This window comes from Pseudomonas sp. yb_2, assembly GCF_043103905.1.
Lineage (GTDB): Bacteria > Pseudomonadota > Gammaproteobacteria > Pseudomonadales > Pseudomonadaceae > Aquipseudomonas > Aquipseudomonas alloputida.
The window spans coordinates 1-55,944 of record NZ_JBICKH010000082.1 but is presented as its reverse complement, the minus strand read 5'-3'; the positions used below and the strand labels follow the sequence as shown (position 1 = coordinate 55,944).

Here is a 55,944-nt window from a genome sequence, read left to right as displayed (position 1 = left end):
GCTTCCTCAAAGGCCAGGGCCAAGGCTGGCTGACCGCCGAGTATGGCATGCTGCCGCGCTCCACCGGCGAACGTAACCAGCGCGAAGCCAGCCGTGGCAAGCAGGGTGGCCGCACCCTGGAAATCCAGCGCCTGATCGGCCGTTCGCTGCGCGCCGCGCTGGACATGAGCAAGCTCGGTGACATCACCCTGTACGTCGATTGCGACGTGATCCAGGCCGATGGCGGTACCCGTACCGCGTCCATCACCGGCGCCATGGTTGCCTTGTGCGACGCTTTGGCAGTGATCAAGAAGCGCGGCGGCCTCAAGGGCGGCAACCCGCTCAAGCACATGATCGCTGCCGTGTCGGTAGGCATGTATCAGGGCGAAGCGGTGCTCGACCTGGACTACCTGGAAGACTCCGCAGCCGAAACCGACCTGAATGTGGTCATGACCAGCGCTGGTGGTTTCATCGAAGTGCAGGGTACTGCCGAAGGCGCACCGTTCCAGCCGGAAGATTTCAACGCCATGCTCGCTTTGGCGCAGAAGGGCATGAACGAGATTTTCGAGCTGCAGCAGGCAGCACTGGCTGACTGAAACCGGCCAAGGAGGTGCGGGGCATGAGCGATTCGAACCTGTCGATCACCCCGCCCAATGCCGAAATCCGGCAATGGGCGATGTTCTGCCACCTCTCCGCGCTGTTGGGCCTGGTAGTGCCGCTTGGGCACCTGCTGGGCCCGCTGGTGCTATGGCACCTCAAGCGCGAGCAAGACCCTTTTATCGACGCCCAGGGCAAAGAGGCGCTGAACTTTCAGATCAGCGTGACCATTGCCGGGTTCATCTGCTTCCTGCTGATGTTCGTGTTTATCGGGCTGGTGCTGTTTGCCATGCTCACGGTGGCAGTGATGATATTGATCATCATCGCGGCGGTGCGGGCGAATGAGGGCAAGCCTTATCGCTACCCGATGATCTGGCGGCCGATCAAATAACCATTGGGGCTGCAACGCAGCCCCAATGGCCTTTTAGATGGTCAGCGTCCAGTCATAGTCGACGATCAGCGGCGCATGCTGGGAGAAGCGTGGCTGACGCGGCAGGCGAGCGTTGCGCACGAAGCGGCGCAGGCCCGGGGTGAGGATCTGGTAGTCGAACCGATACCCCAGGTTGAGCATCTCGGCCTGCTCGTTGTCCGGCCACCAGCTGTACTGGTCGCCTTCACGGCTGACTTCGCGCAAGGCATCGACATACCCCATCTCGCCAGTGATCGCATCCATCCAGGCGCGTTCTGGCGCCAGGAAGCCCGGCGACTGCTGGCTGTCACGCCAATTCTTGATGTCGAGCTTCTGCTGCGCCACGTAGAACGAGCCGCAATAGATGTATTCGCGACGCTTGCGACGCTGCTTGTCCAGGTACTTGGCGAAGTCGTCCATCAACTTGAATTTCTGATTCAAGTCTTCGTCGCCGTTCATGCCCGAAGGCAGCAGCAGGCTGGCAATACTGACTTTGTCGAAATCTGCTTGCAGGTAACGCCCGTAGCGGTCGGCTGTCTCGAAGCCCAGGCCGGTGATGACTGCCTTGGGCTGCATGCGCGAGTAAAGGGCCACACCACCTTGGGCAGGCACCTCCGCGTCGCAGGCATAAAGGAAATAGCCATCGAGCTGGAAAGCTGGGTCGTCGAGTTCAAAGGCCGAGGCGCGGGTATCCTGAAGGCAGATGACGTCGGCATTCTGGGCTTGCAGCCAGCTGAGCAAACCACGCTCGGCCGCAGCCTGAATGCCATTTACGTTCACACTGATGATCCGCATAAATGGCCCCATAAATCTCGTGCGTGTATGATACCCGAGCTCAACCCATTTAGCTAAATCCGTGGTGTCCGGGACTATTCATGCAGCCGTATCAGCGCGACTTTATCCGTTTTGCCATCGATCGCGGGGTACTGCGTTTCGGTGAATTCACCCTGAAATCGGGGCGTACCAGCCCGTATTTCTTCAATGCCGGCTTGTTCAACACCGGCTCCGCACTGGCTGAGCTGGGGCGTTGCTACGCCGCCGCCATCGTCGATAGCAAGATCCCGTTCGATGTGCTGTTCGGCCCGGCCTACAAGGGTATCCCTTTGGCGGCGACTACCGCCGTGGCCCTTGCCGACCAGCATCAGCTGGACGTGCCATGGTGCTTCAACCGCAAGGAAGCCAAGGACCATGGCGAAGGTGGCAGCCTGGTCGGCGCGCCGCTGGCCGGTGACGTGCTGATCATCGACGACGTGATTACTGCCGGTACCGCCATTCGTGAGGTCATGCAGATCATCAACGCCCAGCAGGCCAAGGCCGCTGGTGTACTGATCGCGCTGAACCGTGAAGAGCGCGGCAATGGCGAACTGTCGGCGATCCAGGAAGTGGAACGCGACTTCGGTATCCCGGTGGTCAGCATTGTTTCGCTGACCCAGGTGCTGGAGTTCCTGGCTGACGATCCACAGCTGAAACAGCATCTGCCGGCTGTCGAGGCCTACCGGGCGCAGTACGGGATCTGATCCTGGCCCAGGAATGAAAAAGGCGACCTTCTTCAGAGGGTCGCCTTTTTTTGTGCCGCCTGATCTGGCCCTTTCGCGGGTAAACCCGCTCCTACATGGGGATTTCCTTTGTGGGAGCGGGTTTACCCGCGAAGAGGCCAGTGCAGGCTAACCGATCAATCAGCGCGGCTTGCGATTGGTAATCAGGGTGCCCACGCCGCTGTCGGTGAAGATCTCCAGCAGCACTGCATTCGGCACGCGGCCATCGATGATGTGCGAGCTGTTCACGCCGCCCTGCACCGCATCCAGCGCGCATTTGATCTTCGGCAGCATGCCGCCATAAATGGTGCCGTCAGCGATCAGTTCGTTGACCTGCTCGGTGGTCAGGCCAGTCAGCACCTGACCCTGCTTGTCCATCAGGCCGGCGATGTTGGTCAGCAGCATCAGCTTCTCGGCTTTCAGCGCCTCGGCCACCTTGCCCGCCACCAAGTCGGCGTTGATGTTGTACGACTCACCGTTGGCGCCCACGCCGATCGGCGCGATCACTGGAATGAAATCGCCCTTCACCAGCATGTTCAGCAGGTCGGTGTTCACGCTCACCACTTCGCCCACGTGGCCGATGTCGATGATTTCCGGAGTGGTCATCTCAGGCGTCTGGCGGCTGACAGTCAGCTTGCGGGCGCGAATCAGCTCCGCGTCCTTGCCGGTCAGGCCGATGGCGCTGCCGCCGTGGCGGTTGATCAGGTTGACGATGTCCTTGTTGACCTGGCCGCCCAGCACCATCTCCACAACGTCCATGGTCGCCGAATCGGTGACGCGCATGCCGTCGATGAAGTGGCTTTCGATCGACAGGCGCTTGAGCAGGTCACCGATCTGCGGGCCACCACCGTGGACTACCACCGGGTTGATGCCCACAGCCTTCATCAGCACGATGTCACGGGCGAAGCCCGTCTTGAGCTCCTCGCTCTCCATCGCGTTGCCGCCGTACTTGATCACCAGGGTCTTGCCGACAAAGCGGCGGATGTAAGGCAGTGCTTCGGACAAAACCTCGGCTACATGGGAAGCGGCATCGCGATCGAGGGTCATGCAGGGCTCCTGTAAGGAACAGATAGTCGGTCAGAACGGCAGTTGCAGCTCAGGCTCTACCCGCAGCAACTGGGTGCGGAAAACATCCTTGATACGTTGCAATTCGGCGTCGCTGTCGGCCTCGAAACGCAGCACCAGCACCGGGGTGGTGTTGGAGGCGCGAACCAGGCCCCAGCCGTTGGCGTAGTCGACCCGCACACCGTCGATGGTGGTCAGGTTGGCTTCGCCCCAGTCGGCGTCGCGTTGCAGTGCATCAATGATGCTGAATTTACCCTCGTCGGTCACATCAATATTGATTTCCGGCGTGGAAATATCGTTCGGGAAGGCGGCAAACAGGTTTTCGGCGCTCTGCTCGGTCTTGCTGAGGATCTCCAGCAGGCGCGCGGCGCTATAGATGCCGTCGTCAAAACCGTACCAGCGTTCCTTGATGAAGATGTGACCGCTCATCTCGCCTGCCAGCAGCGAACCGGTCTGCTTCATCTTCTTCTTGATCAGCGAATGGCCGGTTTTCCACATCAAGGCGCGGCCACCGTGCTGTTCGATCAACGGGGTCAGGCGGCGGGTGCATTTGACGTCGAAGATGATCTCGGCGCCCGGGTTGCGCGACAGCACGTCCTGGGCAAACAGCATCAGCAGGCGGTCGGGGTAGACGATGCTGCCGGTGTTGGTCACCACGCCGACGCGGTCGCCGTCACCGTCGAAGGCCAGGCCGATATCGGCACCGGTTTCCTTGACCTTGGCGATCAGGTCCTCGAGGTTTTCCGGCTTGCCCGGGTCTGGGTGGTGGTTGGGGAAGTTGCCGTCGACCTCGCAGAACAGCGGGATCACTTCGCAGCCCAGGGCTTCGATCAGTTGCGGTGCAACCACGCCAGCGGCGCCGTTGCCGCAGTCCACCACCACTTTGAGCTTTTTCGCCAGCTTCACGTCGCCGACGATCTGCTTGAAGTAGCGGTCGAGGATCTCGACCTTTTCCACGCGGCCTTGGGCCAGGGTCAGGTCGTTGGTTTTCAGGCGGGTCAGCAGGGCCTGGATCTGTTCGTTGGCCAGGGTGTCACCGGCGATGACGATCTTGAAACCGTTGTAGTCCGACGGGTTGTGGCTGCCGGTCAGCATCACACCGGACTTGCCGGCCAGCACGTTGGCTGCGTAGTACAGCGCCGGGGTAGGCACCAGGCCGACGTCGCTGACGTTGCAGCCCGCATCGACCAGGCCTTTGATCAGCTGTTCCACCAGCATCGGGCCCGACAGGCGGCCATCGCGCCCTACCGAAACCTGCGGTTCGCCCTGGGCCAGGCTTTGCGCGCCGATGGCGCGGCCGATCCAGTAGGCGGTTTCGGCGTGAAGGGTCTTGCCGACCACGCCGCGGATGTCATATGCGCGGAAAATGCTGTCGGGCAATGCGGCGGGGACCAGGTGGGCCATGTCGTTCATCTCTGGAAGCTCCATTAGTCAAAGGCTTTCTGGGCAGGCGCAAACTGAACGCTTGGACGGTGGTTTCGCCAGAGAGTTCGCCATCCTTGGCCTGAACGGTCATTTGCCGGCTCAATGGCTGCCGGAGTGACCGAAGCCGCCAGCGCCACGCTGGCTTTCGTCGAACGCTTCGACGATTTCGAAGTGAGCCTGCACCACCGGCACCAGCACCAGCTGGGCGATGCGCTCGCCAACCGCGATGGTGAACGGCGTGTTGCCGCGGTTCCAGCACGACACCATCAGCTCGCCCTGGTAGTCCGAATCGATCAGGCCGACCAGGTTGCCCAGCACGATGCCGTGTTTATGGCCCAGGCCCGAGCGCGGCAGGATGACTGCCGCCAGGCCCGGGTCGCCGATGTAGATCGACAGGCCGGTAGGAATCAGAACGGTCTGGCCCGGTTCGAGGATGGTGTCTTGCTTGAGCAGGGCGCGCAGGTCGAGGCCGGCGGAGCCGGGGGTGGCGTATGCGGGTAGCGGAAATTCGCTGCCCAGGCGTGGGTCGAGGATCTTGGCTTGAAGAGCGTGCATGTAACTTATTGAACCTGGTTGAGCCGTTCGGCGATGAAGGCGACCAGTTGCCGGGCGATCTTGCCCTTGCTGGTCTGCGCGAAGAGGGTCTGGTGCTGCTGGCGGTCGATCACGGTCAAGGCGTTTTCTTCGCTGTTGAAGCCGATGCTGGGGTTGGCCACATCATTGGCGACGATCAGGTCGAGGTTCTTGTCCTTGAGCTTGCGCGTGGCGTAATCGAGCAGGTGCTCGGTTTCGGCGGCAAAGCCGACGCTGAACGGGCGGTCGGCGCGGCCAGCAATGGTGGCAAGGATATCGGGATTACGCACCATCTGCAGCAGCATGCCGTCGCCTGTCGTAGGATCTTTCTTCAGTTTTTGTGTGGCAACCACTTCGGGACGGTAGTCCGCAACCGCTGCCGAGGCGATGAACAGGTCGCACGGCATGGCCGCTTCACAGGCCGCGAGCATGTCCCGCGCGCTGACGACGTCGATGCGGCTGACCCGGTCAGGGGTTGGCAAGTGCACAGGGCCGGTGACGAGGGTCACCCGAGCCCCTGCTTCGGCGGCCGCTTCGGCCAGGGCGAAGCCCATCTTGCCGGAGCTATGATTGGTGATGTAGCGCACCGGGTCGATGTTTTCCTGGGTCGGCCCGGCGGTGATCAGCACGTGCTTGCCGGTCAGTGCCTGGCGCTTGAAGCTTTCCGCGGCGCACCAGGCCAGGTCGGTGGCTTCGAGCATGCGCCCCAGGCCGACGTCGCCACAGGCCTGGCTGCCGGATGCCGGGCCGAACACCTGAATGCCACGGCTCTTGAGCAGCTCGAGGTTGGCTTGGGTGGCCGGGTCACGCCACATGGCCTGGTTCATCGCCGGCGCCACGGCGACGGTGGCGTCAGTGGCCAGCACCAGCGTGGTCAGCAGGTCGTCTGCCATGCCCTGGGCCATGCGTGCCATGAGGTCGGCGGTAGCTGGGGCGATCAGCACCAGGTCCGCCCACTTGGCCAGCTCGATATGGCCCATGGCAGCTTCGGCGGCCGGGTCGAGCAGGTCCATGTGTACGGGGTGGCCCGACAGCGCCTGCAGGGTCAGCGGGGTGATGAATTCTGCACCACCCCGGGTCATGACGACGCGCACCTGCGCGCCGTGCTCCAGGAGACGGCGAATCAGCTCGGCGCTTTTGTAGGCGGCAATGCCGCCACCCACGCCGAGAACGATGCGCTTGCGATACAGCCGCTGCATAGGCTTGCCTTTTTCCAGTGAGAGCGGGCGACGACGTTTGAAATGCCTGCGGCGGAACGTCGCATGTACGAGGCGAAATAGATTAACACAGGGCCGAAATGGGCCGCAGCAAAGGCAGGGGTGGAATGAACATCAGGGAGTGGCCGGCGGAAGAACGGCCTAGGGAGAAGTTGTTGCAGCGAGGGGCAGGGAGCCTGACAGATACGGAGCTGCTGGCCGTTTTTCTCGGCTCAGGCGTACGTGGGTGTAATGTCGTGGAGCTTTCGCGAGGCTTGTTGGTGAAGTTCGGCAGCTTGCGCCGGTTGCTGGAGGCCGACCGCGAGGCCTTCGTCGGCGAGCTTGGGTTGGGCCCGGTGAGGTACAGCCAGCTGCAGGCACTGCTTGAGATAGGCCGCAGGCACCTTGCAACGTCGATTGAGCGGGAGTCTGCCATGGACAGCCCGGCAGCGGTGCGACGCTACTTGAAAGCCATGCTCAGGCATGAGGCCAGCGAGGTGTTCGGGTGTCTGTTTCTCGATACCAAGCACCGGCCACTGGCATTCGAGATCCTGTTCAGGGGCACGATAGATCGGGCGAGTGTCTATCCGCGAGAGGTGGTGCGGCGGGCGCTGGTGCACAACGCTGCGGCATTGATCCTGTGCCACAACCATCCTTCAGGGATCAGTGAACCGAGTCAGGACGATGTGCATTTGACGCTGACGTTGAAGCGGGGGTTGGCGTTGATCGACGTGCGGGTGCTGGACCACATCATCATCGGCGACGGGGAGCCGTTGTCGATGGTCGAGCATGGGTGGATTGTGGCGTAGGCAGGTCAATGCGGTCAGGGCTAGCAGGCGCCTGTCTTGAGGTTTGTGGTGCCTGGGAGATCGAGCGCCGCCCGCGCGGCGCATCGCGAGCGAAGCTCGCTCCTACATCTGTTTCGGGCCAGTAACGCCTGCGCCAGCGCGCGCGACCGCCTTGTTTGTCCGGCACGATATCGAGGTGGACACCAAGGCGCCGCGCGTCTCTCTACCAGGAATAACTGGCCCGAAACAGATGTAGGAGCGAGCTTCGCTCGCGATGCGCCGCGCGGGCGGCGCTCGATCTCCCAGGCGCCACAAACCTCAAGGCGGGCACCAGAACTTACTTGGTCACCGTCACCTTGCTGAAATCCAGCCGCCCGAACGGGCTAACCTGGTACCCCTCGACGCCTTGGCGCAGCAAGGTCGCTGCCGTCGGGTGCGCCAGTGGCACCCACAGCGCCTGCTGCTGGATCAGTGTCTGCGCCTGCTGGTACAGCCGGCTGCGTACGCTCTGGTCGTTGGTGGTGCGCCCGGCGCTGATCAGCTGGTCGAGGCGGCTGTCGCAGAAGCGTGCGAAGTTGGTCCCTGACTCGACCGCCGCACAGGAAAACTGCGGGCTGAGGAAGTTGTCCGGGTCGCCGTTGTCGCCCGCCCAGCCCATGAACAGCAAGTCATGCTCGCCGGCCTTGGCGCGGCGGATAAGCTCGCCCCATTCGATCACGCGGATTTCAGCCTTGATACCAATCTTCGCCAGGTCGGCTTGCAGCATCTGCGCGCCAAGGCTGGGGTTGGGGTTGAGCAGGCTACCCGAGGGCCGGGTCCAGATGGTGGTACTGAAGCCTTCGGCCAGGCCGGCCTTGGCCAACAGGGCCTTGGCTTTCTTCAGGTCCAGCGGGTAGCCGGGCAGGTCCTTGGCGTAGCTCCAGGTATTGGGCGGGTAGGGGCCATTGGCAGCCACCGCAGAGTCTTCGAACACGGCCTTGAGGTAGGCTTGCCTGTCGAAGGCCAGGTTGATCGCCTGACGCACTTCCGGCTTGTCCAGCGGCGGGTGCTGGCTGTTGATGGCGACGAAGGCAGTCATGAATGCCGGGGTAGTGGCCACCTTGAGGTTACCGTCCTGGCCCGCTTCGGCAATGTCCAACGGCTTGGGCGACAGGGCAACCTGGCACTCGCCACGCTTGAGCTTCTGCAGGCGCACGTTGGCATCGGTGGTGATGGCGAAGATCAGCGGGTCGACCGCCGGCTTGCCGGCGAAGTAGTCCGGGTTGGCGCGGTAGCGTACCACGGCGTCTTTCTGGAAACGCTGGAACACGAACGGCCCGGTGCCGATCGGTTGGTTGTTGAGCTTTTCCGGTGTGCCGGCCTTGAGCAGCTTGTCAGCGTATTCTGCGGAGTAGATCGAGGCGAAGCCCATGCTCAGGGTGGCCAGGAAGGTGGCGTCCGGGTGGCTGAGGGTGAAGCGCACGGTGTTCGGCGACGGTGCCTCGATCGCCTTGATCAGGCTGCCCAGCTGCAGCGATTGGGCATGCGGGTAGCCGCCCGGCGCAGTCTTGTGCCAGGCATGGGCCGGGTAGAGCATGCGCTGGAAGCTGAACAGCACGTCGTCGGCATTCAGCTTGCGGCTTGGCTTGAAATAGGAGGTGCTGTGAAACTTGACGTCATCGCGCAGGGTGAAGTCATACACCAGGCCGTCGGCCGATACCGTCCAGCTGGTCGCCAGGCTCGGCACCACCTTGCCTTGCGCCGCATCGAACTCCACCAGGCGGTTCATCAGCACGTCGGCGGTGGCGTTGGTGGTGGTGAGCGAGTTGTACTGCACCACGTCGAAACCTTCGGGGCTGGCCTCGCTGCAAACGCTCAGCGGAGCGGCCTGGGCAGCGCCAGCGGCGAACAGGGTGGTGAACAATAAGGAAAGTGCGGCGACACGCATGGTGGCTCCTTGGCTGTCAGTGGCCCATCTGCCAGTGCAGTCTGGAAAAGGCTTACCCTAGTGCGCCCGCCGGCAAATGACCACACCCTTTTTTGCAAATCTTGCGACGAGCGGTCGACGACTGGCGGGGCCTGCCGCTATGCTGGCCCGGCGCGTTCTGGCTAGCGGTAATGTGCATCTACTGTTGTTGCAGCCAAGTCTTTCTGGTATAAAGCAGCGCTCTTTTCTAGGGGCTCGGCCTGTCGCATAAGCGGATCCGGTCGATAAGGCCTCCAGAATCACGGCGCCCAGGCGCCAAAGACTGAGAGATTAAGCGGCCAACCCATGCCGGGTTGGGCATGTGGTTTTAGAGGGCTGAGTCATGTCGAGAGTCTGTCAAGTTACTGGTAAGGGTCCAGTAACCGGGAACAACATTTCCCACGCAAACAACAAAACCCGTCGTCGTTTCCTGCCGAACCTGCAGCACCACCGTTTCTGGGTTGAATCCGAGAAGCGTTTCGTGCGTCTGCGCGTTTCCGCCAAAGGCATGCGTATCATCGACAAGCGCGGCATCGACGCCGTTCTGGTTGACATCCGTAAAGCTGGCGCCAAGGTTTAAGGGAGAGCATCATGCGTGAATTGATCCGTCTGGTTTCGAGTGCCGGTACCGGCCACTTCTACACCACCGACAAGAACAAGCGCACCACCCCGGACAAAATCGAGATCAAGAAATATGATCCGGTTGTTCGCAAGCACGTGGTGTACAAGGAAGCCAAGATCAAGTAATTGATCGGCGACCTGAAAAAAACCCGCATCCGAAAGGAGGCGGGTTTTTTTTTTGGCTGTTGCAGGGTCAGTTGAAGTCGAAGCCCTGGATCAGCAGGTCGGCACCGGCCTTGATCTGGATGCGCTCGACGTCGTACTCGCGGGTGCACATTTCGTTGGGGCCGACCACCCGGGTGCGGCCGGTAAGGGTGCGGATGGTGTCTTTGAGCGCTGGCGCGTAAGGGGTGCCGACCAGGTGGGCGAGGGTTCGCAGCACTTCTTCGTTGGTCATGGTGTTCTTCCTGTTGAAGTTGGATGGCCCGACATGGGCAGGGCCATCCTCACGCATGCCTGCGAATTGCCTGCGCTACATAGATACTGCTGTGGTTACTTCTGCTCGAACATCACATAGATCTTGCGGCAAGGCTCCAGCACCTCCCAAGTGCCTTTGAAGCCGGCGGGGATTACAAAGCGATCGCCGGCACGCAGGGTTTTCGCCCCGCCATCCTCGTCGCGCAGCACCGAAACGCCTTGGACGATCTCGCAGTATTCGTGCTCGGTGTAGTTCACTGTCCACTGGCCCACCTCACCTTCCCATACGCCAGCGGCAAACTGCCCGCACGGGCTGGAATAGTGGTTGTAGACCGCCTGGTCCGGCTCGCCCTTGAGGATTTTCTCTGCAGCCGGGCGGTAGCGTTCGGCCTCGGTGATGACCTGCGCGAAGTCGATGATGCTATCAATACTCATGGTTCGGCTCCTGTTGTTGTTTAATAAAATGAACATCAGTAGGCTTTTGAGCCTCTCGTGTCAAATATATTGATAGTTTACACCGGCTGGTTTAGGGTATCGCTTGCCAGTGTGCGCTTGGCGCCCGGCCAGAATTCTGACAACGCCTGTGAGTCCTCAGTGCGGCGTTGCACCTAAACAAGAGGAGGAGTTTCGTATGACCACCCTGACCCGTGCGGACTGGGAACAACGTGCCCAGCAACTGAAGATCGAAGGCCGTGCCTTCATCAACGGCGAATACACCGATGCCGTATCCGGTGAAACCTTCGAGTGCCTGAGCCCGGTCGACGGACGCTTCCTGGCCAAGGTTGCCAGCTGCGACCTGGCCGATGCCAACCGCGCTGTTGAAAACGCCCGTGCCACCTTCAACTCCGGCGTGTGGTCGCAGCTGGCCCCCGCCAAGCGCAAGGCCAAGCTGATCCGCTTCGCCGACCTGCTGCGCAAGAACGTCGAAGAGCTGGCGCTGTTGGAAACGCTGGACATGGGCAAGCCGATCGGCGACTCCTCCAGCATCGACATCCCAGGTGCGGCCCAAGCCATTCACTGGACTGCCGAAGCCATCGACAAGGTCTACGACGAAGTTGCCCCGACCCCGCATGACCAGCTTGGCCTGGTTACCCGCGAACCCGTGGGTGTGGTTGGTGCCATCGTGCCGTGGAACTTCCCGTTGCTGATGGCCTGCTGGAAACTCGGCCCTGCACTGGCCACCGGTAACTCGGTCGTGCTCAAGCCGTCCGAAAAATCGCCGCTGACCGCCATCCGCATCGCCCAGCTGGCGATCGAGGCCGGTATCCCCGCTGGCGTGCTGAACGTGCTGCCAGGCTATGGCCACACCGTGGGCAAGGCACTGGCCCTGCACATGGACGTGGACACCCTGGTGTTCACCGGTTCGACCAAGATCGCCAAGCAACTGATGGTTTACGCGGGCGAGTCGAACATGAAACGCATCTGGCTGGAAGCCGGTGGCAAGAGCCCGAACATCGTCTTTGCCGACGCCCCGGACCTGCAAGCAGCCGCCGAGGCCGCAGCCAGCGCCATCGCCTTCAACCAGGGCGAAGTGTGCACTGCAGGCTCCCGCCTGCTGGTCGAGCGTTCGATCAAGGACAAGTTCCTGCCGATGGTGGTAGAGGCCCTGAAGGGCTGGAAACCAGGCAACCCGCTGGACCCGCAGACCACTGTCGGTGCCTTGGTCGATACCCAGCAGATGAACACCGTGCTGTCGTACATCGAGGCTGGCCACAAGGACGGCGCCAAGCTGCTGGCCGGCGGCAAACGCACCCTGGAAGAGACCGGCGGCACCTACGTCGAGCCGACCATCTTCGACGGCGTGACTAACGCCATGCGCATTGCCCAGGAAGAAATCTTCGGCCCGGTGCTGTCGGTGATTGCCTTCGACACCGCCGAAGAAGCCGTGGCCATTGCCAACGACACCCCGTATGGCCTGGCCGCTGGTATCTGGACTTCGGACATTTCCAAGGCCCACAAGACCGCCCGTGCCGTGCGTGCAGGCAGCGTCTGGGTCAACCAGTACGATGGTGGCGACATGACCGCGCCGTTCGGTGGCTTCAAACAGTCGGGCAACGGCCGTGACAAGTCGCTGCACGCACTGGAGAAGTACACCGAGCTGAAGGCGACCTGGATCAAGCTGTAACCCGGTAGGTCCTTTTCGCGGGCAAGCCCGCTCCTGCAGGTCTTCGCGACCGTTGCAGGAGCGGGCTTGCCCGCAAATGGGCCCCTGGAAATATTGGCTGGGAGGCTGTAATGCGTTGGGGTACCTACTTCGCCGTACTGGCATCGGTGCTCAGTGTCGGGCTGGCGCTTGGCGTGAGCATGCCGCTGGTGTCCCTGCGCCTGGAGGCCTGGGGCTACGGCAGCTTCGCCATCGGCGTGATGGCGGCAATGCCGGCGTTGGGCGTACTGGCCGGCGCCAGCCTGGCCAGCCGCCTGGCAGGTTGGGTTGGCGTACCGTCGGCGATGCGCCTGTGCCTGTGGGGCGGGGCGCTGTCGATTGGCCTGCTCGCGCTGCTGCCTAGTTACCCGTTATGGCTGCTGCTGCGGCTGATGATCGGCATGTCCCTGACCGTGGTGTTCATCCTTGGCGAAAGCTGGATCAACCAACTGGTGGTCGAACAGTGGCGTGGCCGGTTGGTGGCGCTGTATGGCAGCAGCTACGCCCTGAGCCAGTTGGCCGGGCCGTTGGTGCTGGGTTTCCTCGGCTCTGATGACGACTTCGGCTTCTGGGCGGCGACCGGCCTGCTGCTGGCCGCGCCGCTGGTTCTGCTGGGGCGTGGTGGAGCGCCGAGCACGGAAGCCTGCAGTGTCACCTTTGGCGACCTGTTCGCCTTCTGCCGACGCTTGCCGGTAATTGCCTGGGCCATTGCCCTGTTCGCCTCGTTCGAGGCGATGATCCTCACCTTGCTGCCGGTGTATTGCCTGCAGCAGGGTTTCAGCACCGAAATCGCCTTGTTCATGGTGAGTACCGTGGTGGTGGGTGATGCGGTGCTGCAGTTGCCCATCGGCGCGCTGGCCGACCATATGTCGCGACGTACCCTGTTCACTGGCTGTGCGGTGACCCTGCTGGTGTCCAGTCTGGCGATCCCGCTGCTGTTGCACACCCCGGTTATCTGGCCGTTGTGGGTGTTGTTCGGCGCCAGTGCCGGCGGCTTGTTCACCTTGTCGCTGGTGCTGATCGGTGAGCGCTACCGCGATGATGAGTTGGTACGGGCCAATGCCCACGTAGCCCAACTGTGGGGCATTGGCTGTTTGCTCGGGCCGTTGTTGGCCGGGGCGGGGAGCCAGTGGATCAGCGGGCATGCGTTGCTGTTCCTGATGGCGGCCGGGGCTGCGGGGTTGGTTGTATTGACGCGGCGGCGCGGAGCCTTTGAGCCGGTTTCTGCCTGATGATTTTGGGGGCCGCAAGGCCCCGGAATCGCCGCTATAGCATCTTCTCCAAGCCAACCGCCTTGCTGATCCAGGCATTGAAGCGTCGCCAGATCCCGCCCGGCTCAGACGTCAGCACGTGCCGTTGGCCATTGTCCTCGGTCGCCCACACCAGCTTGTTACCTATCAGTTTCACCTGATAGCTCAGCGCAGGCGCCATACCCTGCTGGGCCAGTTCGCGGGTGTATTCGGCCAGCTCCGGGCTGTCCACCAGTACCCCGACCTCGGTGTTCCACAATACTGAGCGCGGGTCGAAGTTGAACGAGCCGATGAAGGTCTTGCGCCGGTCGAACACGATCGCCTTGGTGTGCAGGCTCGAATCCGAGCTGCCACGGAAACTCAGTCGCCCCGCGCTGGGGTCGCCTGGCTGGCGGCGAAGCTCGTAAAGCTGCACCCCGTGCTCAAGCAAGGCACGACGATAGGGTGCATAGCCTCCATGCACTGCCGGCACGTCGGTGGCTTCCAGCGAGTTGGTCAGCAGCTTCACCGAAACGCCAGCGTCGGCGCGGCCGGTCAGGTACAGCAGCCCCGGTTCGCCCGGTACAAAGTAGGCCGATGCCAGGACCAACTCGCGGTGCACGTTAGCCAGGTCCGGAGCCAGTTGCTGGCTCAGCAGTAATTGCGGGTCCGGTTCGTCTTCGGCCAACACCTTGCTGGGAGCATCCCATAGCGCCTGTGCGTGAGCCCAGATCAGCTCGTTGCGCCACACATCCAGGCGCGGCTGCGACTGATAGGCCATCAAGCGGTCGTACAGGGCCTTGCGCTGGGTCCTGGCTTTGGCCAGCGACACTTCCAGGCGCTGGCGGCTGGCCCGCAGGTCGTTTGCATCCGGGTCATGCCAGAGGAAATCGGTGATCGGCCGGCTGAGGGCGCTGTTCCAGTACTGGTCGAAGCTGTGCCCCAACTGCTCGGCCACCGGGCCCACGCCCAGCAGATCGATGTCGGTGAAGTTGAGGTTGGGCTCGGCATCGAAATACTCGTCGCCCAGGTTGCGACCGCCGACGATGGCCATGCTGTTGTCCACCAGGAACAGCTTGTTGTGCATGCGTCGGTGCTGGCGCGACAAGTTGAACAGCCGGCCCACGGCGCGCGTAACGCCGGTACTGCGCCCCAGATGCAGTGGGTTGAACACGCGAATGTGGATGTTCGGGTGGGCATCGAGGGTGCCCATGACGGTGTCCAGGCCGTCGCTGGTGGTGTCGTCGAGCAGGATGCGCACGCGCACGCCACGGTCGGCGGCGCGCAGCAGTTCATGCACAAGGGCGCGGGTACTGAGGCCGTCGTGGACGATGTAGTACTGCAGGTCGATGCTCGCCTGGGCGTTGCGTATCAGTTCGGCGCGGGCGCGAAATGCCTCGTTGCTGTTGGGCAGCAGGCGAAAGCCCGAGCGGCCGCCATAGGGCGCGGCTTGGCGCAGCACCGAGCGGCCAAAGGCCGATTCGTGGGCAGGCAACGCCTGGCTGGTTTCCCGGGGCGCGCTGATGCTTGTGCAACCGGCAAGGCCGAGCAACAACACCAGCAGCAGAGGCAGGGCTCGCTGGAGTCTCAAGGGTGGACCGTCCTGTGCAGCAAGGGCTTTAGGGGTTTGACCGTGACGGGCGGCGCAAAGTTACGCGTCGGCGCTTTCGTCATCCAGTAGACGAAGGGCGGTTTCACCAACCTTGCGCACGGAGGCTTCGATTTGCGGCGTTGGCCTGGCGGCGAAATTCATGCGCAGGCAGTGGCGAAACTTGCCCGAGGCCGAAAAGATGCTGCCCACGGCAACCTGCACGCCCTGCTCCAGTAAAGCGCGGTTCAGCCGAAGCGTATCGAGATGTTCGGGTAATTCCACCCACAGCATGAAGCCGCCCTGGGGCCGGCTGACCCGGGTGCCCGCCGGGAAGTAGCGGGTCACCCAGTCGCCCATCAGGTCGCGGCCACGCTGGTACTGGCTGCGCATGCGCCGTACATGGGGCTGGTAGTGCCCGGCGGCGATGAAGTCAGCGATGGCCAGCTGAGGCTGGCTGGCGGTGCTGCCGGTGCTGATGTATTTCATGTGCAGCACGCGCTCCAGGTAGCGCCCGGGCGCCACCCAGCCGATCCGCAGGCCGGGCGCGAGGGTTTTGGAGAACGAACTGCAGAGCAGCACGCGGCCATCGTCGTCGAACGACTTCAGGGTGCGTGGGCGTGGGTAGGTATAGGCCAGGTCGCCGTACACATCGTCTTCCAGAATCGCCACGTCATAGCGTTGGGCGAGGCTCAGCAGGGCCTTCTTGCGTGCCTCGGGCATGATGTAGCCCAGCGGGTTGTTGCAGCTGGGGGTGATCTGGATGAGCTTGATCGGCCACTGCTCCAGGGCCAGCTCCAGCGCCTCCAGGCTGATGCCGGTGACCGGGTCGGTGGGGATTTCCAGCGCTTTCATGCCCAAGCCCTTGAGGGTTTGCATGGCGCCGTGGAAGCTGGGCGAGTCGACCGCGACGATGTCGCCTGGCTCGCAGACTGCGCGGATGCTGCATGACAGCGCCTCATGGCAGCCGGTGGTAATCACCAGGTCGGCCGGCCCCAGGCGGCAGCTGGAGTCGAGCATCAGCCGGGCCACCTGTTCGCGCAGGGCCAGGTTACCGTGGATGTTGTCGTAGTACAGGCCAGGCATGTCCTGGCGCCGGCTCAACTGGGCAAGGCTGCGCAGCAGCGGCTTCAGGGTAGGGCTGTCGATGTCGGGCATGCCGCGGCCGAGTTGCACCACATCATGGCGCGGCGTACTGCGCACCAGCTCCAGCACCTGTTCCCACTGCGAGATGTCCACCGGGCGCTGGGCCGGGCGGCTGACTGCGGGCAGTGCCGGCAACTGCCGTTGGTCGCTGACGAAGTAGCCGGACTTGGGCCGCGGCGAGACCATGCCGCTGTCTTCGAGCATGCGATAGGCCTGCTGCACGGTGCTCAGGCTGACCCCGTGCTCCTCACTCAGTGCGCGTACAGACGGCAGGCGCTGGCCAGGGCGATAGAGGCCCTGCTCGATGCGGGCGCCGAGTATTTCGGCGAGATTCAGGTAGAGGGTCAAGGCATACTCCTGCGCTGCATTGGCATAGCGACCGGTACAGTTGGGCTGAAAATACAGCATTCAGTCGGCCAGCGGCCAATTCTGTATGGGAATAATAAGGCTGTATTGGATCTGTATTGTCGAGGGTGCCGACGCGCATGCTTTCTCCACGGTAACAACTGAACGGGAGGATGCGGTGATGGGTGGCATGAGCGATGTGCGCTTGCAACTGTTGGCCAAGGAACTGGAAGCCGGGCAGCAGGCCAAGGTGTTCAACGCGCCAGAGGGTTTGGGGCGTTGGGGGCTGATGCTGCATCGCTGGCATACCCGCAGGGCGTTGCTGCAGCTGACCGATGACGAGTTGCGCGATGTCGGGCTGAGCTGGGAGCAGGCCCGGATCGAAGGGCGGAAACCCTTCTGGAAGGACTGACACGGTGGTCGCTGGAGGGCCTGTTGTGCCCCAGACTTGAAACTTGCCCCGACCCTGTGGGAGCGGGCACGCCCGCTCCCACAGGGGGCGCGTCAGCTTTTAGATTTTAAGCAAGACAGTTGCTGCCACAAGGATGGGGACTTTCAAGTCAGCTCTTTGAGGCGATGCCACAGCATTCCCAGCGCCAGCAGTGGCGAGCGCAGGTGCTTGCCGCCAGGGAAGGTGATGTGCGGCACCTTGTTGAAAAGGTCGAAGCGCCCGCTTTCCTGGCCACTGATGGCTTCACCCAGCAGGCGCGCGGCCAGGTGGGTGGCGTTGAGCCCATGGCCCGAGTAGGCCTGGGCGTAATACACGTTCGGCTGGCTGGCCAGGCGGCCAACCTGCGGCAGGCGATTGGCACCAATGCCGATCATGCCACCCCACTGGTAGTCGATGCGCACGTCGGCAAGCTGCGGGAACACCTTGAGCATCTTCGGCCGCATGTAGGCGGCGATGTCCTTCGGGTCGCGGCCTGAATAGTGGCAGGCACCGCCAAACAGCAGGCGGTGGTCGGCGGACAGGCGGTAGTAGTCCAGCGCCACACGCTGGTCACACACCGCCATATTCTGCGGCAGCAATGTGCGTGCGCGTTCTTCGCCCAGCGGCTCGGTGGCGATGATGTAGCTGCCGGCCGGCAGCACCTTGCCGCCCAGCTCGCGGTTGAGGTCGTTGTGGTAGGCGTTGCAGCACAGTACCAGGGTCTTGGCGCGTACCCGGCCTTGGGCAGTATGCACCTGCACTTCAGTGCCGTAGTCGATGCGGGTGACTTCGGATTGCTCGAACAACTTCACGCCCAGGCGGGCGGCTGCGGCGGCTTCACCCAATGCCAGATTGAGCGGATGCAGATGCCCGGAGCCCATGTCGACCAACCCGCCCACATAGCAGTCGGCACCCACCACGCTGTGGATATCGTCCTTGCCGACCAGCCGCAGCTCATGTGCATAGCCCAGACTGCGCAGGTCCTCGGCGTCTTGGGCAAAGCCCAGCAGCTCGGCGGGTTTGTTGGCCAGGTCGCAGTAGCCCCAGGCCAGGTCGCAGGCGATGGTATGCTTTTCAACCCGCTCGCGCACGATCTGTACGGCCTCCAGGCCCATCAGTTTCATGGTGCGCACGCCTTCTTCGCCGATGACCGGGAGGAACTGCTCCAGACCATGGCCGACCCCTCGGATCAGTTGACCGCCATTGCGCCCACTGGCGCCCCAGCCAAGTTTGCGCGCTTCCAGCAGGATGACCGAGAAACCACGCTCGGCCAGCTCGATGGCGGTGTTCAGGCCGGAGTAGCCGCCGCCGATGATGCACACGTCGGCGTTGTGTTCGCCTTGCAGGTAGGCGTGGTCGGGGTGTGGCGCGCTGCTGGCGGCGTAATAGGAGGCGGCGTGCTGCGCGCTGTGGATCATTGGGGCGGCCCTGAAAAATGGAGGGGGGACGAGGATAAGCTGTGCCATCGCGGCCGGGCAACCAGCGAGGGCTTCATACTCGTTCGCGGGTGAACCCGCGAATAAGCCTATAATCCAATCACTTTGTCAGCTTGTATCCCGTCATGTCCTGCAACCGCCACAAGATCCACTTCCTGCGCGAACTCATCCCCTCTTTCGAGTGCGAGCCCGGCTGCCACGACTGCTGCGGCCCGGTCACTACCTCGGCGGAGGAAATGGCCCGCCTGCCGCGCAAGTCCCAGTCCGAGCAGGACGCTGCTCTGGAGCGTCTGGACTGCGTGCACCTGGGCCCCAACGGCTGCACGGTGTATGAAGAGCGGCCGATGATCTGCCGGTTGTTCGGTACCACCCCGCGCATGGCCTGCCCGCGTGGTCGTGGCCCTGAACCGATGATCGACCCCGCCGCTGAACAGTTGGTCCACCAGTTCATTGCCACCACCCGCCAGGTGCTGGTCTAGCCTCAGTCCGGGATCGGCAGGCAAAGGCTCTCCTTCACCTCTTCCATCACGATGTAGCTCTTCGATTCGCGCACGTGCGGCAGTTTCAGCAGGATGTCGCCGAGCAGCTTGCGGTATGAGGCCATTTCCGAAATACGCGCTTTAACCAGGTAGTCGAAGTCACCCGACACCAGGTGGCATTCCAGCACGTGGGGCAGCTTCAAGACCGCGCGGCGGAACTCCTCGAAGGTATCGCCCGACTTGTAGTCCAGGCTGATTTCCACGAACACCAGCAGGCTGCCCTTGAGGTGCTGCGGGTTCAGGCGGGCGTTGTAGCCCATGATGATGCCCTCGCGCTCAAGGCGGCGAACCCGCTCGGTACAAGGAGTGGTGGACAGCCCAACTTTCTCGCCCAGTTCGGTGAAGGAAATACGCCCGTCATTCTGCAGGATACGCAGGATGTTGCGGTCGATCTTGTCCAGTTCACGCTTGGTCTGGTGCTGGGTTCTCATAGGGGATGCCCCTCCGTGAAAGGCGATTTTGCCGAGAATTCTCGCCAATAATAGGCTTTTATATAGTGAATTGCACTAGTCTCAAATTCCTATACTGCGCCCATTCATGCCATTTCAATAAAAGTGTGCGGCGCGCCGCGTGTGAGGGATAAAACGATGCGAGTTCTGGTACTTGGTAGCGGTGTAATCGGAACCGCCAGTGCCTACTACCTGGCCCGGCAAGGTTTCGAAGTCACGGTGGTCGACCGCCAGCCGGCGGTGGCCATGGAAACCAGCTTTGCCAACGCCGGCCAGATCTCGCCCGGCTATGCCTCGCCCTGGGCTGCGCCTGGCGTACCGCTCAAAGCCATCAAGTGGCTGCTGGAGCGTCACGCCCCCCTGGCCATCAAGCTCACGGGCGATGTCGACCAGTACCTGTGGATGGCACAGATGCTGCGCAACTGCACTGCCAGCCGCTACGCGGTGAACAAGGAGCGCATGGTGCGCCTGTCCGAGTACAGCCGTGACTGCCTCGACGAGCTGCGCGCCGAAACCGGCATCAACTACGAAAACCGCAGCCTGGGCACCACCCAGCTGTTCCGCACCCAGGCCCAGGTCGATGCTGCGGCCAAGGACATTGCCGTACTCGAACAGTCCGGTGTGCCCTACGAGCTGCTCGACCGCGACGGCATTGCCCGCGTCGAACCCGCCCTGGCCGGCGTGAAAGATATCCTGGCCGGCGCCCTGCGCCTGCCGAACGACCAGACTGGCGACTGCCAGCTGTTTACCACCAAGCTTGCCGACATGGCGTTGAAGCTGGGCGTGGAGTTCCGCTTCGGCCAGGACATCCAGCGCCTGGACTTCGCGGGTGACCGCATCAATGGCGTGTGGATCGACGGCAAGCTGGAAACGGCAGACCGCTACGTGCTGGCGCTGGGCAGCTACTCGCCACAGATGCTCAAGCCGCTGGGCATCAAGGCTCCGGTGTATCCGCTGAAAGGCTATTCGCTGACCGTGCCGATCACCAACAGCGACATGGCCCCGACTTCGACCATTCTCGACGAGACCTACAAGGTTGCCATCACCCGTTTCGACAACCGCATCCGCGTTGGGGGCATGGCTGAAATCGCTGGTTTTGACCTGTCGCTGAACCCGCGTCGGCGCGAAACGCTGGAGATGATCGTCAACGACCTTTATCCTCGCGGCGGTGACCTGAGCCAGGCCAGCTTCTGGACCGGCTTGCGCCCGGCGACCCCGGACGGCACACCGATCGTGGGTGCCACGGCGTTCCGCAACCTGTTCCTGAACACCGGTCACGGTACCTTGGGCTGGACCATGGCGTGCGGTTCCGGCCGCCTGCTGGCCGACCTGATTGCGCGCAAGAAGCCGCAGATCAGTGCCGAAGGCCTGGATATCTCCCGTTATGGCAATAGCCGGGAAGTGGCCAAGCACGGGCAAAGCGCGCCGGCTCACCAGCAGTAACAGCCTGTGCCGGCCCATTTGCGGGCTTGCCCGCTCCCACAGGAACACCACCGCTTTTGAAAGCTGTGCACGACCTGTGGGAGCGGGCAAGCCCGCGAATAATCCACCACCGATTTCAACCCGAACCACCATAAGGCAGCCGCTATGCGTCCCGCCCGCGCCCTGATCGACCTCCAGGCCCTGCGCCACAACTACCGTCTGGCCCGTGAACTGACGGGTGTCAAAGCCCTCGCCGTGATCAAGGCCGATGCCTACGGCCACGGCGCCGTGCGCTGCGCCCTGGCCCTCGAGGCCGAAGCCGACGGCTTTGCCGTGGCCTGCATCGAAGAGGCGCTGGAACTGCGCGCCGCCGGTATCAAAGCCCCGGTACTGCTGCTGGAAGGTTTTTTTGAAGCCAGCGAACTGGCGCTGATCGCCGAGCACGACCTGTGGTGCGTGGTGCACTCGCTGTGGCAACTGGAAGCCATCGAGAAAACCCCGCTGCACAAACCGCTCAACGTCTGGCTGAAGCTGGACAGTGGCATGCACCGCGTTGGCCTGCACCCCAAGGACTACCACGATGCCTACCAGCGACTGCTGGCCAGCGGCAAGGTTTCGCGCATCGTGTTGATGACCCACTTCGCTCGCGCCGACGAACTGGACGCTGACGCTACCTCCCAGCAAATCGCCGTGTTCGAAGCTGCCCGACAGGGCCTGGCCGCCGAATGCAGCCTGCGTAACTCGCCCGGCGTGCTGGGCTGGCCGCAAGCGCCCAGCGACTGGGTGCGCCCAGGCCTGATGCTGTACGGCGCCACGCCGTTCGAAGTGGCGCAGGCCGAGGCCGCACGCCTGCAACCGGTGATGACCCTGCAATCGCGGGTGATCAGCGTGCGCGAGCTGCCTGCCGGCGAGCCGGTTGGCTATGGTGCCAAGTTCGTCAGCCCTCGGCCGACCCGCGTGGGTGTGGTCGCCATGGGCTATGCCGATGGCTACCCGCGCCAGGCGCCTAACGGCACCCCGGTGCTGGTCGCTGGCAAGCGCACCCAGCTGATCGGCCGGGTGTCGATGGACATGCTCAGCATCGACCTCACCGACGTACCGCAAGCCACTGTCGGCAGCCCGGTCGAATTCTGGGGCAAGCAGGTGCTGGCCAGTGAAGTGGCCGCGCATGCGGGCACTATTCCCTATCAGATCTTCTGTAACCTGAAGCGGGTACCACGGGACTACATCGGCGAATGAGACGCTGAAGCGGACAGGTTGGGGGCGGTGTGTTGTAAATACTGAACGGCATTGCCATGATATCGTTCACATCCACCCCCCTTTCACCGTTTCAGGAGGCTCCAGCTTTGGACGTCGGCGAACGACTGCAAGCCATCCGCAAGCTCAAGGGCCTGTCGCAGCGCGAACTCGCCAAGCGTGCTGGCGTGACCAACAGCACCATCTCGATGATCGAGAAGAACAGCGTAAGCCCCTCTATCAGCTCGCTGCGCAAAGTGCTTAGCGGCATTCCCATGTCCATGGTCGAATTCTTTTCGGTCGAGCTGGAGCCCCAAAGCCCCACTCAGATCGTCTACAAGGCCCATGAGCTGATCGATATCTCAGACGGTGCTGTGACCATGAAGCTGGTGGGCAAGTCGCACCCCAACCGTGCCATCGCTTTTCTGACCGAGGTGTACCCGCCAGGTGCGGACACCGGTGCCGAGATGCTCACCCACGACGGCGAGGAGACCGGTATCCTGCTTGAAGGCCGCCTGGAGCTGGTGGTCGGCAACGAGATTTTCGTTCTCGAAGAAGGCGACAGCTACTACTTCGAAAGCACCCGCCCGCACCGCTTCCGCAACCCATTCGACCAGCCGGCGCGGCTGATCAGTGCGGCGACGCCTTCAAACTTTTGATCCAGCGCAGTGCATTGATTCGGCAATACCCCTTTCCTGTGTGGGGTCGTTTCACGGCCTCTGGGTTCCCGCTATACTTTTCAACGCTCGCCGATCCGTGGCCGCGAGCGTGATTAGCCACCATGAGGGTGTTCGCGTGAATCAAATCAAGAAGATGCTGGCCGTACCAGCAGCCGTATTCGCCCTCTGGGCAATGAGCGCAACCGCTGCGACCAATGACGACATTGCCAAACGCCTGGAGCCGGTTGGCCAGGTGTGCGTCCAGGGCCAGGAGTGCAAAGGCATGGAAGTGGCCGCTGCAGCGGGTGGCGGGGGAGCCAAGACGCCGGATGAAATCATCGCCAAGCACTGCAATGCCTGCCATGGCAGCGGCTTGCTCGGCGCGCCTAAAATTGGTGACACCGCCGCGTGGAAAGAACGCGCCGACCACCAGGGCGGTCTGGATGGCATCCTGGCCAAGGCCATTACTGGTATCAACGCCATGCCGCCAAAGGGCACCTGTGCAGACTGCTCGGATGAAGACCTGAAAGGGGCGATCAAGAAAATGTCCGGGTTGTGATTTACAGCTGAATTGCATGAGGCCCGCCGTTGATGGCGGGCTTTGTTTTTGTGGTGCCCGAGAAAGGTCCAGCACAGGCAACCAACCCGCTAGAGCCATGTCCATGGATGTCTCCAGAAGCCCCAATCGGGCTGAGCCTGATTCCATGAGAACTAGCATTTTTACCAGTTCTATTTTTCAGGGTTCTGAAGAACACTGACGCTTCTGATTGAAGTGGTGGCTAACAATGGATCTGGGCGATAACTGTCCCGAGCAACATGCAGCCGGTCGAACACAGCCGCAAAAGCTGATCCCCGGCAGCGCCCTTCGGCCTCTGGCCTATTCGCCTTATGGCTATCTCTCGACGTCCCAGAGCATGCTCGGTTTTAATGGTGGCCGACAGGACCCTGCTACCGGCTGTTATCTACTGGGTAACGGTCGTCGAGCATTTAACCCATCATTGATGCGCTTTATTAGCCCGGACAGCATGAGCCCGTTCGCAGCGGGTGGTCTGAACTCTTATGCCTACTGCCTAGGAGACCCGGTTAACCGGGAAGACCCGAGCGGTTATTTCTCTTTCTTCAAATTTGTCTCGCGATTGTTCAGGTATTTTTTTCCAAAGAAAAAGCCTACGACGTATGGTAAGTTGCACCGGGCGATTATTTTTGAAACCGAAGTGATTACCAAGACATACAGTGATATAACTTCCGATACAAAGATCAAGGTGGTCAAATCGCCGAAAAGTGTGCCGGATGGCTATGTATTGAGAATGGTGCATGGTACTCAGAAAGAGCATGTTCAATCACTGTTGAGCGGGCTCGATTCTGGCTATACAAAGGATGGATCTTACGGCGCGCACGTTTATGGAACAACGAATATTTATGGGGCCAGCAACTTCACAGGTCAGGACGGATCTTTAGTAGGGTTTTACGTGCATGAGTCTGAGTCCTGGGTTCGCGGTAAGGACTATTGGTATGTTCATAAAAATGCGATAGCGATCGATAAGAGCGCGTATCACAAGGTTCATGTGAGCGAAGAAGTGGTATTTCCATTTTTAATTAGTAAGACGCTTAAAGTAAGGTGGTGACCAGAGTTTGCCCTAGGCAACCAACCCGCTTGAGCTCATGTCCAACCCCTGAACCCACGGATGTTTCAGGAGGCTCTGATGCACCTCTGCGCCATCGACCAGGCTGTCGAGCAGGTTTTGTCCCGGCTGCCAACCCATATCCACATGGGCCTGCCTTTGGGCCTGGGCAAACCCAACGCCTTCGTCAACGCGCTTTACGCCCGCGTACGCGAGCTGCCCGAACGGCGCCTGACCATCTATACCGCACTTTCCCTCGGCCGCCCGCCACTGGGCGATGGCCTGCAGCGGCGCTTTCTCGAACCCTTCGTCGAGCGTGTCTTTGCTGACTACGAAGAGCTCAGTTACCTCGCAGACCTGCGCAACGACACGTTGCCACCCAATATTCGGGTCGAACAGTTCTTCATGCAGCCCGGCAGCCTGCTGCACAGCGAATCGGCCCAGCAGGACTACGTCAGCAGCAACTACAGCCACGCCGCACGTGATATCAACGCCAAGGGCCTGAACCTGATAGCCCAGTTGGTGGCCGCCACCCCCGAAAAGCCCGTGCACCTGAGCCTGGCCTGCAACCCAGACATCACCCTCGACCTGCTGCCGATGATCGCCAAGCGCCGCGCTGCAGGCGAAACCATCCTCATGCTGGGCCAGGTGCATGCCGAACTGCCCTACATGCCAGGCGATGCCGAGCTGCCCATCGATGCCTTCGACCTGCTGCTCGATGAAGTCGAGCAACGTCGGCTGTTTTCCACACCAAACATGCCGGTTGGCATTCAGGACCACTGCATCGGCCTGCACGCCAGCAGCCTGGTGCGTGACGGCGGCACCCTGCAGATCGGCATTGGTGCCATGGGCGATGCGGTTGCCGCGGCATTGCTGGCACGTCAGGGCGACAACGCCGGTTACCGTGCGGTGCTCAAGGCGCTGGATGTCGGACCGTGGCAGGCGTTGATCGAGCGAGAAGGGGGCCTGGACACCCTTACCCACGGCTTGTACGGCTGCAGCGAGATGTTCGTCAACGGCTTGCTGGTGCTGGCCGAAGCAGGACTGCTACGACGCCCGGCGGACGAGCAAGGCGCAATACTGCATGGCGGCTTTTTCCTCGGCCCGCAAGCGTTCTACCAGCGCTTGCGCGAGATGCCGCTGGAGCAGCGCGCGCAGTTTGTCATGACCCGTATCAGCTTCATCAACGAGCTCTATGGGCAGGAGGCACTCAAGCGCCGACAACGTCGTGATGCGCGCTTCATCAACACCGCGTTTGGCATGACCCTGCTCGGCGCCGGGGTGGCCGACCAGCTGGAAGACGGCCGCGTGCTCAGTGGCGTGGGCGGGCAGTACAACTTCGTTGCCCAGGGCCATGCGCTGGAGGGCGGGCGTTCGATCCTGCTCTTGCGCAGCTGGCGCGAGGCAGGCGGGGAGGTGACCTCGAACCTGTTCTGGACCTATGGCCACTGCACCATTCCCCGGCACCTGCGCGATATCGTGGTGACCGAGTACGGCATTGCGGACTTGCGTGGGCAGACTGACAGCGAAGTGATTGCGCGGTTGTTGGCGGTGAGCGATTCGCGGTTTCAGCCGGGCCTGATCAAGCAGGCCAAAGACGCTGGCAAGCTTGCCGACGACTTTCAGCTGGAGGCGCGCTTTACCGACAATACCCCGCAACGCCTGGAGGCCATCAGGGCACAGCATGCGCGGCTGTTCCCGGAGTATCCGATGGGCACGGACTTTACGGCCGAGGAGCGGGATCTGTTGCGGGCGCTGAACTGGTTGAAGAGCAAGTTCAAGCTGAGCGAGGTGCTGGAGCTGGGCAAGGCAGCGTTGGATGCACCGGGGCCGGAGGGGTATGAAAGCCACCTGGAGCGGATGCAGTTGGGGCAGCCGCAGGGGCTTAAAGAAGAACTTTACCAGCGCTTGTTGTTGGCGGGGCTGGCGGCAACCAGATAAAAGGGTTGCGGCCATTCGCGGGCACGCCCGCTCCCACAGGTACGGCACAGCGTTCGAGACCTGTGCTGCACCTGTGGGAGCGGGCGTGCCCGCGAAGCAGGTGTCGCGTTTATTCGATGAAGCTGACCACACCACCTTCCAGCGACTTCACCCGGGCCAGCGATTCAACGCGGTAACCCTGGCTGTCCAGTTCGGCACGGCCGCCCTGGAACGACTTCTCGATCACGATACCCAGGCCCGCCACGGTGGCACCTGCCTGCTTGATGATCGAGATCAGCGCTTGGGAGGCTTTGCCGTTGGCCAGGAAGTCATCGATCACCAGCACGCGGTCGCTGCTGTTGAGGTGACGCGGCGAAATGGCCACGGTGTTCTCGGTCTGTTTGGTGAAGGAATACACCGAGGCGGTCAGCAGGTTTTCGGTCAGGGTCAGCGACTGGTGCTTGCGAGCGAAGATGACCGGCACACCCAGTTTCAGGCCGGTCATCACCGCTGGGGCAATGCCCGAGGCTTCGATGGTGACGATCTTGGTCACGCCGGCATCGGCGAACAGGCGGGCAAACTCGTCACCGATCAGCTGCATCAGCGCCGGATCGATCTGGTGGTTGAGAAACGCGTCGACTTTGAGAACCTGATCGGAAAGCACGATGCCTTCTTCGCGAATCTTCTGATGCAGTGCTTCCACTGTGATTTCCTCGATGTAACAAAGGTTGCCGCTGGAGGCGGCAAAGTTAAAGAGTAATGGTTGATCAGCGTTTGAGCATTGCCCGGATATCGGCCAGGGCGTTGTTGCCGCGAGCGGCCTTCACCTCGACCGGCGCATCGTCCAGGCCCTCCCAGGCCAGGTCGTCCGGTGGCAGTTCGTCGAGGAACCGGCTGGGCGTGCAGTCGATGATTTCACCGTACTGCTTGCGCTTGGCGGCGAAGGTGAAGGCCAGGGTCTGGCGCGCGCGGGTGATGCCCACGTAGGCCAGGCGGCGTTCCTCTTCGATGGTGTCGGCCTCGATGCTGGAGCGGTGCGGGAGGATTTCCTCTTCCATGCCCATGATGAACACGTAGGGGAATTCCAGGCCCTTGGAGGCATGCAGGGTCATCATCTGCACGCCCTCGGCGTTCTCTTCCTCTTCCTGCTGGCGCTCGAGCATGTCGCGCAGCACCAGCTTGCCGATGGCGTCCTCGATGGTCATGTCACCCTCTTCGTCCTTCTCGAGGGTGTTCTTCAGCGCTTCGACCAGGAACCAGACGTTGCTGATGCGGAACTCGGCAGCTTTGTCGCTGGCGGTCTGCTGGCGGATCCAGTTCTCGTAGTCGATGTCGCGGATCATCTCGTGCAGTGCGGCAATCGGGTCTTCCAGGGCAACCTTGTGGCGCACCCCGTCCAGCCAGTGCTTGAAACGCTGCAAGCGCTCGGTGTAGCGCGCGTCCAGGTGCTCGCCCAGGCCCAGCTCTTCGCTGGCGGCGTACATCGAAATGCCGCGCTCGGTGGCGTAGTTGCCGAGCTTTTCCAGGGTGGTGGAGCCGATCTCGCGGCGCGGCACGTTGATTACCCGCAGGTAGGCGTTGTCATCGTCCGGGTTCACCAGCAGGCGCAGGTAGGCCATCAGGTCCTTGACCTCCTGGCGGCCGAAGAAGCTGTTACCGCCCGACAGGCGATACGGCACCTGGTGGTGCTGCAACTTCAGTTCGATCAGCTTGGCCTGGTAGTTGCCGCGGTAAAGGATGGCAAAGTCGCTGTACGGGCGGTTGGTGCGCAGGTGCAAGGTGAGGATTTCCATGGCCACGCGTTCGGCCTCGGCTTCCTCGTTCTTGCAGCGGATCACGCGGATCTCGTCGCCCACGCCCATTTCGCTCCACAGCTGCTTTTCGAACGCATGCGGATTGTTGGCGATCAACACGTTGGCGCAGCGCAGGATGCGGCTGGTGGAGCGGTAGTTCTGCTCGAGCATGACGATCTTCAGGGAGGGGTAGTCCTCCTTGAGCAGCATCAGGTTCTCAGGGCGTGCGCCGCGCCAGGCGTAGATCGACTGGTCGTCGTCGCCCACCACGGTGAACTGGTTGCGCATGCCGATCAGCATCTTCACCAGCAGGTATTGGCTGGCGTTGGTGTCCTGATATTCGTCTACCAGCAGGTAGCGCACACGGTTTTGCCAGCGTTCCAGCACCTCGGGGTGCTCCTGGAACAGTTTGACTGGCAGCAGGATCAGGTCATCGAAGTCCACTGCGTTGAACGCCTTGAGCGTACGCTGATAGTGGGTGTAGACGATGGCTGCGGTCTGCTCGCGTGGGTTGCGCGCCTTTTCCAGGGCTTCTGGCGGCAGGACCAGGTCGTTCTTCCAGGCACCGATCATGTTCTTGATCTCGTCGATGCCGTCGTCGCCGGAGTATTCCTTCTGCATGATGTCCGACAGCAACGCCTTGATGTCGGACTCGTCGAAGATCGAGAAACCCGGCTTGTAGCCCAGGCGCTCGTGTTCCTTGCGGATGATGTTCAGGCCCAGGTTGTGGAACGTACACACGGTCAGGCCACGGCCTTCCCCCGGGCGCAGCAAGGTGGCGACCCGCTCCTTCATCTCGCGCGCGGCCTTGTTGGTGAAGGTCATCGCCACGATGTACTGGGCGCGGATGCCGCAGTTCTGGATGAGGTGGGCAATCTTGCGCGTGATCACGCTGGTCTTGCCCGAACCTGCACCGGCGAGCACCAAAAGAGGGCCGCCGACATAGTCACGGGCTTCCTGCTGCCGGGGATTGAGTCGGGACATGCTAGAAACCGGGGGTCGCCAGAAAATAGCCGCGCATTCTAACAGGCATGGGGCCGTTGTGGCGCGACCGTCTGACGTCTGAGTCAGACTTTTGTCCATCTAATTATTAGTGTCACTAATGCTAGTAGCTGAAAAAATCATATTTGCCGGTTTGATTCGTTTCGCGCAGGATGCACGACAAAATACGTCGGAATGCTACGATCGAAAAAACATGCATAAAATTGAAAATCATTTTCATTGAATGCAGTAGCATGCCCGCCAGATCTCGTTGCACCGTCAAGCCCTAAGGAGCCCGCTTGTCCACGCCTGTCGAACCTCTGCGTTTGCTGCTGTTGGCCGATGAGCCGGAATGGGCTGCCTCGTTGCACGCGTGCATGCCTGCACTCGGTGGCAGCGCCGTGCTATTGACTGCGCCAAACTGGGAGGCGGTCGACAGCCTGTTCAGCCATGATCGCCAGGCCGTCGTGCTGGCAACACCCGCCTTGCAGCCCGCCCCCGGGCGTTGCGAGCTGCCGACTATTCTGCTGCTTGAACACGAGCCTGAGGCAGCGCCCAGCGCTGTCAGTGACTGGCTGGTGCGCGACCAGCTCAACGCCGATACCCTGCGCCGCTCACTGCGCCATGTGCGAGAGCGAGGGGTGCTGGTCGCCACCTTGCAGCGCCTTGCCGAGCAGGACCCGCTGACCGGCATCGCCAACCGCCAGGGCTTCCAGGCTTTGCTCAATGCACGCCTGGCCGAAAACGAAGGCCGTGGTGTCGCGCTTGGCCACCTGGACCTGGACAACTTCCGCCACGTCAACGACGCCCTGGGCCACCAGAGCGGTGACCGGTTGATCCTGCAGGTGGTGGCACGGCTGAAGCATCAGCTGGAGGCGGGTGACCAGCTGGCACGTCTGGGTAGCGACGAGTTCGCCCTGCTGATCGACACCCGTCGCGATGCCAATCGCGCCGAATGGATTGCCGAGCGCATCGTCGAGGCCTTGGCCGAGCCCTACTGGATCGACGGCGAGAGCCTGCTGCTGGGCTGCAGCCTGGGCCTTGCACATGCTCGCGCGCAGAGCGGCGCCGATCCGTTGATGTGGCACGCGCACATCGCCATGCGTCAGGCCAAGGGCAGCCAGGGCTGCACCTTCCATGTGTTCAACGAACGCATCAACCGCAACGCCCGCAGCCTTGCCGACCTGGAAAGCGAGTTGCGCCGCGCCCTGCGCCGCGACGAACTGGAGCTTCACTATCAGCCCCGCCTGAACCTGGCTGACGGGCGCATTGTTGGCCTGGAGGCGCTGGTGCGCTGGCGCCATGCCGAGCGTGGGCTGCTGCCACCCAGTGAGTTCGTGCCACTGGCCGAGCAGAGCGGCCTGATCGTGCCCTTGGGTTATTGGGTTATTTCCCGTGCCCTGCGCGACATGCAGGCATTGTGCGAGCGTGGCCTGGAACCGCTGCACATGGCGGTCAACCTGAGTTTCCGTCAGTTCCAGGACAGCCAGCTACTGGCCACGTTGAGTCGCCTGATCCTTGAGCACGGTGTGGATGCCCGCTGGCTTGAGTTCGAGCTGACCGAGACAGCGGTGATGCGCCGCAACGAGGTGGTGCGCCAGACCATGGACGCGCTGGGCCGCCTGGGCGTGCGCTTCTCGCTCGATGATTTCGGCACCGGGTTTTCTTCGTTCGTGCACCTCAACAGCCTGCCGATCACCTTGCTCAAGGTGGACCGCAGCTTTGTTGCGGGAATGGAAATGCGCGAAGAGAACCGCAAGCTGGTACACGCCATGATCAACCTGGCGCACAACCTCAACCTCGAGGTGGTGGCCGAGGGTGTGGAGAGTGAAGAGCAGCTGGGGTTGTTGCGCGGGTTTGGCTGCGACCAGGTGCAAGGCTTCCTGGTCAGCAAACCGCTACCGATAGGGGAATTGATGGCGTATTTGCTGCAGGCGCCCGGACGCCAGTTGGAGGCCGTCCTGTAGGAGCGGGTTTACCCGCGAATAGGCCCCCACGTCAGGCCGAAGCCGTCGCCTTCCCGGTAGCCCAAGCCTTCCCCAACAACCGCTTCATCCGCCACTCAAAACCAAAGGTCAGCGCCACCGCCGCACATGCCAGCCCCAGCGCCAGCCCCCACCAGATCCCTACTGCACCACCGCCCAGCGTAAAGGTGAACAGCCAGGCACTCGGCGCCCCCACCAGCCAATAGCACACCAGCCCGATCAGGAAGGTGGTCTTGGCATCTTTCAACCCACGGATCGAGCCCATGGCAATCGTCTGCATGCCGTCGAACAGTTCGAACCACGCCGCCACCATCAACAACTGCACGGCCACCTGGAAGATCGCGGCAAAGGCCGGGTCATTACGGTCGATGAACAGGCCTACCAGTGCTTCGGGCAGCAGCAGGAACAGCGTGGCGAAGGCAAACATGATCATGGCCCCAAACCCGATGCCCACCCGCCCGGCGCTGCGCGCCGCCAGCAGGTTGCCAGCGCCGTAGTACAGGCCGACGCGCATGGTCACCGCATAGGACAAGCCAGTCGGCACCATGAATGCCGTGGACACGATCTGCAGGGCAATCTGGTGCGCCGCCAGTTCGGTGCTGCCCAGCACGCCCATGCACAGCGCGGCGAAGGCGAACAGGCCCACTTCCACCATGTAGGTACCGCCAATCGGCAGGCCCAGCCGCCACAGCTCGCGCAGGGCCGCCAGTGATGGGCGTGACAGGCCCTTGCGCAGCGGGTAGGCGGTATAGGCCGGATGCCAGCGGATATACAACGCCAAGGCAGTGGCCATGCCCATCGACACCACTGCGGTGACCAGACCGATACCCATCAGGCCCAGCTTGGGCAAGCCGAACATGCCTTCGATCAGTGCCACGTTGAACAGGTAGTTGAGCACCGTGCCGAACAAACTGATGACCATCACCGGGGTCGAGCGACCCAGCGCGCTGGTGAAGCCACGCAAGGCCATGAAGGTCAGATAACCGGGCAGGGCCAGTGGCAGCAGGGTGAGAAATTCGGCGGCCGAGGCCACGTTCTCGGGCTTCTGCCCGAAAAGCAGCAGCACAGGTTCAAGATTCCACAACACCAGCGCGGCGAACAGCGCCAAGGCCCAGGCCAGCCACAGGCCGTTCTGCGCCAGTCGGGTGGCGCCTTCGATGTCGTTGGCACCCTTGCGAATGGCCACCAGCGTGCCGACGGCGGCGATCACGCCCAGGCAGAAGATCGATACGAACGAATAGCTGGCTGCCCCCAGGCCACCACCCGCCAAAGCCTGAGGGCTGATGCGGGCCATCATCAGGGTGTCGGTCAGCACCATCAGCATGTGCGCCAACTGCGAGGCAATCAGCGGCCCGGCCAGGCGCAGCAAAGCCTTGAGTTCTGTGGTGGGCGCGACGTGCATGGGGGCAGTCCTTCATTCTGGGGTGATCAACGAAGGGCGATTCTGAGGCTTCGGTCAACTTTGCACAAAAGGATAAAAGCGATAGTTGGCATGAGTTGAACTCATGTATATAGGCTTCTCGGTGATTTGCCTCACACGCCCATATTGCAGGTGCCTCATGCCACGCCAGCTACCACCGCTGTATGCCCTGCGCGCATTCGAAGCTGCCGCGCGGCTAAGCTCCTTCACCCGTGCGGGCGAAGAGCTTTCTATCACCCAAAGCGCCATCAGCCGGCATATCCGTACGCTGGAGGAGCATTTTGCCTGCCGCCTGTTCGTGCGCAGTGGCCGCAGCCTGCAACTTACCGAAGCGGGGCGGGTACTGCTGCCGGGCGTGCGCGAGGGCTTCGCGGCGTTTGAGCGGGCCTGTGAAACCTTGTGTGGTGAAGACGACATACTGCGCATGAAAGCCCCCTCGACCCTGACCATGCGCTGGTTGCTGGCGTGCCTTAGCCGCTTTCGGCATCTGCAGCCGGGCAATGAAGTGCAGCTGACCAGCGCCTGGATGGATGTCGACCATGTGGATTTCAACCAGGAGCCATTCGATTGCGCGGTGTTGCTCAGCGACGGGGTATTCCCGCCGGAGTGGGAGGTGCGCAAGCTGTTCCCTGAGCTACTGATCCCGGTCGGCGCGCCGGACCTGCTCGACGAGGAGCCCTGGGATGTTTGCAGGCTGGCCTCTGTCGAACTGCTGCACCCCACGGTGGACAAGCGTGACTGGCGGGAATGGCTGGAGCGGATGGGGCTTGGCGACCAGGTGTCGCTCAAGGGCGGCCAGGTGTTCGATACCCTGGAGCTGGGCATGATTGCCGCGGCGCGTGGCTACGGGATATCCATGGGCGACCTGCTGATGGTGGCCGAAGATGTGGCGCAGAAGCGCTTGAGCCTGCCATGGCCGACGGCGGTGCCCAGCGGCATGGATTACTACCTGGTGTGGCCGCGCACCCGGCGAGGCGGCGAGCGGTTGCGGCGGTTGAGTGCGTTCCTGGAAGGCGAGGTGGCGGCAATGGATTTGCCGGATGTGGAAATCCTGCCGCGTCTTTGATCACCTGCACCGGCCTCTTCGCGGGCTCGCCCGCTCCCACAGGTCGTATGCCCTGTACCTGTGGGAGCGGGCGAGCCCGCGAAGAGGCCGGTACAGATTTACATCGAACCCAGGTTCAACGCCTGTGCACAGGCCTGCAGCGACCGGCGCTCGCTTTGCGCATACAGCGCCAGCTCATCCTGTACCTGCAACCCCAGCGCCGCTTCGAACGCTTCGCGGTTGGCGTTGCTGCCGTATTCGGCCTGCGCATCGTCGCCCAGGTTGGATTGGAAGATCCCCGCCGCACTCACCGGCAGGAAGTCCTCGTACACCAGCGCCTCGAAGTGCACGTGGCCCGCGTCGATCAAGCCTTGCAGGGTGGTCGGGCGGCCTTCCTGGTCGCGTGCGGCCAGGCCTTTCTCGGTGGCGAAGTAGCGGAAATATGCGAGGCCCTGTTCGCGCATTTGCGCCAGGTCATCCGGGAACTCGGCAAAGTTTGCCTGTAGCAGCGCCATGTAACGCTCGGCATTGGCTTCGGCCGGAGCGCCACCCAGCGCAGCGCGGGTAGCGTCGAGCAACTTGTCGTAAAGCTGGCGACCTTTCGGCGTCAGCGCCGCGCCGCGTTGCTCGATTTCGCCAAAGCGCGCGGTGTGGCTGCCTTCGCGGCCTTGTTGGTCGCGGAAGGCGACCGTTTCCTGCAGGGCCTTGAAGCTGGTCTGGCGCAGCAGGATCGGGTGGCGGCGGGTGGGCGGGCCTTCAACCACGGCCTTCGGCGGGATGCCCTTGGCAGGCATGCCGAGCTGGATTGCATCGATATCCAGGGTACGCGGGGTCAGGTGGTTGATGTGCGGGCCCTTGAAGGCCACCACATCGGCGATCAGGCGGTGTTGGTCGTGCAGCTGCTGGTATTGCTCGGCCGTGACGGTAGCGTCCTGGTGCCAGCGGAAGGTGTGCAGCGCTTCCTGCACGAACGTCTCTGCATCCGCGGCGTCAAGGCCACCCTCGCGCTCACACTGGGCGATCAGTTCGAGGGCGCGGGAGGTGAAGATCTGGCGCTTGGCCAGGATGCTCTGTGCCAGCTCGCGCAACTGCGGGTTGTCGATCAGCTCCAGGCGCAGCAGCGAGGTGAACACACGGAACGGGCTGACATGCAGCGATTGCTCGTGCACCGCGCGAAAGGCAGTGGAATGCACCGGTACGCCAGCGGAGCTGAGGTCATAATAGCCGACCGGTTGCATGCCCATGACGGCGAACAGGCGGGCGATGGTGGCCAGTTCTTCGGCGGTGCCGACGCGGATGGCGCCGTGACGTTCCTGGTCCAGGCGCTCGATTTCGCCGGTCCAGCGCAGGGCCTCTGCCACTTCGGGTTGCTGGGCCATCACCTGCTGGTTGATTTCGCTCACCAGCTCCAGCAGCGTGCCGTACAGCGGCACTTCCTGTTTGTACATGAGCGACATGGCGGCAGAGAACTGCGCGCGGATGCTGTCTGGGCTGACGAAATCGTTGGCGGGCATCGCTAGCTTCCTGGTTGGGTTCGGACGCTTACATGAAAGCTGGGAATGCACTTTGCTCACAAGCGAAAAAAAGTGAGTGTGTCATTCCTTTTTTGATCGACCTCGACGGCCCTTTCCCGGCTAAAGCCGCGCCTACGCGGTCCCCGTAGGAGCGGCTTTAGCCGCGAAGAGGCCGTCAAACCTGCAACTGCTCGCCAATCCATTCCACCAGCGCCCGCACCTTTGGCACCTCTGCCGCATGCTCGGCATACGCCAGGTAATGCGCTCCGGCACTGCGCATTGCATGGTTCCACGGCACCACCAGGCTACCGTCGGCCAGTTCCTTCGCCGCCAGGTAGCGCGGCACCAGCGCTACCCCGCACCCGGCCTGTGCTGCACTCAACGCCATATAGAACGTATCGAAGCGCGGCCCGTGGTAAGCGCTGACGCTCTGCAGGTCCTGCTCCAGGAACCACTCATGCCAGGCCTCCGGGCGCGAGGTGCTTTGCAGCAGCACCAGCTCGGCCAGCTCCTCGGCACCGGCCAGCTTGCGCCCGGCCAGCAGCTCTGGCGCACACACCGGCACCACCTCCTCGCGAAACAACTCCACGCAAGTGGCCCCCGGCCAGGTGCCCTGGCCATAGAAGAACACCACGTCAGCCGAGCCTTGCAGCAGGGCGAACGGCTCCATCTCGTTGCGAATGTCCAGGTGGATATTGCCGTGCCGTTTGCCAAACCCCTTGAGGTGCGGGATCAACCAGCGCACGCCAAAACTCGGTTGAGTGGCTACCTTCAATATCTCGGTCTGCTCGCCGTAGGTGAGCACATAGCGGCTGGACATATCCACCTGGGTCAGGATTTTGTTGACCTCGGCCAGGTACAGGCTGCCGGCCGGGGTCAGCTGCAAGCGCCGGCGGATGCGCAGGAACAGGTGGTGGCGCAGCATGTCTTCCAGCTGCGCCACCTGCTTGCTGACCGCGCTCTGGGTCAGGTGCAGTTCTTCGGCGGCACGGGTAAAACTCAGATGGCGGGCTGCAGCTTCAAAGCACTGCAGGGCGGTCATGGAGGGTACCAGGCGTTTTGACATAGCGGTCTCTGCGGCTCAAATCATTACCTGACGGAATGATATGCGGAATAAAGGTCGTTTGTTGTACCTATGTGATCGGATTAATACTGATCCACATCATTTTTCCACCCCATCACCGATGTAGGAGATGCACAAATGGTTGCTGGATTGCTCGAGCGCCTTGGCGTTGCCGCCGAGGCTTACACCCAGGGCGACTACCCTGTTCACACGCCGATCGACGGCAGCCAGATCGCCTCGGTGAAACTGCTCGGCAAGGCCGAGACCATCGCCCGCATCGATCAGGCCCAGAGCGCCTTCGAAGCCTGGCGCAGTGTGCCGGCTCCGCGCCGTGGCGAACTGGTGCGCCTGTTCGGCGAAGTGCTGCGTGAGCACAAGGCCGACCTCGGCGAGCTGGTCTCGATCGAAGCCGGCAAGATCACCCAGGAAGGCCTGGGTGAAGTGCAGGAAATGATCGACATCTGCGACTTCGCCGTTGGCCTGTCGCGCCAGCTGTACGGCCTGACCATCGCTTCCGAGCGCCCGGGCCACCACATGCGTGAAACCTGGCACCCGCTGGGTGTGGTCGGCGTGATCAGCGCCTTCAACTTCCCGGTTGCCGTGTGGGCCTGGAACACCGCCCTGGCCCTGGTGGCCGGCAACTCGGTGGTATGGAAACCGTCCGAGAAGACTCCGCTGACCGCCCTGGCCTGCCAGGCGCTGTTCGAAAAAGCCCTGAAAGCCTTCGGCGATGCTCCGGCTGGCTTGGCACAACTGGTGATCGGCGGCCGTGAAGCTGGCGAAGCCATGGTCGACGACCCGCGCGTACCGCTGGTCAGCGCCACCGGCAGTACCCGCATGGGTCGCGAAGTCGGCCCACGCGTTGCTGCCCGCTTCGGCCGCAGCATCCTGGAACTGGGCGGCAACAACGCCATGATCCTGGCCCCGAGCGCCGACCTGGACCTGGCCGTGCGCGGCATCCTGTTCTCGGCTGTCGGCACTGCCGGCCAGCGTTGCACCACCCTGCGCCGCCTGATCGTGCACCGTTCGATCAAGGACGAAGTGGTTGCCCGCGTCAAAGCCGCCTACGGCAAAGTGCGCATCGGCGACCCACGTAAAGACAACCTGGTCGGCCCGCTGATCGACAAGCAGTCGTTCGACGCCATGCAGGGCGCACTGGCCAAGGCCCGCGACGAAGGTGGCCAGGTATTCGGTGGCGAGCGTCAGCTGGCCGACCAGTACCCGAACGCCTACTACGTTTCGCCAGCCATTGCTGAAATGCCGGCGCAAAGTGACGTGGTGCGCCACGAAACCTTCGCACCGATCCTGTACGTGCTGGCCTACGACGACTTCGAGGAGGCCCTGCGCCTGAACAACGAAGTGCCACAAGGTCTGTCGTCGTGCATTTTCACCACCGACATCCGTGAAGCCGAGCGCTTCCAGAGCGCCTCGGGCAGCGACTGCGGCATCGCCAACGTCAACATCGGTACCAGCGGCGCCGAGATTGGTGGTGCGTTTGGTGGCGAGAAGGAAACCGGCGGTGGCCGTGAGTCGGGCTCGGATGCCTGGAAAGGCTACATGCGTCGCCAGACCAACACCGTGAACTACTCGCGCGAGCTGCCGCTGGCGCAGGGTATCGTGTTCGACTGATGTATTGATGCTGCATGGCCGGGGGCCTGGCCCCCGGTTCGCGGGTAGACCCGCTCCTACAGGGTTCGTCCAAGCGACACCGACCCCTGTAGGAGCGGGTTTACCCGCGAAAGGGCCGCCCTGCGGCCCCAACAAGAACAAATTGCTGGAGCCGGCCATGTCCGAACTGCGTCAACAATGCTTGTGGGAACACGTCAGCAAACCGACCGTCGCCGCCCAGGCCCTGGCCGGTGAGCACAAGGCCGATGTCTGTGTGATCGGCGGCGGTATTACCGGCCTGTCGGCGGCCATCCACCTGCTCGAACAGGGCAAGTCGGTGATCGTGCTGGAGGCCTGGAAGATCGGCCACGGTGGCTCCGGGCGCAACGTAGGCCTGGTCAACGCCGGCACGTGGATCCGCCCCGACGACGTCGAGGCCACCCTTGGCCAGAAGCAGGGTAGCCGCCTGAACAAGGTGCTTGGCGAAGCCCCGGCTGAAGTGTTCGCCATGATCGAGCGCCTCGGCATCGACTGCCAGGCCCAGCACAAAGGCACGCTGCACATGGCGCACAACGCCACCGGTATCGCCGACCTCGAAGCGCGTCACGAACAATGGCGCCGCCGAGGTGCCGACGTCGAGCTGCTGACCGGTGCCCAGTGCCAGGAATACTGCGGTACCGACAAGATTTCCGCTGCGCTGCTTGATCGCCGTGCTGGCACCATCAACCCCATGGGCTACACCCAGGGCCTGGCGGCTGCTGTAACGCGCCTGGGCGGCAAGATTTTCCAGCAGTCTTCGGTCGAAGGCCTGGAGCGTGAAGGTGATGGCTGGCGAGTGAAGACTGCGCGTGGCGCTGTGCGCGCCGAAAAGGTGGTGATTTCCACCGGCGCCTACACCGAAGGTGACTGGAGCAACCTGCAGAAGCAGTTCTTCCGCGGTTATTACTATCAGGTAGCCTCCAAACCGCTGCAGGGCATCGCAGCCGACAAGGTACTGCCACATGGCCAAGGTTCGTGGGACACCCGCACCGTGCTCAGCAGCATCCGCCGCGACGATCAGGGCCGCCTGCTGCTCGGCAGCCTGGGCCGGGTCGACAACAAGCCAGCCTGGTTCGTGCGCAGCTGGGCCGATCGCATCCAGAGCCACTATTACCCGGAGCTGGGCAAGGTCGAGTGGGAAATGCACTGGACCGGCTGCATCGACTTCACCCCTGACCACCTGATGCGCCTGTTCGAGCCGGCGCCTGGGTTGGTGGCGGTGACTGGGTACAACGGGCGGGGTAACACGACCGGCACCGTGATTGGCCGGGCGTTTGCCGAGTTCCTGCTCAAGGGCGAGGCGGACAGCCTGCCGATTCCGTTTTCGCCGATGAGCGGTGTGAGCGCGCCTTCGCTGCGGACAGCGTTCTATGAGTCCGGTTTTTCGCTGTACCACGCGGGGCAGTGCCTGAGGGTTGTGTTGTAAGTACTGGCCTCTTCGCGGGTAAACCCGCTCCTACAGGTTCACCACAGCCCTCTCAGGCGGTGCACTACTTGTAGGAGCGGGTTTACCCGCGAAGAGGCCGGCACAGGCTCACTTGTGCAACCAACTCAGGAAGCCACCCTTCTTGATTGAAGCCGGCTTCTGCAACAACAACGACTCCCGGCTCTGCCGCCGGAACCGCTGCAATTTGCTCAACGCCGTCTGCACTTCGCCACGCTGCTGCAAACAGCTCTTCACCTGTTCCTTGTCGATCCGGTACAGCACGCAACTGGTCAGCGTGCGGAATTCGGCCAGCGAATCTTCTTCGTCGATGATCCCCTCGATCCCCAGCACCTCACCCGGCCCCATGCGTCCGGCTTCCAACAGTTTGTCTCCGTCGCGCACCGAGGCCGATACCACACCGCTGCCAATCACCAGCAGATGATCGGAATGCTCGCCCACCCCCAGGATCACCTGGTCCGCCAGGTACTCGACTGCAGTCATGCGCTGGCTCAACGCATCGCGCTCTTCGTCACTCAGCGAGCGGAACACTCGCACCTCATCCAGCACCTCGCGCTGGCGGCTGCGCGGCGGCACGGCCAGGTCGACGTTCCACATCACCCCGCTGGCCTCCAGGTGCCGGTGCGCCAGGTCGAACAGCTGGTTACGTGCATCGCCCTTGGCGCCCGCATCGGCCACGAAGCCGCTGGCCTCGTACTCCACCGACTCCAGAGTCGAGGCCTTTACCGTCACCTTCGGCTTCGGGGTTGCAAGGATGGCACTGACGCCCTGCAAGGCTTTTTCCAGCGCATCGAACACGCGCTTGGGCCGCACCTTGGCCGGGACCACCACGCTGATCGATACGCCGTGCACATCGGCCGGGCGACTGTGGTTGAGCAGCCGCGCCTTGGCCGCTACCGAGTTGGGGATCACCGCCAGGCTGCCGGTACCGGTCAGCAGGCGCGTGGCGCGCCAGTCGATATCCAGGACCTTGCCTTCGGTACCGTCGATGGAGATTGAGTCGCCAATCTGATAGGGCCGCGTGGTGTTCAGCACGATGCCGCTGAAGACGTCAGCCAGTGTGCTCTGCAGCGCCAGGCCGATGACGATGGCCATTACCCCGGAGGTGGCCAGCAGGCCCTTTACCGGCAGTTGCAGCACGTAGCCTGCGGCCGCGACCACGGCGGCGAGGAAGATCAACGCCCCCAGCACATCCTGCAGCAAGCGCCCGCCATGGCTGCCACGGGCCACCAGCAACAGGCCGAATACCACGGTTACCGTGCGCGCACCGAACAGCCACCAGCCGATGGCCAATACCGTGGCCATCAGGTTGCGCGAGACATCGTCGGGCCACGGCGGTGGTTGCAGCGGGCTCATGCCAGCGGCCATCAGCACTGAGCTGAACAGCAGGAAGATCACCAGGCGCGCGCTGATGCGCCAGGCATGGTGCTGAATGGGGATCAGTTGCCAAAGCACGAGGTCGAGCAGGATCAAGGCGCAACCGAGCAACAACGGGGACGACTGGATGAACGCCAGCATGGTGATCTCGGGGGTGAGGGGAGGGCTGTGGGTAGTAATAGAGCAGGTTTGCCAGGCAGGCAATGCAAGCCTGTGCTGGCCCCTTCGCGACTTGCCCGTTCCCACAGGTAAAGCGCTGGTTTTGAATCTTGTGCGATCCCTGTGGGAACGGGCGTGCCCGCGAAGAGGCCAGCAAAACCAACGCCAATCTATCGTTCCTAAAACAGAACGCTAAAGGCAAAAACCACTATCTACCGCTCCAAAGGTGGTGGTTTTAATCTTCTCCCATCAACGCGAAACACCCAACTTACTGAACATCAAAACCCTTAGGAGCTACCCCCATGACCCACTTCAAATACAACCGCCTGAACAAAGACGACGCCGCTGTACTGCTGGTTGACCACCAGGCGGGCCTGCTGTCCCTGGTGCGGGACATCGAGCCGGACGCGTTCAAGAACAACGTGCTGGCCCTGGCCGACCTGGCCAAGTTCTTCAACCTGCCGACCATTCTTACCACCAGCTTCGAGCAAGGCCCCAACGGCCCACTGGTGCCAGAGCTGAAAGCCCTGTTCCCGGACGCCCCTTACATTGCCCGCCCTGGCCAGATCAACGCCTGGGACAACGAAGACTTCGTCAAGGCCGTGAAGGCCACTGGCAAGAAGCAACTGATCATCGCCGGCGTTGTGACTGAAGTGTGCGTAGCTTTCCCGGCCCTGTCGGCCCTGGAAGAAGAGTTCGACGTGTTCGTGGTCACTGATGCCTCCGGTACCTTCAACGCCATGACCCGCGACGCCGCCCACGACCGCATGAGCCAGGCAGGTGCGCAACTGATGACCTGGTTCGGCGTGGCCTGTGAGCTGCACCGCGACTGGCGCAACGACATCGAAGGCCTGGCCGCGCTGTGCTCCAACCACATCCCGGACTACCGCAACCTGATGACCAGCTACAACGCCTTCAACGCCAACAAGTAAGCGCAATTGCCGCGGGCACCGCCAATCGGTGCCCGCCCAGGGCAGCACACCTATTCAATCCAGCGCCCGTCCGCCGTAGCACAGTGGATGCGGGCAAGCTCATCCCAAGGAACGCCGATGAACACCGCACTCCATGACAACCGCGAAGTGGTCACCGTATGCCTGCAACACAAGGTGCTTGATGGCTCGCCGGGCACCCCGGCAGCGCAACCGCCGCGCTGGAAGCAGGCACTGCTGACCTACCTGGTGATCTGCCCGATGACCATGGTCATCCCGCAACTGCTGGCGCCGCTGTTTGCGCGCTTCCCGCAGCTGGGCGGCGTGATTACCGGCAACCTGATCGTCAACCTGTTCGTCATCCTGCCCGTGGTGTTCTACATCATGCCTTGGGTAACCCGCCGCTGCGCCAACTGGCTGCGCGGCTGAGCCGACGCCTTCATCTCGACACTTTCAAGGAGATACCGCTATGAGCACGTTCGTTACCCGCGATGGCACTTCGATCTATTTCAAGGACTGGGGCAGCGGCAAGCCCGTGCTGTTCAGCCACGGCTGGCCGCTGGATGCCGACATGTGGGATTCGCAGATGGAGTTCCTGGCCAGCCGCGGTTACCGCGCCATCGCCTTCGACCGCCGGGGTTTCGGCCGCTCGAGCCAGCCGTGGAACGGTTACGACTACGACACCTTCGCCGATGACATTGCCCAGTTGATCGAGCACCTCGACCTGCGCGACGTCACCCTGGTGGGCTTCTCGATGGGGGGCGGTGATGTCAGCCGCTATATCGCCCGCCACGGCAGCGAGCGGGTGGCCGGGCTGGTGTTGCTGGGCGCGGTGACGCCAGTGTTCGGCAAGCGTGACGATAACCCTGACGGTGTCGACCTGTCGGTGTTCGAGGGCATCCGGGCCGGCCTGCGTGCCGACCGCGCGCAGTTCATCGCCGATTTCGCCACGCCGTTCTACGGCCTGAACCATGGGCAGCAGGTGTCCCAGGGTGTGCAGACGCAGACCCTGAACATTGCGCTGATGGCGTCCATCAAAGGCACCCTGGATTGTGTGACGGCCTTCTCGGAGACCGATTTCCGTCCGGACATGGCCAAGGTCGATGTGCCGACGTTGGTGATCCATGGCGATGACGACCAGATTGTGCCGTTCGAGACCACTGGCAAGCAGGCGGCGGAGCTGATTCGTGGCGCCGAGCTGAAGGTGTATGCCGGGGCGCCGCACGGTTTTGCAGTGACTCATGCGCAGCAGCTGAATGAGGACTTGCTGGCGTTCCTTCAGCGGTAATTGTGGGAAACATTCGCGGGTAAACCCGCTCCTACAGACGTTGTAGGAGCGGGTTTACCCGCGAAGAGGCCGGCCCAGGCAGCAAAAAGCTTGACCAGGGCTAACCTTCTTCAACCCACCGCACATCCATTCAAGCCCAGGCCTTGCATCAACCGGCATGCTTCGCAGTCCCCCTGCCGGCCCCTAGTCGGAGAAGCCCATGTCCCAGGATCGCAACGACAAGACCCGTCGCCAGTTCCTCGCCACCAGCACTGTGCTTGGTGCCGCTGGCGCACTCTGGTCCGCATTGCCTTTTACCGGCCAAGCCGGTTCCGCTCACGCATCCACGCAAGGAGGTTCCATGACCGCCGACCTGATTCTGTTCAACGGCAAACTGCACACCGTTGACCGCGAAAAGCCCACCGCGACCGCCGTCGCCATCAAGGACGGCCGCTTCATCGCCGTGGGCAGCGACGCCGAGGCCATGGCCCACAAGGGTGCCGCCTCGCAGATCATCGACCTCAAGCAGCGCACGGTGATCCCGGGCCTCAATGACTCGCACCTGCACCTGATCCGTGGCGGTCTGAACTACAACCTCGAGCTGCGTTGGGAAGGGGTACCGTCAGTGGCCGATGCCCTGCGCATGCTCAAGGACCAGGCTGCGCGCACGCCTACCCCGCAGTGGGTGCGCGTGGTCGGTGGCTGGAACGAATACCAGTTCGCCGAAAAGCGCATGCCCACCCTGGAGGAAATCAACCAGGCCGCACCCGACACCCCGGTGTTCCTGCTGCACCTGTACGACCGCGCGTTGCTCAACCGCGCCGCGCTCAAGGCCGTCGGCTACACCAAGGAAACGCCGAACCCGCCAGGTGGCGAGATCCAGCGCGACAAGTTCGGCAACCCCACCGGCATGCTGATCGCCCGCCCTAACGCGATGATCCTCTACGCCACGCTGGCCAAGGGGCCTAAGCTGCCGCTGGAGTATCAGGTCAACTCCACTCGCCAGTTCATGCGTGAACTCAACCGGCTGGGCCTGACCAGCGCCATCGACGCCGGCGGCGGCTACCAGAACTTCCCCGACGACTACTCCGTGATCCAGGAGCTGGCCGACAACGATCAATTGACCGTACGCATCGCCTACAACCTGTTCACCCAGAAGCCCAAGGAAGAACTGGACGACTTCAAGAAGTGGACCTCCAGCGTCAAGCTGCACAGCGGTACCGACTTCTTGCGCCACAATGGCGCGGGCGAAATGCTGGTGTTCTCTGCCGCCGACTTCGAGGACTTCCTCGAGCCGCGCCCGGACCTGCCGCAGACCATGGAAGAAGAACTGGAGCCGGTGGTGCGCCACCTGGTCGAGCAGCGCTGGCCATTCCGCCTGCACGCCACCTACAACGAATCGATCACGCGCATGCTCGACGTGTTCGAGAAGGTCAACCGCGACATTCCATTCAACGGCCTGCCCTGGTTCTTCGACCACGCCGAAACCATCACCCCGCAGAACATCGAGCGCGTGCGTGCGCTGGGCGGTGGTATTGCCATCCAGGACCGCATGGCCTTCCAGGGTGAGTACTTCGTCGACCGCTACGGCGCCAAGGCCGCCGAGCAGACCCCGCCGATCAAACGCATGCTCGAGATGGGCGTGCCGGTTGGCGCGGGTACCGATGCCACTCGGGTGTCCAGCTACAACCCATGGACCTCACTGTACTGGCTGGTCAGCGGCAAGACGGTCGGTGGCATGGAGCTGTACCCGGAAGGCCTGAGCCGTGACACCGCGCTGCAACTGTTCACCCAGGGCAGCGCCTGGTTCTCCAGTGAGCAAGGCAAGAAAGGCCAGATCAAGGTGGGCCAGCTGGCTGACCTGGCAGCATTGTCGCTGGACTTCTTCAGTGTCGATGAAGAGGCGATCAAGGGCATCGAGTCGGTGCTGACCATCGTTGATGGCAAGGTGGTGTACGGTGCTGGCGAGTTCGACAAGTTTGGCCCACCGCAGGTGCCGGTGCTGCCGGAGTGGTCGCCGGTGACCAAGGTGCCTGGGCACTGGCGTGTCGGTACGCCATCGTTGGCAGCCGCGGTGCACCAGTGCTCGGGGCCGTGCGGAGTGCATGCACACAGCCATGACAAGGCGCGCAAATCGAGTGTTCCGGTCAATGACTTCCAGGGCTTCTGGGGGGCGCTGGGCTGTTCGTGCTTCGCTTTTTAAGCTGAGCTGATGTTAAGAGCGGGGGCCAATGACTGGCCCCTTTTTTGTGTCGTCAGTGCCGGCCCTTTCGCGGGTAAACCCGCTCCTACAACGGTAGACACACACCGGGTGTTGGGCACAGGCCGTTGTAGGAGCGGGTTTACCCGCGAAAGGGCCGCAAAGGCCAGCATCAATGGTGTGCCTTATGCTCCCCACCAGCCAATAGATGCCGAATCCGCACCTCAACCCCATCGGTCTGCAGCATCCTGACCCGCGCCTCGATCTTCAGTTCACCACGGGTCACCCGGTGGTGATGTCGCAGATGCTCCAGCCACGATTCCTCGAAGAAGAACTCCAGCCACAACGCCGGATCAGCACTGTCCCGCATCAACCCCCACGACAATGCGCCATTGCGCTTGCGCATCGCTTCCAGCTCCCGCGCCGCCTGCTGGAAGGCCTCGGCCTTGGTGGGGGCGATGTGGTACTCGACGGTGACCATCACCGGTCCGACTTCCTTATCCATGTCATCGCTTAACACCGGCACCGGCCAATGCAGCGACGGCGTCAGCTCTTCTGCCTCGGTTTCCGGCAGCGCCACCTTGCAGGTCAGCAAGGTACCCAGCGCCAGGCCGCCTGCGGCCACCAGCAGGCTGAAGGTGAGCGTTGCATGGCTGGCCAGCGTGCCCCACAGCAGGCCACCACAGGCCATGGCGCCGAAGAAAATCAGAATGTATACCGACAAAGCCCGCGCCCGTACCCAGGCTGGCACCGAAGTCTGTGCAGCCACTTGCAGGTTGGACAGCACCGCGATCCACGCCGCGCCACTGAGCAGCATCGCGGGCAGCAGCGCATAGAAATTGCGCACCAACGCCAGGGCCAGCAGGAACAGGGCATACAACAGGCTGGCCAGTAACACCAGCCGGTCACGGCTGATGCGCTCACGCAGGCGCGGCAGCAAGGTGGCACCCGCCACTGCGCCAATACCGATGGCCGCCAGCAGCAGGCCGAAGTCCGCTGCAGTGCCGTGCATCTCGCCACGCACGATCAGTGGCAGCAGCGAAGTGCCGGCGCTGGCGCAGAAAAAGAACGCCAACGCGCGTAGCATCACGGCCTGCAAAGGCTTGGCACTGCGGGCAAAGCGCAACCCGGTGCGCATGGCGCCAACGAAGCGTTCGGCCGGTAGCAGTGGTTCCTTCACCTCGCGCTTCCACAGGAACAACACCAGGATCACACCCGCGAACGAGATGGCATTCAGGGCAAAGGTCAGCCACGGGCCGACCATGCTCACCACCACCCCCGCCAGTGCCGGGCCGATGGCCCGTGACACGTTGATGCCGACACTGGAAAGCGCCACCGCGTTGGCCAGGTCCTCCTTGCCCACCAGTTCCGGTGTCAGTGCGCTCCACGCCGGCATCATCAGCGCTGTGCCGATGCCCAGTGCCAGGGTCAGCACCAGCAGTAAGGTGACGTTCATCATCCCGAGCAAGGTCAGGGCCGCCAGCACGACCGCTACGCAAGACATCCACAGCTGCACCAGCAACAGGTAGCGGCGTTTGTCGACGATGTCCGCCGCTGCGCCCGCCGGCAGGGCCAGGAAGAACATCGGCAACGAGCCGGCTACCTGGATCAACGCCACGTGCAGCGGGCTGGCCGACAGCGTGGTCATCAGCCAGCCGGCGCCCACCTCGTGCATCCAGGTGCCGATGTTGGAGGCGATGGTGGCGATCCACAGCATGCGGAAGGTGGTGTTACGCAACGGGCTCCAGGCACCTGAAGGGGATGTACTCATGTCAGAAGCTGCCTTTGAGTGGGTATTCGATGATCAGGTAGATGCGGTCGATATCATCGCCCGCCTGGGCTTGGTTGGCGCGGTGGCTGACGTGGGAGAACGACAGGCTCAGGTCCTTGGCAGCCCCCGACTGCACCACGTATTTCAGGTCGATGTCGCGTTCCCAGTGCTTGCCGCCGTCGCCGTACTGGTTCACATAGGCGCCGCCCGCAGGCGCATGGCTGCCGTCGATGCCGCGGCCGCTGACATAGCGGCCCATCAGGCTCAGGCCAGGTGCGCCGAGGGTGGCGAAGTTCAGGTCATAGCGCAGTTGCCACGAGTGCTCGCCAGGGCCGTTGAAGTCGGCGTACTTGATCGCGTTGGCCAGGTAGATGGAGTCGCCGCCGACGAAGTCGAACGGGGTGTCGCCCTCGACCTTCTGGTAGGCCAGGCTAAGCGCCTGGGCGCCGAAGCTGTACCTGGCCAGCAGGCTGTAGGCGAGGGTGTCGATCGCCCCGGCGCTGGCGTTGCCGGTGTCGCGGGTTTTGTACAGGTTGCCGTCCAGGCGCCAGTTGCCCTCGGCCAGGTTCAGGTTGAGGTAGGCCTGGCGCCAGGTGTTTTCCAGCTGCCCGGCATACACTGCGGCGCCGAACGGCCCGTTGGGTGCGAAGGTGGCACCGGCCAGGCTGATGGCCCGGTTGTGGGTGGTCGCGCCGTAGCCGCTGAAGTCGTCGTGGGTGGAGCTGTTGTCCTGGTTGTTGAAGGCAGTGAAACGCCCGGCCTGCAGGCGCCAGTCGGGCTGGTCGGTGTTTTCCACCCACCAGCCGGTGGCGTATTCCGGGTGCAGGCGTTTGTCACCGGTGTCGAACACCGGGGTTTCCACCATCATCTCGCCATAGCGCAGTTGGGTGTTGCCTAACTGCATTTTGAGCGCGGCACCGGCGCTGGAGTACTCGGACTCGGCGCGGCCATCGCTGTCGCGTGGCAGCAGGCCGGTGCCGCTATGGCCGCGGCCGCCGTCGAGCTTGAGGCCAAGAAAGCCATGGGCATCGATGCCGACGCCGACAGTGCCTTCGGTGAAACCGGAACGCACCTCGCCGATGAAGCCTTGGGCCCATTCCTGGCGATAGTTCTGGCCGCTGCCGGAGGGCGAGCGGAAGTCACTGTGCAGGAAATAGTTGCGGCTGAGCAGCGACCAGCCGGGCGCTTCGGCGTGGCTCAGCGCCGGCCAGAGGGCGAGGGTGGCGAGCAGGGCGCGGCCTGGTCCGTGTGTGGCGCGGATCATGGGGAGCTCCGGGGGATGATCCGGGACTGTGGAGCAAGGATAGGCCAGGGGTCTTGTAAGGGTGTGCTGGGGGAGCGGTTTACCTGTGCCGGCCTTTTCGCGGGCGCGCGCGTTCCTACGGGTTTGCCACTGGCCCCGAGCCTTGTGCAATACCTGTGGGAGCGGGCATGCCCGCGAAGAGGCCGGCTCAGCCAGCCAGGCACTCAAGCCATGTCGCTGATGGCGAACTCCTCAGCCAGATGATCGATCAGCGCTCGCACCGAAGGCAGCAACCCACGTCGCGATGGGAAGATCGCATGCACGATACCGCAACGCGGGTGCCAGTCCGGAATCAGCTCAACCAGACGTCCCGCCGCCAGATCCTCACGCACCGCCACCCGCGGCAAGTGGGCGATCCCCACTCCGGCCACCACGAAATGGCGCAGGGCAAACAGGTCGTCAGTCACCATGCGTGGTGTATGCGGGATGACGATGCTGCGGCTGTTGTCCTCACCCTGGAACAGTTCCCACTGGTACTCGCGCTGTGCACTGCCCCAATGCACGCTGGGTAGTGTGCCCAGCAGCTGTGGGTCAAACCCTTTGGGCAGTTGCGCCAGGTATTGAGGCTGGCCGACCAGGCACTGGGTGCTGTTGCTCAGCACCTTCATCACCATGTCAGTGTTCTCCAGCGGCGGAAAGCGCACCCGCAGAGCAATATCGAAGCCCTCGTGCAACAGGTCGACACGGCGGTTGGTACTTTCGATGAACAGCTCCACCTGCGGGTACTTGAGCATGTAGCGGGTCAGCATCGGCCCGACCCAGGAGTTGAGCAGAGTGGTCGGGCAACTGATGCGCACCAGGCCGCGCGGTTCACTGCGGTTGCGCTCGATGATTTCCGCCGCGCCCTCGGCCTCCACGCGCATGGCCAGGCAGCGGTTGTAATAGGCCTGGCCGATTTCGGTCAGCGAGCAGTGGCGGCTGGTGCGGTTCAACAGCCGCACACCCAGGCGGTCTTCAAGGTCGGCGATTCGCCGGCTGAGTTTTGACTTGGGCATGTCCAGCGCCCGCCCGGCCGGGGCGAAGCCGCCATGTTCGACGACCTGGGTGAAGTAGTAGAGGGAGTTGAGGTCTTCCAATGGTCGGTCTCCGGGTATTTGGTTGCCTGTGCCGGCCTCTTCGCTTGTAGGAGCGGCTTCAGCCGCGAAGAGGCCGACACAGCCCCTACAAATCCATCGTTCATAAATCAGAACGCTAAAGCCAGATTCTGCTAACTACCGCCGCAAAGGTGATGATTTTAATCTGTGCCCATCAACGCGAAACACCCCGGATTGCTGAAAAATTCATAACCCTTAGGAGCACAGACCATGAGCAAATTCACCTACAACCGCCTGAACAAAGACGACGCTGCCGTACTGCTGGTTGACCACCAGGCTGGCCTGCTGTCGCTGGTGCGCGATATCGAGCCAGACAAGTTCAAGAACAACGTGCTGGCGCTGGCTGACCTGGCCAAGTTCTTCAACCTGCCGACCATCCTCACCACCAGCTTCGAGCAAGGCCCCAACGGCCCGCTGGTGCCGGAACTGAAAGCCCTGTTCCCGGATGCGCCGTACATTGCCCGCCCTGGCCAGATCAACGCCTGGGACAACGAGGATTTCGTCAAGGCGGTGAAGGCGACCGGCAAGAAGCAGCTGATCATTGCAGGTGTTGTGACCGAGGTTTGCGTGGCGTTCCCGGCGCTGTCGGCCTTGGAGGAAGAATTTGAGGTGTTCGTGGTGACCGATGCTTCCGGCACCTTCAATGAAATGACCCGTGATGCCGCGCATGACCGCATGAGCCAGGCGGGTGCCCAACTGATGACCTGGTTCGGCGTGGCCTGCGAGCTGCACCGCGACTGGCGCAACGATGTCGAAGGGCTGGCTGCACTTTGCTCCAACCACATTCCGGATTATCGCAACCTGATGACCAGCTATAACGCGCTGACTGCGGGTAAGTAATCAACCACCAGCAACGTGCACAAAGGCCGGCTCTCTCTGTAGGGAGCCGGCCTTTCTTGTTTGCTGTACCGGCCTCTTCGCGGGCAAGCCCGCTCCCACAGGGATCGCGCAAGATTCAACGCCAGTGCAGTACCTGTGGGAGCGGGCGTGCCCGCGAAAGGGTCGGTGCAGGCGACTCAGTTCATGGGCTGTGACTCAATCCCATCCAGCAATGCCTCAACCAACCCTTCTGCCATTTCGAGTGCGTTCAGGTTGCTCCAGAACAGGCTCTTGCCTGTGTCATCCAGATGCTCCAGGGCTTTGTAGCCACAGTCGTAGGCGCCGCGCAGGTATTGGGCGACATGCACCAGGGCATCGTGGGCCGAGACGCCGGGGTTTACGGTAAACAATGCAGGATGGCCGGCATCGCAGCGGCTGAAAGAGCGTTGGGTGGTGTTGGGGAGGGGGGGATCCGGAACAATCTTTTTCATTGCAGTAAGCTCTCTAGGTTGTACTGCAACCATCCGTTTCCACGCGAAGGGTGGCAGTTGTACGCGGGGTGGAAAACCGGTGAGAGGCAACCCGGTAGGCCATACGGCCTCCCGCGCACAACTGCCATTGAAGACAGCACCTCAGATCAGACGGGTTTCCACACCCGATCGCTGAACCGACAGCGACCTGGTTAGCCTAGAGAGCAGGCCTTCCCCGGACAATCAGACGGGCGTCAACACGATGCGTAGGATAATTCCTCGGGATTGGCGCGAACGTAGGAAATGATTCGCGGGGAAGTAGGACCCCGCTGAGAATTAGACGATCTTGTGATGGTTTTTTGTGCGTAATGGCGGCGAGGTGATCGTCAGGAAATTGCATGATGGCTTCTAGGTGCCTGGCGATAGTTTTTGGGCGCCCATGAGATCGAGCGCCGCCCGCGCGGCGCATCGCGAGCAAGCTCGCTCCTACATTTGTTTCGGGCCAATTATTCCTGTGGGATTTGCGCGCGAACGCTTTGGCGCATGGCTCGATATCGTGTCGTACAAACAAGGCGGTCGCGCGCGCAGGCACAGGCGATACTGGCCCGAAACAGATGTAGGAGCGAGCTTGCTCGCGATGCGCCGCGCGGGCGGCGCTCGATCTCACACGCACTACAACCCTCAAGGCATGCGCCAAAAGGCTCAATCCGCATCCGAATCAAACAACCGCTCCAGCTCCACCCGCGCCTCCTTGGCCGTCTGCATCACCTTGGCCCGGTCATCACGCACTTGTCCCTGGGCCTCCAGCACCTCTTCGTCATGCTGGGTAAACCGTGCAATGCGGTCCGCCGCCTGTTCATCGCTCAGGCCCAACCCCACCAGTGCCCGGCGGGTCATTTCCAGGCTGGAGTAGAACGTCTCGCGAATCGGCTCGGCGCCCACATCCGCCAATTTGTGCACATGCTGGCGGTTACGCGCCCGGGCCAGCACCTTCAGGTGAGGGTACAGACGCTTCACCCGTGCGGCGGTATGAATGGCGGCTTCAGGGTCATCAATGGTGATGATGAAATACTCCGCTTCACCCACCTTGGCGGCGTGCAACACCTCCGGGCGCAGCGGGTCGCCGTAGAACACCGGCACCTGTTCGAACATGCGGGTCATCTCGATGGTGTCCACCGAGGTTTCCAGGGCAATGAACGGGATCTTCTGTGCCCGCAGGATGCGCGCGACGATCTGGCCCATGCGGCCCATGCCGACGATCACCACCCGCGGTGTATCCGTCTGGATCTGCTTGTACTGCTCGGGCACTTCACGCGCCGGTTGCGGGCGTTTGAGGGCGCGGGCGCAACCCAGCATCAGCAGCGGGGTGATGGCCATTGACAGGGTAATGGTCATCAGCAGCAGGTCGTAGGTCTGGGTATCGAACAGGCCTTGGTCCTTGCCCAGCTTGAACACCACGAAGGCGAACTCGCCACCGGCCGCCAGCACCATGCCCAGGCGCAGGGCGCTGGCGCTGTTCAGGCCGCCGACCAAGCGGCCGACGCCTATCAGCAACAGCAGCTTCACGGCCACCAGCAACAGGGTCAGGCCCAGCACCACCAGTGGCATTTCCAGCAGCAGGCGCAGGTTGGCGCCCATGCCCACGCTGATGAAGAACAGCCCCAGCAGCAGGCCCTTGAAGGGTTCGATCTGCGATTCCAGCTCGTGACGGTATTCCGAGTCGGCCAGCAGCAGGCCGGCGAGGAAAGCGCCAAGGGCCATGGAGATACCCGCTTCTTCCATCAGCCAGGCGGTGCCGATCACTACCAGCAGTGCGGTGGCAGTAGACACTTCTGGCAGGCCGGTGCGGGCCACGGTGCGGAACACCGGGCGCAACAGGTAGCGACCGCCGATGATCACCACGGCGATGCTGGCGAATACCTTCAGGCCGTGTTGCAGGCTGTCGCCTTGGCTGGTGTCCGGGCCACTGGCGGCCAGCAGCGGTACCAAGGCGATCAGCGGGATCGCGGCGATGTCCTGGAACAACAGGATGGCGAACGCCAGACGGCCGTGCGGTGCATTGAGCTGCTTGCTCTCGGCCAGGCTCTGCAGGCCAAGGGCGGTGGACGAAAGCGCCAGGCCCAGACCGAGCACGATGGCTGCTGGTAGCGTCTGGCTGAAGCCGAACAGGGCGATGGCGCCGATGACTGCGCCGGTCAGCACCACTTGGGCAGTGCCGACACCAAACACCGACTTGCGCATCAGCCACAAGCGTTTGGGCGACAGTTCCAGGCCGATGATGAACAGCAGCAAAACCACGCCCAGTTCGGAAATGTGCGCCACGCTTTCTGTGTCGCGGATCAGGCCAAGTGCTTGCGGGCCTATGACCACACCGGCGAGCAGGTAGCCGAGCACGGCACCCAGTTGCAGGCGCTTGGCCAGAGGGACGGCGAGGACGGCGGCAAGCAGGAAGATCACCGCGGTTTGTAGAAGGCTGCCTTCGTGTGGCATTGGCTCGTACTCCATGAGCTGCCGGGGCAGCGTTCGAACAGTTTGACGGACAATTCTGAGGGGTGGGGTGGGGTCAGACAATCATCTGACGGGAAGAAACATTGTCCTGTTCAGAGTGACGATCGGTGCCGGCGCTTACCTGGGCTCAAGGCCTGTGCTATCTCTGTGGGAGCGGGCGCGCCCGCGAAGAAGGCAGCGCTAATCGGACTGTTCACCGCCACCAAACTGTGCCCGATACTGCGCCGGCGTCATGCCAATTCGCTCAAAGAATACCTTGCGCATGTGTCGATCACTGCCAAACCCGCACTGCGCCGCCACCACCTTCATCGGCAGGTCACCGCATTCGAGCAGCTTGCGCGCACGGTCGATGCGCGCATTCTGCAGGTACTGCAGCGGCGTAATGCCCACCTCGCGCAGAAACGTCCGGGCAAAGTTACGCCCGCTCATGGCCACCAGTTCGGCCATTTTCTGCACGGTGAACGCCTGATCGATGTGGTCGACGATATAGGCCTGCACCCGGGCAATCGGCGAGTCATCGCGTGGTACCGCAGCCAGCAATGGCCCGTAGGGTGTCTGCCCACCCTGACGGTGGCGGGCTACCAGCAGTACCTTGGCTACTTCCAGGGCCAGCGCCTTGCCATGGTCCTCGGCGACCACCGCCAGTGCCAGGTCGATCCCTGCTGTGATACCGCCCGAGGTGATCAGGCAGCGGTCCATCACGTAAATCTGCTCGGTCTCCACCTTGGCTTCGGGAAACGCCTGTGCCAGGCGCTCCACGTAGTTCCAGTGGGTGGTGCAGCGATAGCCATTCAGTAACCCGGCCCGCCCCAGCAGGAACACCCCGGTGCAGATGGCACCGAAGCGCTTTGCCTGGCGCACGGCCTTGGGCAGCCAGCGCTCGATCCCTGGCAGGGCGATGTCATAGGCCCCAGGGCCGCCCGGCACCAGCAACAGGTCGACGGCCTCCGGCAAGTCTTCCAGGCGCCGGTCGGCCACTACCTTCAGGCCGCATGAGCCGCGTACCACTGCTTGCCCCTCGGCCAAGGTCAGCAGCCGATATTGCCGTGCTGCAGGCAAGAACCGGTTGGCGATGGCGAATGCATCCATGGGACCGGTGACATCCAGCAGTAACACATCGTTGAACAGCACCATGGCCACGGTGCGGTGGGCGGGTTTTTCCTGCATACCTCTTTCGCCTTGAATGCCGACCGCGGGTAGCGGCCAGAAGCTGAATACGAAACGCATCTTAAGGTATCGGCAAAACGCCCAGGGCCAGCAGCGCACAATTAACAACAATTCAGGTTTGGCTCAGGACTTCGTCATGTGCCGGGGGCGAGACTTTCTGCATTGAACAGGAGAGTCGCCATGTACCCTGGGACGCCCGAAGCGCCGCTGCAAACCCCCGGCGCACTCACGCCCGCGCGGCTGCGCCGGGCCAAGGAGCTGATGTTGCATAGCCCGTTGTCGATCATCGAGATCGCCGCGGTATGCAACCTTACCCGCAGCCATTTTTCCCGCGCGTTCAAAGTCAACACCGGCCTTTCGCCGCAGGCCTGGCGCCTGCTGGCGCGCATGGAAAAGGCCAAGCGCTTGCTTGCCACCGAGGCGCCTATCACCCACGTGAGCCTGGAATGCGGCTTTTGTGACCAGGCCCATTTCACCCGTGCTTTCAGCCGCCTGGTCGGCCAGCCACCCAAGGCCTGGCGGCAGGCGCAGACACTTTCTTAAGCCAATGCTATCCACCGGTATAACCCCTGCGGACAGTGCCGGCCCGTTATCCCAACCCAAGGAGTCACCCCATGAGCCAACCCGATTACAAGCGCCTGAACAAAGACGACGCCGTGGTGCTGCTGGTCGACCACCAGACCGGTCTGATCTCGCTGGTGCAGGATTTTTCGCCCAACGAATTCAAGAACAACGTGCTGGCCTTGGGCGACCTGGCCAAGTTCTTTGGCCTGCCGACCATCCTCACCACCAGCTTCGAGCAAGGCCCGAATGGCCCGCTGGTGCCCGAGCTGAAAGAGATGTTCCCGGATGCGCCGTACATTGCCCGTCCGGGCCAGATCAACGCCTGGGACAACGAAGACTTCGTCAAGGCAATCAAGGCCACGGGCCGCAAGCAACTGATCATCGCCGGTGTGGTGACCGATGTGTGCGTGGCCTTCCCGACCCTGTCGGCGCTGGCGGAAGGCTTTGAAGTGTTCGTGGTGACCGATGCCTCGGGCACCTTCAACGAAACCGTGCAGCAAGCGGCTTGGGTACGCATGACCCAGGCGGGTGCGCAGATGATGAACTGGTTCTCGGTGGCCTGCGAACTGCACCGCGACTGGCGCAACGACATCGAAGGGCTGGGTAACCTGCTGTCGCAGCGTATCCCCAACTACCGCAACCTGATGAACAGCTACGCAGCGCTGGCCTCGCGCTGATGTAAACCTGTACTGGCCTCTTCGCGGGTAAAC

At 62.6% G+C, this 55,944-nt stretch carries 50 protein-coding genes and 1 pseudogene (1 of these 51 only partly in view); 27 read left to right on the top strand and 24 right to left on the bottom strand.

The features are described from left to right. Both rph and ACF8FB_RS22940 read left to right on the top strand, forming a co-directional pair. On the top strand, positions 1-575 hold the 3' portion of the coding sequence (rph, locus tag ACF8FB_RS22945; RefSeq protein WP_003253397.1) for a ribonuclease PH. The gene continues 148 nt to the left of window position 1, outside the view; only the last 575 of its 723 coding nucleotides appear in the window; the start codon falls outside the window, past its left edge; the stop codon is at positions 573-575. A gap of 23 nt (positions 576-598) precedes the next feature. Further along, positions 599-967, top strand: coding sequence for a DUF4870 domain-containing protein (locus ACF8FB_RS22940; protein ID WP_003253399.1), 369 nt, complete (start codon positions 599-601; stop codon positions 965-967). Between the two features lie 33 nt (positions 968-1,000). Here ACF8FB_RS22940 and ACF8FB_RS22935 read toward each other — a convergent pair whose 3' ends face one another. After that, complete coding sequence (locus tag ACF8FB_RS22935) at positions 1,001-1,780, bottom strand: exodeoxyribonuclease III (protein WP_003253401.1); 780 nt, start codon at positions 1,778-1,780, stop codon at positions 1,001-1,003. An 80-nt stretch (positions 1,781-1,860) separates the two neighbouring features. On the opposite strand from ACF8FB_RS22935, the gene pyrE reads away from it, so the two are divergent. After that, positions 1,861-2,502, top strand: coding sequence for an orotate phosphoribosyltransferase (gene pyrE, locus ACF8FB_RS22930; RefSeq protein ID WP_003253405.1), 642 nt, complete (start codon positions 1,861-1,863; stop codon positions 2,500-2,502). A gap of 159 nt (positions 2,503-2,661) precedes the next feature. On the opposite strand, the gene argB is transcribed toward pyrE, so the two are convergent. The 4 genes and pseudogenes from argB to coaBC form a co-directional block, all read right to left on the bottom strand. Further along, positions 2,662-3,567, bottom strand: a complete 906-nt coding sequence (gene argB / locus ACF8FB_RS22925; protein WP_004575216.1) for an acetylglutamate kinase — start codon at positions 3,565-3,567, stop codon at positions 2,662-2,664. Between the two features lie 30 nt (positions 3,568-3,597). Beyond that, positions 3,598-4,965, bottom strand: a pseudogene (locus ACF8FB_RS22920) (phosphomannomutase/phosphoglucomutase); the annotation flags it as partial. A 144-nt stretch (positions 4,966-5,109) separates the two neighbouring features. Beyond that, a complete protein-coding gene (dut, locus tag ACF8FB_RS22915) occupies positions 5,110-5,565 on the bottom strand; it encodes a dUTP diphosphatase (RefSeq protein WP_392512083.1) in 456 nt (151 codons plus the stop codon). Positions 5,566-5,570: 5 nt separating this feature from the next. Beyond that, a complete protein-coding gene (coaBC, locus tag ACF8FB_RS22910; protein WP_003253409.1) occupies positions 5,571-6,782 on the bottom strand; it encodes a bifunctional phosphopantothenoylcysteine decarboxylase/phosphopantothenate--cysteine ligase CoaBC in 1,212 nt (403 codons plus the stop codon). Positions 6,783-6,907: 125 nt separating this feature from the next. Here coaBC and radC point away from each other — a divergent pair, with 125 nt between their 5' ends. After that, positions 6,908-7,588: a DNA repair protein RadC gene (gene radC / locus ACF8FB_RS22905; protein WP_392512081.1), complete on the top strand. Its 681-nt coding sequence runs from the start codon at positions 6,908-6,910 to the stop codon at positions 7,586-7,588. A gap of 316 nt (positions 7,589-7,904) precedes the next feature. Here the strand turns inward: radC and ACF8FB_RS22900 are convergent, their stop codons facing one another. Continuing rightward, positions 7,905-9,494, bottom strand: a complete 1,590-nt coding sequence (locus ACF8FB_RS22900; RefSeq protein WP_010955788.1) for an ABC transporter substrate-binding protein — start codon at positions 9,492-9,494, stop codon at positions 7,905-7,907. A 361-nt stretch (positions 9,495-9,855) separates the two neighbouring features. On the opposite strand from ACF8FB_RS22900, the gene rpmB reads away from it, so the two are divergent. Together rpmB and rpmG are read left to right on the top strand one after the other, a co-directional pair. Beyond that, a complete protein-coding gene (gene rpmB / locus ACF8FB_RS22895; protein WP_003253504.1) occupies positions 9,856-10,092 on the top strand; it encodes a 50S ribosomal protein L28 in 237 nt (78 codons plus the stop codon). Between the two features lie 11 nt (positions 10,093-10,103). Further along, positions 10,104-10,259 carry a 50S ribosomal protein L33 gene (gene rpmG / locus ACF8FB_RS22890; RefSeq protein ID WP_003253507.1) on the top strand — a complete coding sequence of 52 codons (156 nt, stop codon included), beginning with the start codon at positions 10,104-10,106 and terminating at the stop codon, positions 10,257-10,259. A gap of 67 nt (positions 10,260-10,326) precedes the next feature. Here rpmG and ACF8FB_RS22885 read toward each other — a convergent pair whose 3' ends face one another. Beyond that, a complete protein-coding gene (locus ACF8FB_RS22885; protein ID WP_020190325.1) occupies positions 10,327-10,530 on the bottom strand; it encodes a hypothetical protein in 204 nt (67 codons plus the stop codon). 95 nt (positions 10,531-10,625) lie between these two features. Continuing rightward, complete coding sequence (locus ACF8FB_RS22880) at positions 10,626-10,985, bottom strand: cupin domain-containing protein (RefSeq protein ID WP_010955786.1); 360 nt, start codon at positions 10,983-10,985, stop codon at positions 10,626-10,628. A gap of 196 nt (positions 10,986-11,181) precedes the next feature. Here ACF8FB_RS22880 and ACF8FB_RS22875 point away from each other — a divergent pair, with 196 nt between their 5' ends. Together ACF8FB_RS22875 and ACF8FB_RS22870 are read left to right on the top strand one after the other, a co-directional pair. Next, on the top strand, positions 11,182-12,675 hold the full coding sequence (locus ACF8FB_RS22875; RefSeq protein WP_010955785.1) for an aldehyde dehydrogenase: 1,494 nt from the start codon (positions 11,182-11,184) through the stop codon (positions 12,673-12,675). Between the two features lie 110 nt (positions 12,676-12,785). Beyond that, on the top strand, positions 12,786-13,925 hold the full coding sequence (locus ACF8FB_RS22870) for an MFS transporter (protein WP_003253511.1): 1,140 nt from the start codon (positions 12,786-12,788) through the stop codon (positions 13,923-13,925). A gap of 34 nt (positions 13,926-13,959) precedes the next feature. Here ACF8FB_RS22870 and ACF8FB_RS22865 read toward each other — a convergent pair whose 3' ends face one another. Beyond that, complete coding sequence (locus tag ACF8FB_RS22865) at positions 13,960-15,513, bottom strand: phospholipase D family protein (protein ID WP_014592845.1); 1,554 nt, start codon at positions 15,511-15,513, stop codon at positions 13,960-13,962. 60 nt (positions 15,514-15,573) lie between these two features. Continuing rightward, positions 15,574-17,004, bottom strand: coding sequence for a PLP-dependent aminotransferase family protein (locus tag ACF8FB_RS22860; RefSeq protein ID WP_392512078.1), 1,431 nt, complete (start codon positions 17,002-17,004; stop codon positions 15,574-15,576). 178 nt (positions 17,005-17,182) lie between these two features. On the opposite strand from ACF8FB_RS22860, the gene ACF8FB_RS22855 reads away from it, so the two are divergent. Then, a complete protein-coding gene (locus ACF8FB_RS22855) occupies positions 17,183-17,413 on the top strand; it encodes a DUF1127 domain-containing protein (RefSeq protein WP_003253515.1) in 231 nt (76 codons plus the stop codon). A 143-nt stretch (positions 17,414-17,556) separates the two neighbouring features. On the opposite strand, the gene ACF8FB_RS22850 is transcribed toward ACF8FB_RS22855, so the two are convergent. Further along, positions 17,557-18,849, bottom strand: a complete 1,293-nt coding sequence (locus ACF8FB_RS22850; protein WP_392509859.1) for an NAD(P)/FAD-dependent oxidoreductase — start codon at positions 18,847-18,849, stop codon at positions 17,557-17,559. A gap of 143 nt (positions 18,850-18,992) precedes the next feature. On the opposite strand from ACF8FB_RS22850, the gene ACF8FB_RS22845 reads away from it, so the two are divergent. Further along, the gene (locus ACF8FB_RS22845; protein WP_392512075.1) at positions 18,993-19,346 is read left to right on the top strand and encodes a YkgJ family cysteine cluster protein; all 354 of its coding nucleotides are present in this window, start codon (positions 18,993-18,995) and stop codon (positions 19,344-19,346) included. 2 nt (positions 19,347-19,348) lie between these two features. Here the strand turns inward: ACF8FB_RS22845 and ACF8FB_RS22840 are convergent, their stop codons facing one another. Next, positions 19,349-19,837: an Lrp/AsnC ligand binding domain-containing protein gene (locus tag ACF8FB_RS22840; RefSeq protein WP_003253520.1), complete on the bottom strand. Its 489-nt coding sequence runs from the start codon at positions 19,835-19,837 to the stop codon at positions 19,349-19,351. Between the two features lie 156 nt (positions 19,838-19,993). Between ACF8FB_RS22840 and dadA the strand changes: the two genes are divergently transcribed. From dadA to ACF8FB_RS22810, 6 genes are all read left to right on the top strand, one after another. Continuing rightward, a complete protein-coding gene (gene dadA, locus ACF8FB_RS22835; protein WP_010955780.1) occupies positions 19,994-21,298 on the top strand; it encodes a D-amino acid dehydrogenase in 1,305 nt (434 codons plus the stop codon). Between the two features lie 144 nt (positions 21,299-21,442). Next, positions 21,443-22,516, top strand: a complete 1,074-nt coding sequence (gene alr / locus ACF8FB_RS22830) for an alanine racemase (RefSeq protein ID WP_392512074.1) — start codon at positions 21,443-21,445, stop codon at positions 22,514-22,516. Positions 22,517-22,623: 107 nt separating this feature from the next. Then, positions 22,624-23,172 (top strand): cupin domain-containing protein, encoded by a 549-nt coding sequence (locus ACF8FB_RS22825; protein WP_003253526.1) that lies wholly within the window; start codon positions 22,624-22,626, stop codon positions 23,170-23,172. Positions 23,173-23,326: 154 nt separating this feature from the next. Continuing rightward, positions 23,327-23,731, top strand: a complete 405-nt coding sequence (locus ACF8FB_RS22820; protein WP_033723760.1) for a cytochrome c5 family protein — start codon at positions 23,327-23,329, stop codon at positions 23,729-23,731. A 226-nt stretch (positions 23,732-23,957) separates the two neighbouring features. Beyond that, a complete protein-coding gene (locus ACF8FB_RS22815; RefSeq protein ID WP_392509857.1) occupies positions 23,958-24,797 on the top strand; it encodes an RHS repeat-associated core domain-containing protein in 840 nt (279 codons plus the stop codon). Between the two features lie 78 nt (positions 24,798-24,875). Next, positions 24,876-26,735 (top strand): acetyl-CoA hydrolase/transferase C-terminal domain-containing protein, encoded by a 1,860-nt coding sequence (locus ACF8FB_RS22810; protein WP_392509856.1) that lies wholly within the window; start codon positions 24,876-24,878, stop codon positions 26,733-26,735. Positions 26,736-26,844: 109 nt separating this feature from the next. Here the strand turns inward: ACF8FB_RS22810 and ACF8FB_RS22805 are convergent, their stop codons facing one another. Together ACF8FB_RS22805 and rep are read right to left on the bottom strand one after the other, a co-directional pair. Beyond that, complete coding sequence (locus ACF8FB_RS22805) at positions 26,845-27,417, bottom strand: xanthine phosphoribosyltransferase (protein WP_003253535.1); 573 nt, start codon at positions 27,415-27,417, stop codon at positions 26,845-26,847. A 64-nt stretch (positions 27,418-27,481) separates the two neighbouring features. Then, positions 27,482-29,491, bottom strand: coding sequence for a DNA helicase Rep (gene rep / locus ACF8FB_RS22800; RefSeq protein ID WP_392509855.1), 2,010 nt, complete (start codon positions 29,489-29,491; stop codon positions 27,482-27,484). Between the two features lie 296 nt (positions 29,492-29,787). On the opposite strand from rep, the gene ACF8FB_RS22795 reads away from it, so the two are divergent. Further along, a complete protein-coding gene (locus ACF8FB_RS22795; RefSeq protein WP_392509854.1) occupies positions 29,788-31,455 on the top strand; it encodes a putative bifunctional diguanylate cyclase/phosphodiesterase in 1,668 nt (555 codons plus the stop codon). 31 nt (positions 31,456-31,486) lie between these two features. On the opposite strand, the gene ACF8FB_RS22790 is transcribed toward ACF8FB_RS22795, so the two are convergent. Further along, positions 31,487-32,875, bottom strand: coding sequence for a NorM family multidrug efflux MATE transporter (locus ACF8FB_RS22790; protein WP_392509853.1), 1,389 nt, complete (start codon positions 32,873-32,875; stop codon positions 31,487-31,489). Positions 32,876-33,032: 157 nt separating this feature from the next. Here ACF8FB_RS22790 and ACF8FB_RS22785 point away from each other — a divergent pair, with 157 nt between their 5' ends. Beyond that, entirely contained in the window at positions 33,033-33,959 is a 927-nt protein-coding gene (locus ACF8FB_RS22785) for a LysR substrate-binding domain-containing protein (protein WP_010955774.1), read from the top strand. A 98-nt stretch (positions 33,960-34,057) separates the two neighbouring features. Here ACF8FB_RS22785 and ACF8FB_RS22780 read toward each other — a convergent pair whose 3' ends face one another. After that, positions 34,058-35,452: a VOC family protein gene (locus ACF8FB_RS22780; protein ID WP_004575228.1), complete on the bottom strand. Its 1,395-nt coding sequence runs from the start codon at positions 35,450-35,452 to the stop codon at positions 34,058-34,060. Positions 35,453-35,627: 175 nt separating this feature from the next. Then, the gene (locus ACF8FB_RS22775) at positions 35,628-36,518 is read right to left on the bottom strand and encodes a LysR family transcriptional regulator (RefSeq protein WP_010955772.1); all 891 of its coding nucleotides are present in this window, start codon (positions 36,516-36,518) and stop codon (positions 35,628-35,630) included. 135 nt (positions 36,519-36,653) lie between these two features. Between ACF8FB_RS22775 and ACF8FB_RS22770 the strand changes: the two genes are divergently transcribed. Then, complete coding sequence (locus tag ACF8FB_RS22770; protein ID WP_003253547.1) at positions 36,654-38,144, top strand: aldehyde dehydrogenase family protein; 1,491 nt, start codon at positions 36,654-36,656, stop codon at positions 38,142-38,144. A 157-nt stretch (positions 38,145-38,301) separates the two neighbouring features. Continuing rightward, a complete protein-coding gene (locus ACF8FB_RS22765; RefSeq protein ID WP_010955771.1) occupies positions 38,302-39,588 on the top strand; it encodes an FAD-binding oxidoreductase in 1,287 nt (428 codons plus the stop codon). Between the two features lie 108 nt (positions 39,589-39,696). Here the strand turns inward: ACF8FB_RS22765 and ACF8FB_RS22760 are convergent, their stop codons facing one another. Further along, the gene (locus tag ACF8FB_RS22760) at positions 39,697-41,124 is read right to left on the bottom strand and encodes a mechanosensitive ion channel domain-containing protein (RefSeq protein WP_392509852.1); all 1,428 of its coding nucleotides are present in this window, start codon (positions 41,122-41,124) and stop codon (positions 39,697-39,699) included. 320 nt (positions 41,125-41,444) lie between these two features. Here ACF8FB_RS22760 and ycaC (ACF8FB_RS22755) point away from each other — a divergent pair, with 320 nt between their 5' ends. The 4 genes from ycaC (ACF8FB_RS22755) (at position 41,445) to ACF8FB_RS22740 (ending at position 45,541) form a co-directional block, all read left to right on the top strand. Beyond that, positions 41,445-42,074 (top strand): isochorismate family cysteine hydrolase YcaC, encoded by a 630-nt coding sequence (gene ycaC, locus ACF8FB_RS22755; protein ID WP_003253552.1) that lies wholly within the window; start codon positions 41,445-41,447, stop codon positions 42,072-42,074. A gap of 117 nt (positions 42,075-42,191) precedes the next feature. Next, positions 42,192-42,500, top strand: coding sequence for a hypothetical protein (locus tag ACF8FB_RS22750; RefSeq protein ID WP_020193757.1), 309 nt, complete (start codon positions 42,192-42,194; stop codon positions 42,498-42,500). A 40-nt stretch (positions 42,501-42,540) separates the two neighbouring features. Continuing rightward, positions 42,541-43,359: an alpha/beta fold hydrolase gene (locus ACF8FB_RS22745; protein ID WP_010955768.1), complete on the top strand. Its 819-nt coding sequence runs from the start codon at positions 42,541-42,543 to the stop codon at positions 43,357-43,359. A 199-nt stretch (positions 43,360-43,558) separates the two neighbouring features. Then, a complete protein-coding gene (locus ACF8FB_RS22740; protein ID WP_392512069.1) occupies positions 43,559-45,541 on the top strand; it encodes an amidohydrolase in 1,983 nt (660 codons plus the stop codon). Positions 45,542-45,710: 169 nt separating this feature from the next. On the opposite strand, the gene ACF8FB_RS22735 is transcribed toward ACF8FB_RS22740, so the two are convergent. From ACF8FB_RS22735 to ACF8FB_RS22725, 3 genes are all read right to left on the bottom strand, one after another. Then, a complete protein-coding gene (locus ACF8FB_RS22735; RefSeq protein WP_274143879.1) occupies positions 45,711-47,309 on the bottom strand; it encodes an MFS transporter in 1,599 nt (532 codons plus the stop codon). Between the two features lies 1 nt (position 47,310). Further along, positions 47,311-48,573, bottom strand: coding sequence for an OprD family porin (locus ACF8FB_RS22730; protein WP_392512067.1), 1,263 nt, complete (start codon positions 48,571-48,573; stop codon positions 47,311-47,313). 203 nt (positions 48,574-48,776) lie between these two features. Continuing rightward, positions 48,777-49,688: a LysR substrate-binding domain-containing protein gene (locus tag ACF8FB_RS22725; RefSeq protein WP_010955764.1), complete on the bottom strand. Its 912-nt coding sequence runs from the start codon at positions 49,686-49,688 to the stop codon at positions 48,777-48,779. 228 nt (positions 49,689-49,916) lie between these two features. Between ACF8FB_RS22725 and ycaC (ACF8FB_RS22720) the strand changes: the two genes are divergently transcribed. Further along, positions 49,917-50,546, top strand: a complete 630-nt coding sequence (ycaC, locus tag ACF8FB_RS22720) for an isochorismate family cysteine hydrolase YcaC (protein ID WP_010955763.1) — start codon at positions 49,917-49,919, stop codon at positions 50,544-50,546. A gap of 176 nt (positions 50,547-50,722) precedes the next feature. Here the strand turns inward: ycaC (ACF8FB_RS22720) and ACF8FB_RS22715 are convergent, their stop codons facing one another. The 3 genes from ACF8FB_RS22715 to ACF8FB_RS22705 all read right to left on the bottom strand — a co-directional run bounded on the left by ACF8FB_RS22715 (position 50,723) and on the right by ACF8FB_RS22705 (position 54,670). Further along, the gene (locus ACF8FB_RS22715) at positions 50,723-51,016 is read right to left on the bottom strand and encodes a hypothetical protein (RefSeq protein ID WP_392509849.1); all 294 of its coding nucleotides are present in this window, start codon (positions 51,014-51,016) and stop codon (positions 50,723-50,725) included. Positions 51,017-51,697: 681 nt separating this feature from the next. Beyond that, entirely contained in the window at positions 51,698-53,485 is a 1,788-nt protein-coding gene (locus tag ACF8FB_RS22710; protein WP_010955761.1) for a monovalent cation:proton antiporter-2 (CPA2) family protein, read from the bottom strand. A gap of 198 nt (positions 53,486-53,683) precedes the next feature. After that, positions 53,684-54,670 carry a GlxA family transcriptional regulator gene (locus ACF8FB_RS22705; RefSeq protein ID WP_392509848.1) on the bottom strand — a complete coding sequence of 329 codons (987 nt, stop codon included), beginning with the start codon at positions 54,668-54,670 and terminating at the stop codon, positions 53,684-53,686. Positions 54,671-54,850: 180 nt separating this feature from the next. On the opposite strand from ACF8FB_RS22705, the gene ACF8FB_RS22700 reads away from it, so the two are divergent. Continuing rightward, positions 54,851-55,213: an AraC family transcriptional regulator gene (locus tag ACF8FB_RS22700; protein WP_020192890.1), complete on the top strand. Its 363-nt coding sequence runs from the start codon at positions 54,851-54,853 to the stop codon at positions 55,211-55,213. A 71-nt stretch (positions 55,214-55,284) separates the two neighbouring features. Then, on the top strand, positions 55,285-55,911 hold the full coding sequence (gene ycaC, locus ACF8FB_RS22695; RefSeq protein WP_003253573.1) for an isochorismate family cysteine hydrolase YcaC: 627 nt from the start codon (positions 55,285-55,287) through the stop codon (positions 55,909-55,911). The last annotated feature ends 33 nt before the right edge of the window (positions 55,912-55,944 follow it).

Excerpts from the sequence above, each read along its gene's own strand:
- coaBC (WP_003253409.1), bottom strand. The coding sequence starts at position 6,782 with ATGCAGCGGCTGTATCGCAAGCGCATCGTTCTCGGCGTGGGTGGCGGC.
- rpmG (WP_003253507.1), top strand. The coding sequence starts at position 10,104 with ATGCGTGAATTGATCCGTCTGGTTTCGAGTGCCGGTACCGGCCACTTC.
- argB (WP_004575216.1), bottom strand. The coding sequence starts at position 3,567 with ATGACCCTCGATCGCGATGCCGCTTCCCATGTAGCCGAGGTTTTGTCC.
- ACF8FB_RS22775 (WP_010955772.1), bottom strand. The coding sequence starts at position 36,518 with ATGTCAAAACGCCTGGTACCCTCCATGACCGCCCTGCAGTGCTTTGAA.
- radC (WP_392512081.1), top strand. The coding sequence starts at position 6,908 with ATGAACATCAGGGAGTGGCCGGCGGAAGAACGGCCTAGGGAGAAGTTG.
- ACF8FB_RS22885 (WP_020190325.1), bottom strand. The coding sequence starts at position 10,530 with ATGACCAACGAAGAAGTGCTGCGAACCCTCGCCCACCTGGTCGGCACC.
- ACF8FB_RS22785 (WP_010955774.1), top strand. The coding sequence starts at position 33,033 with ATGCCACGCCAGCTACCACCGCTGTATGCCCTGCGCGCATTCGAAGCT.
- ACF8FB_RS22880 (WP_010955786.1), bottom strand. The coding sequence starts at position 10,985 with ATGAGTATTGATAGCATCATCGACTTCGCGCAGGTCATCACCGAGGCC.
- ACF8FB_RS22840 (WP_003253520.1), bottom strand. The coding sequence starts at position 19,837 with ATGAGAACCCAGCACCAGACCAAGCGTGAACTGGACAAGATCGACCGC.
- ACF8FB_RS22850 (WP_392509859.1), bottom strand. The coding sequence starts at position 18,849 with ATGATCCACAGCGCGCAGCACGCCGCCTCCTATTACGCCGCCAGCAGC.
- ACF8FB_RS22820 (WP_033723760.1), top strand. The coding sequence starts at position 23,327 with ATGCTGGCCGTACCAGCAGCCGTATTCGCCCTCTGGGCAATGAGCGCA.
- ACF8FB_RS22735 (WP_274143879.1), bottom strand. The coding sequence starts at position 47,309 with ATGAGTACATCCCCTTCAGGTGCCTGGAGCCCGTTGCGTAACACCACC.
- ACF8FB_RS22765 (WP_010955771.1), top strand. The coding sequence starts at position 38,302 with ATGTCCGAACTGCGTCAACAATGCTTGTGGGAACACGTCAGCAAACCG.
- dadA (WP_010955780.1), top strand. The coding sequence starts at position 19,994 with ATGCGAGTTCTGGTACTTGGTAGCGGTGTAATCGGAACCGCCAGTGCC.
- pyrE (WP_003253405.1), top strand. The coding sequence starts at position 1,861 with ATGCAGCCGTATCAGCGCGACTTTATCCGTTTTGCCATCGATCGCGGG.
- ACF8FB_RS22815 (WP_392509857.1), top strand. The coding sequence starts at position 23,958 with ATGGATCTGGGCGATAACTGTCCCGAGCAACATGCAGCCGGTCGAACA.
- ACF8FB_RS22940 (WP_003253399.1), top strand. The coding sequence starts at position 599 with ATGAGCGATTCGAACCTGTCGATCACCCCGCCCAATGCCGAAATCCGG.
- ACF8FB_RS22750 (WP_020193757.1), top strand. The coding sequence starts at position 42,192 with ATGAACACCGCACTCCATGACAACCGCGAAGTGGTCACCGTATGCCTG.
- ACF8FB_RS22810 (WP_392509856.1), top strand. The coding sequence starts at position 24,876 with ATGCACCTCTGCGCCATCGACCAGGCTGTCGAGCAGGTTTTGTCCCGG.
- rpmB (WP_003253504.1), top strand. The coding sequence starts at position 9,856 with ATGTCGAGAGTCTGTCAAGTTACTGGTAAGGGTCCAGTAACCGGGAAC.
- ACF8FB_RS22710 (WP_010955761.1), bottom strand. The coding sequence starts at position 53,485 with ATGCCACACGAAGGCAGCCTTCTACAAACCGCGGTGATCTTCCTGCTT.
- ACF8FB_RS22705 (WP_392509848.1), bottom strand. The coding sequence starts at position 54,670 with ATGCAGGAAAAACCCGCCCACCGCACCGTGGCCATGGTGCTGTTCAAC.
- ACF8FB_RS22875 (WP_010955785.1), top strand. The coding sequence starts at position 11,182 with ATGACCACCCTGACCCGTGCGGACTGGGAACAACGTGCCCAGCAACTG.
- alr (WP_392512074.1), top strand. The coding sequence starts at position 21,443 with ATGCGTCCCGCCCGCGCCCTGATCGACCTCCAGGCCCTGCGCCACAAC.
- ACF8FB_RS22855 (WP_003253515.1), top strand. The coding sequence starts at position 17,183 with ATGGGTGGCATGAGCGATGTGCGCTTGCAACTGTTGGCCAAGGAACTG.
- ycaC (WP_003253552.1), top strand. The coding sequence starts at position 41,445 with ATGACCCACTTCAAATACAACCGCCTGAACAAAGACGACGCCGCTGTA.
- ACF8FB_RS22935 (WP_003253401.1), bottom strand. The coding sequence starts at position 1,780 with ATGCGGATCATCAGTGTGAACGTAAATGGCATTCAGGCTGCGGCCGAG.
- ACF8FB_RS22760 (WP_392509852.1), bottom strand. The coding sequence starts at position 41,124 with ATGCTGGCGTTCATCCAGTCGTCCCCGTTGTTGCTCGGTTGCGCCTTG.
- ACF8FB_RS22870 (WP_003253511.1), top strand. The coding sequence starts at position 12,786 with ATGCGTTGGGGTACCTACTTCGCCGTACTGGCATCGGTGCTCAGTGTC.
- ACF8FB_RS22900 (WP_010955788.1), bottom strand. The coding sequence starts at position 9,494 with ATGCGTGTCGCCGCACTTTCCTTATTGTTCACCACCCTGTTCGCCGCT.
- dut (WP_392512083.1), bottom strand. The coding sequence starts at position 5,565 with ATGCACGCTCTTCAAGCCAAGATCCTCGACCCACGCCTGGGCAGCGAA.
- ACF8FB_RS22700 (WP_020192890.1), top strand. The coding sequence starts at position 54,851 with ATGTACCCTGGGACGCCCGAAGCGCCGCTGCAAACCCCCGGCGCACTC.
- ycaC (WP_003253573.1), top strand. The coding sequence starts at position 55,285 with ATGAGCCAACCCGATTACAAGCGCCTGAACAAAGACGACGCCGTGGTG.
- ACF8FB_RS22715 (WP_392509849.1), bottom strand. The coding sequence starts at position 51,016 with ATGAAAAAGATTGTTCCGGATCCCCCCCTCCCCAACACCACCCAACGC.
- rep (WP_392509855.1), bottom strand. The coding sequence starts at position 29,491 with ATGTCCCGACTCAATCCCCGGCAGCAGGAAGCCCGTGACTATGTCGGC.
- ACF8FB_RS22745 (WP_010955768.1), top strand. The coding sequence starts at position 42,541 with ATGAGCACGTTCGTTACCCGCGATGGCACTTCGATCTATTTCAAGGAC.
- ACF8FB_RS22780 (WP_004575228.1), bottom strand. The coding sequence starts at position 35,452 with ATGCCCGCCAACGATTTCGTCAGCCCAGACAGCATCCGCGCGCAGTTC.
- ACF8FB_RS22730 (WP_392512067.1), bottom strand. The coding sequence starts at position 48,573 with ATGATCCGCGCCACACACGGACCAGGCCGCGCCCTGCTCGCCACCCTC.
- ycaC (WP_010955763.1), top strand. The coding sequence starts at position 49,917 with ATGAGCAAATTCACCTACAACCGCCTGAACAAAGACGACGCTGCCGTA.
- ACF8FB_RS22790 (WP_392509853.1), bottom strand. The coding sequence starts at position 32,875 with ATGCACGTCGCGCCCACCACAGAACTCAAGGCTTTGCTGCGCCTGGCC.
- ACF8FB_RS22845 (WP_392512075.1), top strand. The coding sequence starts at position 18,993 with ATGTCCTGCAACCGCCACAAGATCCACTTCCTGCGCGAACTCATCCCC.
- ACF8FB_RS22770 (WP_003253547.1), top strand. The coding sequence starts at position 36,654 with ATGGTTGCTGGATTGCTCGAGCGCCTTGGCGTTGCCGCCGAGGCTTAC.
- ACF8FB_RS22740 (WP_392512069.1), top strand. The coding sequence starts at position 43,559 with ATGTCCCAGGATCGCAACGACAAGACCCGTCGCCAGTTCCTCGCCACC.